This is a genomic window from Rhodococcus sp. IEGM 1406 (genome assembly GCF_030056745.1).
Classification (GTDB): domain Bacteria; phylum Actinomycetota; class Actinomycetes; order Mycobacteriales; family Mycobacteriaceae; genus Rhodococcus_F; species Rhodococcus_F erythropolis.
Window position 1 is genome coordinate 607773 of sequence record NZ_JASHKO010000005.1, and the last position, 57671, is coordinate 665443.

Here is a 57671-nt window from a genome sequence, read left to right on the forward strand (position 1 = left end):
CACCAGCTCCGTATCACCGGTGTCGAGATTGGTATTGGCGAAGAACTGGCGGTACGCGCGATTCCATCCTGTGTAGTCGGCCTTGTCCGACCCCGGCGCGTTGTCCAGGAAGACGCGCATCGTCACGACGTCTTCGAGACTCAATCCCTGGGCTTCGAGGTTGTCGCGGATCTTCTTGAGTACGTTGATGCCCTGCGCCTCGGTGACGGTGACCCCGGCAGGCAGAACTCCGCCGGAGAACTGGCCGTCGATGTACGACTCCGGCGAACCTTCCGGCGCCGCCTTGTTTCCTGCCGACGGGCCGATGCCGCTGGTCTTGTAGATCGCGGTGTCGCCGCCGATCGCGACACCCTGAGCGATCATCGGGTTTGCCTGCCCCGCTTCGAGAATCGATTTGGAGACGAACGAACTCGATGTGGTTTCGGCGTCCGCCTCATCGGACGAGCAGGCCGTGGCGAAGCCCAGTAGCGCGGTGGCGGCGAATGCCGCTGCAAGAACCTTGGTGCTGCGAGATTTCATGATGTAACCTCCAGAGAAAGTGATGGAAAACGAAGCACGTCAGGCAGTTTGCGCAACACGCTGATGCAGATGGGTGACGACGTCCTGCGCGGACGTGAAGGCCCCGTGCTGCCAGGCGATGGCGTTGGAGAGGTGATCGCCGGCGAAGTAGATCCGGTCGACGGGTTCGAGCAGCTTGGTGTACTCGGGAGTTGCCATGCCGCCGTGGGAATCTCCCGCGCCGGCCCATGATGCCCAGGCGGATTCCGAATACTTGGTGCGACGCCAGCTTCCGGAGAAGGACGACGAGATGTCGCGAGTGTATTTGTCGCCGTGGATTTCTGCGCCTTCGGCGATGGCCTTTGCCAGCCGCTGACGGTGGGTGAGCGATTCGAAAGCCTGTTGACGCTTACCCGAGCTGTAGTACGCGACCACGACGCCGCGGTCGGAGTTGTAGTGGTCGTAGGGGAACATGATCTGGGAGATGTCGCGGTCGGTGTTCGACGCGCCGCCGTAGATGCGGTCCTCGGTCTCCCACCACCGACGCGAGTATTCGATACCGAGCTTGCCCGACGACGACGGCTTGGCTGCATCCAATGCGAGCAGGATGTCGGAGGGCAGGTTGTTGTTCAGCCGCTTGATCAGGTGCGGTGGGATCGTGCAGATTGCGTAGTCGGCGGTGATCGACTTGGTGTTGCCGTCGACGACGTAGTCGACGGTGACGCCTTCCGGCACGTTCTTCATGCCGCTGACCTCGGCACCGAACTCGATGTTGTCCATCCCGATCGCGTCCTGGAACTTGTAGTAGATCCGGTCCATGCCGCCGACGGGGGTCATCATCGTCATGGCCTGGTCGTAACCGAACTCGAAGGAGAATGCACGTCCGATGCCGCCCTGGATGACATCGCTCATCCCGAATGGTTCGATCTCGGTTCCGAAGTTGAGGCCGGCGCCCGGCTCGGCGGAGTGTCCTCGACGCGAGGATCCGACGTAGCGGCCGTCGCTGGAGAGATCGCCGAAGTCGGTGAGGAAGGACGAGAGTGCTTCTTTGTCTTCCTTGCTCAAGACCTGGTCGAGCGCGCCCTGATTGGTGGCCTTCTGCAGCAGCTCGGACATGTATCCGTAGGTGTCGGCTTTGGCTGCTCGGTAGGTGATCGACTGATTCGCCAGCGGCTTGTTGCCGGTGTAGTTGACGAAGGTGTTCGCATTCTGGTTTCCGAACATCTGCAGTTCGACGCCCAGTTCGCGGCAGTAGTCGATGGTGTTGTGATTTTGCGGAATACGCGTCGCACCGAGGTTGTAGAAGTGCCCCTCGGAGAACGTACAGGTCTGTGTCTCACCGTTCAGGTCGGTTTCTTCGGTGCCGTTGCGGATCGACCACACCCGACCACCCGGCCGGTTGCGCGCTTCGAGGACTGTGACCTTGTATCCGGCCTTCTGCAGTTCGTAGGCGGAGCACAGACCGGACGGTCCACCGCCGAGGATCACGACGGAGTGATTTCCCTTGACCTTTCCGATCAGGTCACCCGCGGCAGGTGCCTGAAATCGCCTCGGCGTCGATGCCACCGCCGGCGCCAGGCCGATGGACGACATAGCACCGAGTGCCAGGCCGGCGCCGCCGGTGATTCCCAGACTGCGCATGAAAGATCTACGTGTGTATGGCATTCGAGCTCCCCAGTGTGCTCCCGGTGACCCGGGTGGTTGGTGTTGAACACAGACTTCAGGAGCGTTGGGTCCGGAACTTGACGCGCAGGAAACAGTCAGTGGGGACCGAGTGAGAAACCTGCGAGCATCAGCATCGGGCTCTCTCACCCGAGTGCGATCAGCGGAAGCATGTCCGCAATATCCGCGTTACAGAACCGGACTAGCGTGACGCGACATGTCCGCTCTCACCGAAGCTATCGCGCGGTCCTTCACCACGCGCGAGAAGCAGCCCCCGGCGCGATCACCGCTGCGCGCCTTGGGCCGTCGGCAACTCTCGGGCGCTGAAGTGCTGGCCCAGTCGGTGGCAACCACCGCCCCTGCTGTGTCGATGGTCGTTCTGCCCGTCACCATGCTGACACACGGCCGATTGTTGAGCGGGATGATCACCATCATCGCGGCCACCGTGCTGGTGACGCTCATCGCTTTCTGCGTTTCGCAGTTCACGCGCCGAATGGCAGCATCGGGCGGGCTGCACAGCTTCGTCTTTCGTGGCCTGGGCACCCGGGCAGCATTGACCACCGGCATCGCCATGCTGGTCAAGTACGTCGGCAGCGCGGTGATGACGCTCTATCACGGAGGACAGGTCGCAATCGCATTACTCGGCTTCGCGGGTGTGCACGTGGACAAGACTTTTCACGTCATCGCGCTCTATCTGGGGATAGCCCTGCTGATTCTCGGTGCCCTCGTTCGAAGTGTCAGATTTGCTGCTCTCGCGATCCTCGTCGTCGAAAGCTGTTCACTTCTGTTCATCGTCGGGCTCATGATTGTGGGCGGTTCCGGAAGTCAACAAGCACAGATCGTTCCGCCCACCTCCGGCCACGGGCTGTTACTCACCGCCCTGGCTGCCGTGTTCGCTCTCGCCGGATTCGAGAGCGCGGCCTTCTTCGGCCCCGAAGCTCGTCGTCCGCTGGTAACCGTCACCCGCACAGTCCTTCTCACCCCGATCATCTGTGGATCGCTCTTCATCTTTGCGGGCTGGGCCGCTTGGTCGGGACGTAGCGACACCCTCGTCAACGCCTATCTCCACGGAACAGCGACGGGTGTGAGTCCAGGTGTCGTCATCGCGCTCAACGTCGGTCTGGGGTGCTCGTGGCTGGCGTCGTCGATGGCGTCGTCCAATGCTGCGTCGCGACTGGTCTACTCGTTCGGCGTCGAACGCCTACTCCCCCGCCGGTTCGCCTCGGTTCACAGCGCATTTCGCACGCCCTACTTCGCGCTGACCGTCGTCGTCTGCACAGTTCTGGTGGGCGGCGGAGCCTTTGCCATCCTTGGACGCGGAGAGATTTTCGACGACGTTCGACTGACGGTTCGCGGTGCCGTCATCGTTGCCTATGCACTGGTGGCGATCGCATCGGTTGTCTTCCTGACGCGTATCGGAGAGCACACTCCCGGCGTTCTCGCAGCCGCGTCATGTGGAAGTGGTGCCGGTGCGATAGTTCTCGGTTACCTCGTTTACGCCAACACGATCGACCATGCGTACGTTGCACCGATCGCTGTGCTCGTGATCCTGACCTCGGGCACGCTCTGGCAGTTCTACCTGCAACGCCGAAGCCCCAAGAGCCTGCTGCACGTCGGCGCGTTCGACAGTCCCGAAACCGAGGACGTACTACCAGGAGCTGGGGTGTTCGCCACCGACGCAGCCGGAAACATCGTGCTGGTGGGCGAGCCGACTGCCGGCGCCCGCTGATGGTGGGCCGACCACGCGACCTCGGTGGGCACGAACCCCGAGCGGTTCAGCGCGCCCTTGCCCTCCTCGAGTCGGCGGCCAGGCTCGGATCGGGAGCCACCGCCAAAGACATTGCTGCCCTGGCCGACATCCCACCTGCCACTGCGTATCGGTTGCTCAACATCCTTGTCGCCGACGGTTACCTGGTTCGGATCGCCGACCTCTCCGGCTTCGCGCTGGGCCGGCGCACACGTGAATTGGCCGGGGCTGCCGCCGAACCCACCCCCGTCGACAATTCGGTGCTCCTCGAAGAACTCCGCGAACAGCTACGGTTCGGCGTCTACCTCGCGTCGTTTGCAGAGAACAGAATTCGACTGGTCGATCGCGATCCAGACCACGAGCTCAGCGGCGAACGGACGCTGGTCACAGCCGTTCACGCGTCGGCTATCGGGAAGCTGCTCCTCGCCAGCCGACCCGAATTGGCCGAGGCCCCATTGCGAAAGGTCACCGCACACACCATCACCGACGGCGACCAGTTGGAACTCGAACTCTCTCGGATCCGGCGCGGCGAGCCCGCCCGTGAGGTCGACGAGATTCGTGTCGGACGCTCCGCCGTCGCCGTCCCGATCCACGACGCGGAAAGGTGTGTCGTCGGTGCCTTGGCTGCGATAGGTCCGACCGGCAGACTTTCCGTCGACGACGTAGACCTGGTCGTGCTGTTGCGGGAGTACGCGGAACGCATCGTTGCACCGACGATGTCGAAGGCAAGCTGAAAATCAGAGGCCGAACACACGTTTGGCAAAGCCGAGATGCTCGTCAGCCCAGCCGATGACGCCGAGCGTGGAATCGAGATTCTGCGGCGGAGTGCGCACCAAGGTGTCGCGTCGGACGAGTCGGTCGAAATCGACCTGAGCGCGGTCGAACTGGACCCCGGCCGTGACCATGATGTTCGCCAGTTCTTGCGCCATCACCCCGTACGCGACTGTCGTGGGATGAACGCCGTCGAGCGAGAAGAGGCCGCCCGACGCGCGGCCGCCGCGACCGTCGGCGGAGAGGAACAGCGAGTCCGGCACGGGTTGCAAGTCGGTCAGTGCTTTGGGGAGGGGGTACGGCGTCCACCATGACGGCCGCGCATTGACGTCGGTGACGTAGCGCCGTGAGGCCACGCGCTCGAGCAACCCGGCAATATCGCAGAGGTACCAGTCCTTCCCCACCCGACGGGCATTCGCGACGGCTTGCTCGATTCCGTCGTTGTACACATCGATTGCGGTATCGACGGCCCACGCCTGCGCGCCGGTGATGTGTTGATCGCGCTGTGGGTCGAAGTCTTTGTCGCGCACCCACGGTCGCGCGTAGTACGGGAAATAGCGGGATCCGATTTCGATCTTGCCGCCGAGCCCGTGGGCGATCGGTGCGATGGTCACGTGTGGGACGGTGCAGAGGATGACGTGCTGGGCGTTGATCTTGCGGATCGCGGCCAGCACCTCGGCGTACTCCGACGCGAAGTGCTCGGGCTGCCACACCGTGTATTCGCGCTTGCCGTCCGGGTCACGGAAGTTGTTGCCGCTCCACTCGACTCGGAGTTCGGTGACGGTGCGGAGCGCATTGTTGGCCCCGAGAAAGACGATCAGAGTTTCGATGCCTTCCTTGCCCAGTTCCGCTGCCGCGTCGAACGCCGTCATGCGCTTCTCTGCCTCGGAGCCTCGCGGCAGAACTCTCAGTGCGGCGCGTTCGCCGTTGTTCTCGACGATCTGGCTGATCAGGTCGTCGTGCGGTTCGTGCAGGGCTGCCTCACACCCATGTGCGGTCTTGGTCAGAGCGTCACGAAGATCCCACCCGTAGACCGAAAGGCTGTGATTGATCGCCGAGAACGTCGGCGCTTCGCTGCCCGGCCCACGCTCCCAGTAGTCCTCCACCTGGTCCATGAACTCGCGTGCAGCAAAGAGTGCGAGCGGAACCTCCCAGAGGTCGAGCCGTGGGCCGAAGCGCTCTTCGAGGGTGCGGAGCAGCAGTTCGATGTTGAGTGGGAGCCCGCCCGGACCGCCGTATCGGGGAAAGCGGAACCGATCGAGCCAGCCCAACTGGTGAGCAATGATCGACGGATACGACAGCTCGGTATTGAAGACCGCCCCGCTCTGAAATCCCTGCGACAGCGAGTCGCCGATGACCACCAACCGGTGTGGAGCATCTCCCGCAGGCGGAACTACCGGAATCCCGACTGTGGGATCGAACTGCGGAATCCTGGGTCCTCCGGCGGCTGCGGCCACGACGTCGTCGGGAGTATCGGATGGAAGTTCCACGCCCACTCACCTCCGGAAAGTCCAGCTGGTCAGCTGATCAGTGGTGGCTTACGCCGATCGGCATTGTCCTGATCCGATTGCTTCTCTATCGACCTGACCACCTCGTCGGCCCACTGTTGATTTCGGCCGTCGAATTCTGCGCGGTCCCGGCGCGCGATACCGCGTCCGACCAGGATGGCAATCGGAATGGAACACACGACCCATACGAGTAGTACGCCTCCGACAATCCACCACATACTCAGTAATTGTGCCCGATTCGCCGACCGTTGTGCTCCAGGTCGAAACTTCTGCCCGAATCGTGGCGTTCAATTGAGGTGAGCTCGCAGGTCAGTAACGATCGGCGTCGACGGTTTCGCGGACCTTACGGACCTGATTCCAACCACGAGCGGCGATGCCGAAGGCAACAAGCGACATCAGATCCGAGACCGTCAGACCGTGTTCTCGATTCAACGACCACAAGACCTGACCTTCCAGCGGGCCGTTGAAGAAGAGCCACGCCACTCCTGCGCAGACGGTCGCAACAACACTGGCCTTCGACGGCTTCATCAAGCACACGGTGCTGGTCACGAACAACAAGTTCATGAACACCAGACCGTAGAAAATTCCGATCATGCGACTCCCCCCGAAGTTGGTTCGTTCAGCTGCGGTTGAAGTTCAGGTACGCCTTCGACGGAGTCGGGCCGCGCTGACCCTGGTACTTGGATCCGGCCTCGGAGCTTCCGTAGGGGAACTCTGCAGCGCTCGACAGCTTGAGCAGGCAGAGCTGCCCGATCTTCATTCCCGGCCACAGCGTGATCGGCAGGTTTGCGACGTTGGACAGCTCCAGTGTGATGTGGCCACTGAAACCCGGGTCGATGAAGCCGGCAGTGGAGTGCGTCAAAAGGCCCAGGCGCCCGAGGCTCGACTTACCTTCGAGGCGGCCGGCCAGGTCGTTCGGCAGTGAGCACACTTCGAGAGTCGAACCGAGAACGAACTCGCCGGGATGAAGCACAAACGGCTCGCCCTCTGCTGGTTCGACCAGGCTGGTCAGCTCGTCCTGGCGCAGTGCCGGGTCGATGTGCGTGTACCGCGTGTTGTTGAACACCCGAAACAGACCATCCAGGCGCACGTCGACGCTCGACGGTTGCACCATGGAATCGTCGAAAGGGTCGATACCCAGACGTCCAACGGAGATTTCGGCACGGATGTCACGATCGGAGAGCAGCACAGGTAGAGGTTACCGGTTCTGCGGGCAGTGCCGACCCATCGATGGGTGCGATCACACCGTGGTTACCGAACACGATGCGCGGGTTCTGGACTCCCACGGCAGAGCCCAGCCCCACCTGTCGCGAGTTCTCCATCCCGACAGGCTTTCCCGCGCATAACTTTTAGACGAAGATCCACCAATTGTGCCGACTTCGACACGCGCCTTCTCTTCAACGACGGCCAGTGATACGTCTGCTCGAATGCTCGTCTGATAATGTTCGGAAAGCACGTTGATCGGCGGTGAAAACACGTCCGGTCGGCTGCGACGCCGATGTAGTTCAATGGTAGAACATCAGCTTCCCAAGCTGAATACGCGGGTTCGATTCCCGTCATCGGCTCCACCGATTCTCCGCAGTTCAGAGCCCTTTTGGGGCAGGCGAACTTCGCTTGTTTGGGCCCCAAATCCTGTGACAGCTACACGGCAGGTACACAACCTCCTCCATTCAGTGATCAGTCAACATGCATCCAACGCAAATCGGGGTGCTAGCCTCAATCTTTCATGAGAGGCCCCTGGTCGACCCGTGTGCAGTCGGGATGCTGCCAGATTCCACTTCTCCGGAGTCGTGTTCTTTCCGCTCGTGCCAACAAGATTCACCGTGATTTAGGTCGGTGCCGGCAACGCCTCCAGCCTTGCCAACGCTGCCGTGATCAGTCCGGACCACGGCGCCCGCTCCGATAGGCGCAGGCGCGTTTTCCGAGCATGGCGGGCGAGGCGCCCGGCAATCGAAAACAGTCGCAAGCGGAGTCGTTTCGGTTCCCACCGCCGTGCATCACTGCTGGCCAACGCCAATATCTGCATACATGCTGTCAACTCGGAAGCGAGCGTGACGATCGCCAACCAGATCGCATTCTGCGCGAAACCGTGCAACGGCAAGTTCGTCGAACCCGTGTCCTTGGCTGTGCGGATTCGGTCTTCCCAGCGAGCCCGACGACGGTGCCGCAGCTCCAAGGTTTGCAGGCTCCCGACGACTGTATTGGTCACGAACGCGGTCAACCGCAGACCGTTACGGTCGGTCAGCAGTTGAGCGCCGGGATGGGGTCGTTCTTTACGCACGATGAGCCGCATTCCTGCAGGCCAGCCCGGCAAGTGGACGAGCCCGATCAGTTCTGCGACCCGGCTCCGTCTCGGATGCCGCTACCCGAATCGAGTGCCGGTATCCACAGATCTTCGGGAATGTCATCAACCGCCTCTGCCATCGCGTCGGTCAAGGTGAACCCGACCGAATACGACAATCGCCGGGCGGTCAAATATTCGAGGAAGGCATGGGTGCCGCCTGCACCGTCGGTGCGGATCAGCACTTTCTTCCCGACGCCGCCGCTGGTTCGGAACGGCAACTGCGCCAATGCTTGTCGGGTCACTTGAATGTGGTCGGCAGCGGTATTGGAACCGGCGTTGCCTGGCCGCAGCAGGAAACTCAAGGGTTCACCTGTGCCGTGTTCACCGTGGTCGACGAACGCCAAAAGAGGATGGAGACCGTAGCCCCGCTTGAAATTCGGCGCAGTTTTCTCTTTCTCCGAATGGGAGGTCACGAGGGTGGCATCGAGGTCGATGATCGATCTGCCGTAGCGCACCCGGACGCCGGGAACCACAACTCACGCAAGAATGCAGGTCTTCTCACAATCACAACTGTGAAAATACCCAAGTCCGTCAAAAATCACCTTCGAAAAGCATCAAGTACGTATTCTTCCTCAGTATCGGACAGCCCTAACCGTAAGTCCCAATGCACGACCATCGGCCTGCACATTAAAAACCCTCACCGACCTACATCTTGTGCCTGCTCGGATCATCCGTGGTTCGACTCATACACTCCGGATCCGAAAGAGCCGGATAAAGCTCGAAGAAATACCCCAGTTTGGAGGACTGTCACATTAGCGCCGCGCTACCTCCCGAAGATCTTAAAAACCGGCAGGTTGGCCCCAATTCGATAGAAGGCCGTAGGTGCCCAGAGTCGAAACCTTATTCCTCGCAAGCACTGCAGCGTCTTCCTTGGTTATGACGTTCGGAGCTACGGCTTCTCACGCAACTCCCAAACCGGGCAACTTTGGCGGAGGCGATTCTGGTGGACCTTGGTTGGTGGACTACAACTCCTCAAATGGCCTCGGATATATCAGGACAGTCACCTCATTCGGTCCAGGCTCGCCCGCTTACATTGCAGGTCCCAATTTCGATAGCAGGACCTCTGCCCTGTATGCAGTAGCGAATGCTGCCGGGCCCTAGACGGAGAGAGGAGGTGAATTTGAAATGAATAACGTCCTCTTTGCTATCGTCAACGTGATCGTGGCGATGGCGAACGGTTCCACGATCCCCTTCTCAGTAGAAGGCGCAGGGCCACTAACCGCACCCGACTTGTAGAAAAGATCGGCCGACCGCATGTGGATGACAGTTTCAGCTCTGCCTGAAACTTGCATATCAGCAGATGCGTGGATCGTGCGGTGGTCACAAACACAATCTCCCCTAACTGTCCAGGAAGGGGAGATTGTGTTTGACAGGTCCCAAATAGTCGGTGGAGGCCGCCCCAAATAGGATCAGCAACCAAATGTCACAGCGACGCCGGTTTGATCACGCGAGTATGCACCGTGAGCAGAATTCACACAGAGGTCGATATAATGTGCATCTGCTCAAACAGCATTCTCAGCTCCAGGTGATCGAATACGTCTGCTGGCGCGAGTGCCCTTGCCACGTTGAGGCAGCTACCGATCTCGGACGCGAGCGGGAGCTGTCTCCGATGTTGACCACGATGGACCTGTACCTAGTTGGCACCGATAAATTTAGTCGTCGACCAGGTAGCCGGTGGAAACGCTTCGGTCTTCGGCCTGATTACGGGCGGCCGCACTATTTGGTGAGGATCGGTCGGTCGCCTCTTGAAATGTAATTGGCGAATCGTTCAATTCCTGCTTGTGAGAAGCTCCCTCGGCCTGCGCGTTTCAGTGCGGCTTCGACGAATGGGAGCGGTTTCCTGCGGTATGTGCGGTAGATGCTGTCGAGTACTGGTTGCAGTGCCCGGCGTGCGAGGTCTGCTGTTTCCGGGTCTGAACCCCCGAACTTCACTGTCACATTCGGCATAAATACCCCTGTTGGTCGAGTGTCCGATTCCCTGGTCGGAAGCGTACGTATCGGGATTGCGAATCAGTACAGAAACACCAAAACGGGGCGCTAAGTCCCTACTTGCGGTGGATGCGATTCCGTCTTTGGGTTGACGAAAGGGGCCCGACCGCGGCGTGCGGTCCGGCTTCTGTTCTACGACTCCGGGTTACGCCCCGAAGCCGAGGCTGCGGTTTCGCCTGCTTCACGTTGGGTGGCGAACTGCCGATGCTGACGGGTGTTTGCGTCAACGCATAGCAAACTCCCCAAGCTACAACGCCCATGCAGAATGACCCCCGCGACATAGTTGCCGTCATCGAAGAGGTGGCCGAATTCATTGAGGCGATAACTACCGGCCACCCGAAGGTGCCCCGTCCCGTGGTCGACCACCTAGATCGGCGGTTCCACGGTTCCGCAGAAGCTCAATGCCTGTGCGCAGCGCCCCGGGGATCTGGAAGTCGTATCTGGTCTGCATCCAAGCTGTTCCATCAGCCTCTGCGATGAATATCCCGATGGGTAGCGCTCGGAGACCCAAGGCATCGGTGCCAGATTCCGCGATCTCATTGCCAACATGCCCCACGACGTTCTATGGTTCATTACATGAGTAATGAACCAGTGAACACCGGGCGTCGATCATCGTGATCGACGACGGACGACCACTGTTCCAGCAGATCGCCGAGCAGATCGAAGGCTCGATCATCGACGGCTCACTGCCGGAAGACGGGCAGGTGCCCTCAACCAACGAACTGGCGGCGTTCCACCGAATCAATCCGGCGACGGCAGCCAAGGGCCTCAATCAACTCGTAGGCGAGGGGCTCCTCTACAAGAAACGGGGAATCGGAATGTTCGTCACCGTCGGCGCCCGCGACGCACTCAGGTTCAGACGACGAGAAGCGTTCGCGCGCCAATACATCGAGCCGTTGGTCATGGAGGCCGACCGCCTTCAGATTTCCCTCGACGAACTCAAATCCATGCTGGACGACAGGAAGGCGGACCGATGAACTCAAGCACGACAACGACCAAGTCGCACGTCAGGCGTTTCGACGAAACTGAACTCGTCGCCTCGATGCGAGCAGTGAACAGAAGCTACGGGGACGTCGATGCGCTCTCGGACGTCTCGTTCGAGATCGGCCAGAACAAGATCTACGGCCTGCTCGGCCGTAACGGCGCAGGCAAGACCACGATCATGCAGATACTGACCGGACAGGACCTGCACACCAGCGGCGACGTCGAGGTATTCGGCGCTGCCCCTTTCGAAAATGCCGACGTCCTGGCGAACGTGTGCTTCGTCAAGGAAAGCCAGACGTACCCCGAGGACCTCAAGGTCAAGCATGTACTCGTCGCCGCCGGCCATCTGCTCCCGAATTGGGACCACGCGTTCGCCGAGACACTGCTCGACGATTTCCAACTTCCACTGTGCCGCAAGGTGAAGAAGCTCTCGCGCGGCATGCGGTCAGCGTTGGGAGTGATCATCGGACTTGCCTCCCGTGCACCGCTCACGCTCTTCGACGAGCCGTATCTCGGCCTCGATGCCGTTGCACGCCAACTCTTCTACGATCGTCTGCTTGCCGATTATGCCGAACATCCTCGCACTGTAGTGCTTTCGACTCACCTTATCGACGAGGTAGCCAATCTGCTCGAGCACGTGATCGTCGTAGACAGCGGCCGGATTGTCGTCGACGAGGACGCAGACGCACTGCGAGGTCGCGCCGTAGTGGTATCCGGCCCCTTTGATGCGGTGGATGCCGTTGCCGCGTCCGGAAGGGTCCTGCGCCGGGAGACACTAGGCTCCCACAGCCGAATCATGTTGCAGGCCGATGTGACCGAGACCGAGCGAATCCGACTGCGGGAGGCCGGAGTCCAAGTGGAACCGGCATCTTTGCAGGAACTTGTCATCGCGACTTCGACGCAGCGCAAGGAGATCACCGCATGAGCATCGCAACGACAGCGCCACGGACGGTCCCGAAGGCGCCCACCCGGTCCAGGATCGGTTCCGTCCTCCAACTGCACACGGTCGCGTGGCCGTTGCTGATCGCCTGGCCGGTGGGCATCCTTTTGATCTCTTTCCTCATCAGCTTCACCATCTACGCGATCGTCCGGAACGATGAGGGTGAGGGATTCACCGGCAGTGTGTTCTCCGTTTACGGTTTCGTGCTGGCGTTCTACCTCCAGTCGATGACCCAGACGTTCCCGTTCGCACTCGGACTCAGCGTGACTCGCCGCGAGTTCTTCACTGCCACCACGATAATGGCGTTGGCACAGTCCGCAATCTTCGCAATCGCGCTACAACTGCTGTCAGTGGTGGAGTCCGCCACCAACGGCTGGGGTGTGCACATGCGCATGTTCGGCATCGCACGCTATTTCACCGACAGCGCAGCCGTTCAGTTGCTCGCGCTGTTCGCGACGCTGCTGCTGACCAGTTCGATCGCAATGCTGACAGGTGCGATCTACCAGCGATGGAGGACCACCGGTCTGCTCGCCTCTCTCACCGGTCTCTTCGGTGTGCTCGGCCTGTCAGCGATCGTAATCACCTGGGCCAGCTGGTGGCCGGCGATCGGTTCGTGGTTTGCCGATACTTCCCGAGTGGTGCCGATGGCACTACTTCCATTGGCCCTGGCCATCGCCTGCATAGCCGGAGCCTGGGTCACTTTACGTCGAGCAACGCCCTGACCGAGTAATCATGTGCGACGCCAGATGTCGCACCGTGTCCGAGTGCCCCTCGGATCGACACCGTCCAGGCAGTTCGGCCCCTTCCTCAGCCCAGGGAGGGGCCGAACTTCACAACAGGGATATCGCGTCCCCGGGGTCCCCTCTACTGCCGAGCCACTCGCTCGACAAAACTCGAAGCACGCAGCACCAGTTCATCTTTCCGGTCCTGGCGCGCAGCGCCGGCATCGTAGCCGGCATACGGGAGCGGGGGGTCGTTACGAACATTGGCCGAGCACTGGAAGTCTCGGCAGATCAGTGTTCCGACTGTGCTGCCACGTCGACCAGCGGGCCCGGCCAACTTGGCGCCGTAGAAGACGACCTCGTTGGGAAGGCGCGTGTCACGGCACCAGGAACACTGGGCACGCGACCGCGGAGTGGCTTGCGCTTGAACGAGCAAGACTCCGATGATCTCCCCGTCGAGTGTCGGGACGATCGCGTAGGCGCGTCGGCCCATTTTGGGATCTCGCCAGCCCAGATAGTCGAGAGCGTCGAAGTCGATGGTGTCGAAGCCATCCGGCAACGTGAGATCAGTCTTCTCCTTACGGCTCGCGTTGACGAGGCTGGAACGGGTAGATGTATCGGTCAAAATGATCATGGGTGTATGCCAATCGTGGATCGGTGAAGGTGGGTACAGCTCATGGCCCGACCAGCACCTAGTGCTGTCGGGTCCGAAATGCGCTATCTGCTGCCGGCGAAGACGACGCCGACAACCCCCTCACGCCCATGGGGCATCACGATGTCCACACCCCGATGGTAGCCACAGGTCCTCGACACGGGCCACTCGATTTATCGACGCACTTCATGCGTGAAATGGCGCGGTGAATCAGTCACGCCAGACCGCCGTGAACTCGTACCAAGGTCCGCCGAGGTGCTTTGCGGAGAAATCGTCGAACCCCGTTGGTGCGCCGCTGGGCGAGTACACCCATCCACTCGTGGTGGTGAACATGCTGTCGTTGTCGATGAAGTAGACCTCATCGGGACGTACGACATGGGCACTGCTGATCTCGAACTGGCCGATCTCGAGCTCTTCCACAGTCGATCCAGGCTGCTCCAGGAGAGCAATCGCGACGGTCTCGAACTCTCCGCTCTTGTCGAGGAAAGTTGCCGGCGGCATCAACAACACCGCAGCGACCGCGGCGATAACGGCAACCGGAGAGGGCAGGATCCACCACGACCACCGTCGGTCCTGGCCGAGAACGTAGAGCGTACGAACCGCCCACACCAGACCAACAACGATCAAGGTGAGCAGAGCCGCAGCGCTGACGAGGAGAGGATCGAACCACCTGAAGTCACCGAATGGCGAAGGCCACCACCCGTAATGCCGGCAGACCAACGCAATAAGCGGAACAACGGTGAATGCCAAAAGAATCGGCCCCGGTGGCTTGGACGACTCCGGAGGGTCAGCTACCAACCATTCACCCAGCGACTTCGGCCTTCTCATCACCCCACCGTATCTGCAGGTCATGGCAAACTCAGCTACACGGCGAATACCTTTGCAGTACAAGCACTCTCGTTCCACCCACAACAACCAACGCCGCGATCGGCACTCTCGCCGCAACCGACACAGATGGACAAACCTCACAATCCGCAGATTCAACGTGCCGATCATGCGACAATCGGACGGTGAACGAGACCGCGAGTGGAGTTTCGCACCCGTACCGATCGCGACTGTCGACCGTCGGCATCCTCTTCGCCGCCGGCCTGCTGTGGTCCACTCCCCTCTCCGCAGCCACGCCCACCGAAACCGGGCCGGCCAGTTGCGTACCATTCGGAACCGCCCAACTGCCACCCGGCGCACCCTCGGGAGGCGGACGAGTCGGGTTGGAAAACCTTCCGTTGTTCAACGGCACGGCCACCCCCTCTTCCATTGAGATTCGCACGCCAACAACCCAATTCAATCGATTCTGGGACTTTGCACTGGTCGACCACGACTTACTCGCTCGTCCGCGGGCACCCGGCGAACCAACGACCGAGCCATGGCGTTTCGTGCCGATGCCCGAATGCCTACGTGGACGACTGGTCGGGATATCACTGGACGACGACGAACTCGTCGCAGTCGACGACAACGGCTGGATTTACACGATGGACAACGCCTCCCAGGACCCGCTCGTGTGGAACTGGACTTCCGCGTGGGGCGCGCCCCTCTGGAGTGGTCCAGGCCGACAACTTCCGGGAGACCGGCCGAACGGGTGGGCGCTGAGCGTCTCGTCGCCCTGGGACAATCAAACTTTCATCGACATCGCGGGACGGATTCACTTCGTCGGACTCGCCAAGATGACGATGATCCCCACGCTGACCGCGGACGGCAGCCGAATAACCTACGCAGACCCGTGGCTGCCCAACGACGACAGCTACGAGATCGGCGGCCCGCTCGGCGGGCGATTCCAGGCGGACTCGCTGTCGGCGGCCGGATCAACCACTTTCGTGATGAACAAGCACGGCGACATGTACACCCGCACATTTGATTTCGATTCTTCGGGATCGGACTCGATCTTCTTCCGCTACAGCTGGGAAGATCAGTCGGACAAGCCGTCGGCACCCAACCTCGTGGCCGAAACGCTGGACCGCAGCACCGCCGCGATCCAACTTCCGGCACCGGACTGGGTGCACCAGCCCAAGATTCCCGGTGAAGTCACATCCGCGATCAGTGTGCACTCACTCGGCCCCGGCCCGAACCGGCGGGAGTTGCGTGTCGAGGGCCGCCGCGGCGCCGAATCCGGTTTCTGGCACAAGGATCTCGTCGGGGATGCTTGGGAGTTCACGCCGACTGGCGCGTCCCTCCTCGGCACACTGATCGAAAACGCGCCGACAGACCGGTCGACGGATACCCTGTCCCCCGCTGCCCCCTGGCACTTGTCCACGACCTTGCCCGCCCGCGACGGCGCCATCGACGGTCAGACTCTGATCGACATCGGGTTTCCGTACTCTGTGGTGGATCCGCGCATGCTGGACGCGATCGGCCAGTACGCACAACCGTCCGGATACCGACTGGACGTGGACCATTTCGACCCGGTCGCCACCACCCGGACCGCGACCGTGACTGCACCGGATGGCACGGTTCTTCCGGTCGTCCTGCACACCGCCGACGGACTACGGATGACTCCCCGCGCATCCGGCCTCGATGCCGATCCGCGCCACCTCGTCGGGGCAATCGAGATCCCGTCGGACGCGTACGCGGATCGGGCATCGAACCCCGCTCTGAACGCGTTCGTGCAGGACTGGATGCGCGGAAACCCCATTGCCGCGATCACGCTCAGCGCCACCGACCACGACTTGGTGATCCGCTAGCCGAAACCAGCGCCGTCCACCGTGTCGCCTCGATTAGGCTCAGCAGATGGTCGACACCACACCCGACGTGCCGATATCACCCGTCGACGCTGCGAGCTTCCAGCTCGGTGTGGATGTCCAGCCGTACCTGGTCACTATTGCCGGTCTGCTCTCTCCGGGCGGCTTTGTCGACAGCGACGGTCGACCGGATCTAGCGCATCTTCACCGAACACTCGCCGCGCAGATCGCGCAGGAACCGTTGTTGCGGCAACGACCGATTGTGCGGCATGGGTCATGGTGGTGGACGGAAAGCAACATAGAGGTCGACCTCCATGTCTCACTGGAGGAACGCGGTCCCACCGAACCCGACTTCGAAGCGGTTTGTGGTCGACTTGTGATGCAACCCCTTGACACCACCCGACCGTTGTGGCACATCGCATTGATTCCTGTAGCTCGAACTGGTCAGTGCGGCATCGTCATTCGAGTGCATCATGCGGTTCTCGACGGCGCCGGTGCCAGCGACCTTTTCGAGCGCTTGTTCGCCTCGCCTGATTCGAAAAAACCCGACCCAGGGGCGCCACCAACGGCGAAAACCGGCCACTCCCCCGAGCCACACATCCCCCAGAAGGCCAGTTCCCTGGACCTCCTCCGATTTCGAATCGGGACGTTCCTACATCGGCCGATCCGATCACGGGTACTCCTCGGCACAATCGGCACCACTAGATCCATCGCTTCCGTCAGCACCCGGACCGCTCCGGTCGTGCGCGGTGCGCAAAGTGTGGGAGGCACATTGAACGATGCCTACCTCGTTGCAGCGGGCACCGGACTGCGATTCATCCTCGAAGATCGTGGCGAGTCCATTCCGAAAACGATCGCCGTATCGGTCCCCGTCGCAGTCACAGCGATCGGAGACGCACGCAACGCCGTCGGATTCATGATCATCGACCTCCCACTTCAAGAAACAGACCTGGAACGTGCCGTCGCAATCGTCGCGAAGCAAACTGCGGCCGCAAAACCGTCCGCACGTGCGGCAGGAACAACATTTCGGTCGCCGCGTGTAGCCGGCATCTTCGACAAATTCGCGAAGCGACAGCACATGATCGGTGCAGTGGTGTCCAATGTTCACGGACCACGCGGTCCGCTCACGCTCGACGGGGCAGCGCTCGTCCAACTCTGGCCGCTCGGCCCGTTGGCGGGCAATGTTCGAATCGGCTTCACAGCAGCGTCCTACAACGACAAATTCTGGATCGGAATCCAGACCGATGCCGAGCATCTCCCTCCGGCAAGCAAGATCGCGCAAGCCGTAGAACGAGCTCTCAACGAAATAGCCAGCACCACAAGCTGACTGGTACTTCATCACACTCGTTCGAGTCGGATCGAACCGAGGCATCTGCGGATTTCTCAACCCGGGTGTCCTGATCCAGCAGGACTCGAGTGATCGCGTGATCACCGAACAGTCACGCCCCCAGATGCTCCCGAAAATCTAGCCGAAGTTCAGTCGAAGAATCTGGCACTCAAGGTTGCAGAGTGCCAGATCGGTTGGTTATCATGTTCTCGCACAGTGAGTTCGGTCGCCGTCGAGGTGACGGTGGCCTTTCTTAGACGATACGGGAGGTGTGTTGCTGTGCTTCGTTTCGATCCCTTCACCGACATTGACGCGATCACCAAGTCCTTGCTTGCTACCGGAACCGGCAGCAACCGAAGTCCACGTTTCATGCCGATGGACCTCTACAAGATCGATGATCACTACGTCCTTCACGCCGATCTTCCCGGCGTCGACCCGGGATCGGTGGACGTACAGGTAGATGGCTCGACCTTGACCTTGACCGCGCACCGCAGTGCTCTCTCCGAAGATGGAGTGACGTGGCTGGCCAGTGAGCGTTTCACGGGAACGTATAGAAGGCAGCTGTCCATCAGTGAGGACATCGACTCCGAGCGGATCGTCGCCTCGTACGACAACGGCGTGTTGACCGTGAGCTTGCCGATCGCAGAGAAGGCGAAACCGCGGCGGATCGAAATCGCGTCGGGGCCGCCGTCCAGCACTGCCAACTCCGAGGCAGAAACTCAGGGACAGATCGAAGCCTGACCTGAACGGCTTGGCACGAAATCGACTGTACAAGAACCTTTCATCCAGGAGGTCCACTATGCCCGCGCCAATCATGGCCCCCGCCGCAGCTCTGGCTGAACCGGTCGTCTGGAACGAAGATCCGCAGCGACAAAGGTGGTGGACGCGCATACTCGCGGCCGGCTCGCCGGAGAATTCATCCAACGACGAATTTCAACCCTGACAAGACCCGACCGCGATCGCCGAGTGCGTTCACCCGCAACTGAATTGAGGTCTTCCGTCCGCCTATTCGGGCGGACGGAAGGCCGTATTCAGTCGTCAAGCCCGGGCGAAGCCTGAGGATCGTTCCACGACGCAAGCCGAAGATTCACCAACCTCAGCTAGATGAAGAATCGCCCGAAATGGGCGGAGCGGGACGAAACACTCACACAACAAGGACGAAGCGCGCCGACACCGGCCACCCGTGACACGTACGGTTACAACGCATACACACATCGTATAGCCGGAATGTCCGGATTCATTGGGCCCACCGCAGTGTTTGATGCCAGAAAGTGACAACAGCCTGACGAATTTGGGAGCGCAGCATTTGTCATTGCCATCACAGCTTTGATTCGCGCTCGCCACTGTCATCGAGGATCAAGAACTCGATCTTCGCCCGCTCCCCGTCCGCATCGAAGACGTTGTCGCGGTCTGAGACACGCGCGATCAGTTCCGTCAGTGCCGCATGGATCGTCGTGTACAGAAATGCACGCGGGTCGGACACCCCCATCACGTCGTCAGTGTTCATCTGAACCTGCGCCGTAGCGGTACGCCTGCCCAGAAACACACGCGGAAGCCGGATCCCGGTCGGATCGGTCACCACGGTGATGTCGCCACCAACGACAACAAACAGATCGAAGTCGTACTGCATCGCGATGCCCCTCAGCCGGTGTCTGAGCCGACTCAACTCCTCAATGAAGTCGAGCGGCACCGACGGTCCACCGAATACTGTTCTGAACGTGACCCCGCGAGTCATCGATCTGCCCCCTTTACGAATCATCCATTTCAGGATCGAGGGCCATACCCTCTGTGTCCCCCACGCCGAGTGCTCGGGCATATCGACCGGCATACCGCTCCAGTGCGACTGCTGAATCAGCCTCACCTGCCCATTGATCCGGAATCACGGTGCCGTCACATGCTGTTCGCGACACTCGCGCCTCGGAGAACTCGACAGCGGTCCGGGTGAAGGAACACCGCACAAAACTCGTGGCCGCCGAGAATCGTGCGCCGCCGAAAGTGCACTCCACGAAAGAGGTATCGGCGAACTGCGCACCAGGCAGGTCTGTGTCGTCGAATGCACATCGTTCGAACACAGTATTGGGCACGGAGCGGAGCCCGCGTGCTTTGGCTCCAGTGAAATCGCAATCGACGACCCTCGGTCCGAGCGCCAGACGCGAGAGCGTGGCACCCCGGAAACTGCACCGTTCGAATCGGCGATTGAAACGGGTCTGTCCGGTCAGTGCCACGAAATCGAAACGACAGTCGAATAATTCGGATTCGAAGACGGAGATCGCACCCCGAGCGAAACTCAGATCAATCCGTTCCAACGTGAGATACCGGATGTCCAATCCACCGCTACCCGCTGTCAGGCCACGCACGTCGATCAGCCCGTCATCGGTCTCCGCCCATGGGGAGACGAGAGTGTGGGGCGGCTTGACGATCCGCGACTGATCGAGCAGCTGCGCCCGTAAATTGTCGACGCCCTCATCTGACCAACGTCGACGTAGGGAGGTGATCGCGGACCGGTTCACGGGCTCAATAGTATCGGCAAGATCCCCCGCGATTGGCCGTGGCTGCCCAAGAAGCGAACCGCCACGCATCAGCACTTCGGTAGGAATCACTTCTCGGAGCGCACAAACAGCCGGACCGTGAAATACACGGCCCGGCTGCAGCGCTCACACGCACCAACTGGAACTCGGAGTTAACTCGGGTACTGGAACCGGTCGTATACGAATCTTTGACTCACCCCAGGATCAGTATCGAATTATCCACTCTCACAGATTGACTACGTCGCCCACAAAGATCTGGTCGGGATCGGCGATCTGTGGATTGATGTCCCACAGCTGCTGCCAGGTGAGACCTCGTTCTGCAGCGAGGCCGAACAATGTATCACCGGCCGCAACGACTACCTCTTCGCCAGACGCTGGAGCCTTCGACTCCGGAATGCTCTCTACCGGTGCAGATTCGGCTGCCTCAGAGTAGACGACGGGAACTGGCGCCGATTCCGGTGCGGATTCGGGTGCTACTTCCGGTGCCGGCACGGGTGCGGGTGCGGGCACGATACTCGACCCGGTATCGCACGCCCCGATCGAACTCAGGAAGGACATGGGATCGACGGCGCCACCAGTGTGAATGCGGAGGTGCAGATGTGGACCGGTGGAGCTACCGGTGTTACCCGTTGCCCCGATCTGGTCGCCTACCTCGACGTGCTGCCCCACACCGACCCAGGTTTCGGAGAGGTGGCCCATCTGAATCTGCTCGCCACTGTCCGCTTCCAACTGGATGTACGTTCCGTATCCACCCGGATCATTGGGTCCGGCAACAGAAATCGTGCCCGATGTCGGCGCGTGAAGCGCGGTGCCGACGTTGACAGCGAAGTCGACTCCGTCATGTCCCGCGTGGTACCCCTGCGAAAGTGATCCGCTTACCGGCCACTCCCAACTGCAACTCGCCGACCAGCCCTGCGCACCGGCGGTACCTGCATTGACAACTGCTCCGGCCCCCACAAGGGCGCCCAGTCCTGCAGTTACGGCGATGAATCGTTTTGTGCTGGAAGGCTTGTGTTTTCTGTGCTTACTCATATTTTCCTTGACTGATGTGCTCGGAGCCGGCGCAGGCTCTACCGCCAGACAGCACTCAGTACGTGCTGAGCTACGCGGTGCATCGCACCGAGACTCCGTTGGAGTGAAATTTTCGGATTGCGCCATGGAGAGAAGTACGGTGACCACTCTCGAACGCGATCGCGCGCATAGACCCGCAGGTCTGTATCTCCTGGTGACAGCACAGGAGATACGGGTTCCACTTCGAGGCAGTGCCTGAATCGATCGTTGATCGAGGACTACGAATGCCGGACCGAACTGAGGGCATTTTGTTCGAAGATCGACAGGGTGGGTGTCTACCCGGTTGGTCGGAAATGGGGTGGAACATGAAGATCCTTGCGTTGCGGATGAGGAATCACCTCATACGCTGTCGCTTCACGACGCTCCACGCCACGGTTGAATTACCTGGGTACGTACCTGTTTTTGCGCTTTCGACCCGACCGGTCGATATCAGGCGCCACTTCATTCCACGGCATCTGGTGAAAAAATCAGTGCCTCACATCACTTCTGGAGACGATACCGCGCCTCGGTCACCCGGCACGTCAGCGTTACCGAGATGGGACATACAGCTGGCATTGCTGCTACACGCCGAACGGGAGACCAGTGCACGTTCCGGCATCGGAAACGCGCGCTGATCTCCCGTCAGGTCGATCTACTAGCTAGTGCATCTACGGTTTGAGCTACTTCTCTGCTGCGTGATGGGCCGCGATGTATCCGTAAACCAGCCCCTGGCCGATCGTCGCGCCGGCGCCTGGGTAGGTGTGACCGAATGCGTTGGCCGCGGTATTGCCGATCGCGTACAGGCCGTCGATGACGCTGCCGTCCTCACGAAGCACGCGTGCATGCTCGTCCGCCTGCACACCGCCGCAGGTGCCCAGGTCGCTGAGCGTCATCTTCACCGCGTAGAGGGCGCTCTTGTCGAGCTGGCGCAGATTCGGGTTCGGAGACACTGTCGGGTCGCCGTAGTACCGATCGTATGCGCTGCCGCCGCGACCGAACTCCGCATCGCTACCTGCAGCAGCGGCCTCGTTGAACTTCTGGAAGGACTCGGCAAACGCATCCTCGGGGAGACCGACCTTGCGGGCGAGTTCGGCCGGACTGCTCGCCTGGTGCGCGATGCCCGACTCGAAGAACGCCTGCGGAAGGGGCTGACGGGGGAAGATACCGCCTGCGAACACGTAGCTGTTGCGGTACTCCTGGTCGAAAACAAACCACATCGACTCGGCCGGATCGCCAGCCTTTTCCCGTTCGAGCACGCGCTGGCCGAACGACATGTAGTCCGTCGCCTCGTTCACGAATCGACGACCGGTCTGGTCGACGATGAAAGAGCCGGGCAGCGCACGCTCTGCGAGCATCACCATCGGCGGGCGGCCCTTGATGCTTGCCACCGCGGGGAACCACCAGGACTGATCCATCGATCCGATACCTGCACCGAGCTCTTGTGCTGCCTCGATCGCTTCGCCGGTGTTGCCCTCTGCGCCCAGGCTCTCATGCTCACCGAGGCTCTCCGACTGGTACTTGTGGCGCCACTCCATGTTGTGGTCGAACCCGCCGGCTGCCAGGACGACACCGCGCCGAGCGGTCACCGTCACTTCACGTCCGTCTTGCACCACAACTGCACCCGTTACGCGGCCGTCTTCGGTGATGAGCCGAACCAACGACGTTTCCGTCCACACCGGGATACCGGCCTGGACCACACCGGCGAACAGTCCGGCGGCGAGCGCCTGACCGCCCGCGATGTATTCACGCTTGAGGACGTACTTGCCGTAAACGCCTTGCGCCAGGCGGCGGATGATGCGGGGAAAAGCCTTGCTCGGCTTCTTCACCATCAGGTTCATCCACTTGTAATCCGCACCCGTCACCGGCATCGGCAGTCCGGCTTCCATCAAACCGGGGCGCAGGCGACCGCGTTCCGCTCCCAGTACCGACGCGTCGAACGGCAGGCACTCGCAGGTACGTCCGGCGGCGCTACCGCCCGGCAGTTCGGGGTGGTAATCGGAGTATTCCTTGGCCCAGAAGAACTTCATGGGCGTCGTGCGGTAGAGCATGTCGACAGTGGCCGCACCGTTGTCGACGAATGCTTCTCCTCGTTGGGCAGGGGCAGTATCACCGACCACCGAACGCACGTATGTCTTCGCTCGCTCAACGGTGTCGCCCGCACCGGCTTTCGCCAAGATCGGGTTGGCAGGCATCCAGAACGCACCACCGGACCGCGCCGTCGAACCGCCGACGTACTGCGTCTTCTCCACGATCAGCGTGGACAAGCCGAGTTCGTTCGCGGTGAGGGCGGCAGCCATGCCGGTACCGGACCCGATCACCAGTAGATCGACAACGATGTCCTTGGCTTGTGTCGCGGGGGGTGCCTGATTCTTAGCCATTGAACAAATCCCTTCACGTGGTTATCGACGTAGAACGCTAAGGCAGTCGCGGCGCAGAAGGTTCCGGATGCCCAGTCAGCGGGACATTGCGAGTGGATTGGCGAAAAACAGCTCCTGCCACGGTTCGGACGTTGTGGCCGTCTCAGCAGAACTACGCCTTGCCCTCGTCAACCTTTAGGCTGCTCTCGTGACGACAGACTCCGGCTTCGGCATCACTGACGAAGCGCTCGGCACCCTTGTCCGCGGGCACTACATCTTGTCCGACGGTGAGCGATTGGACGACGACTACTACAGCCTGACCTGCAACCTCGACGGGCGAGCCGTCGGATTTATCGCCCACTCACTCGAGCCTGACACCGTACGCGGCATGCTTCCCCGCCTACGCCACGTCGTCGACCAGCACCAGGCTCTTCATCGTCTGGCCGTCGAAGCGATTGTCAACGAATTCAGCGAAGAAGCTCCGTCACGAGGCGAAGTGATCGATGCACTGCGCGATTAGGTCCTCGAGTCCGTCGAGATCTTTCCCGACAACTGCGATCCTCGTCTCGGACTATCTGCTGACGTTCCTCGGCACCGATGAAGAATAATCATCTGCATGAAATGGAACACCCCTACAGAGACCGGCTGGTTCGTGAACCTTGCCGAAGGTGGTTCGGCCGTATCGATATTCGATCCGTCGGGGAGCGTCCAAGGCGAACTGATTCCCGCACCCGACGACGAATTGGAGAGCGTTTCCGGCGGGCGGAAGAGGAAATCGTCAACAGCCGAGCAGGATCGACCAAGGCTCGCATTCCGCAAAGGCCGACCTGCATCACTTCGATTGTCCGACGGAACGATCGGGACTCTGATCGACCAGAGACCCAAGGCCATGCGCCGCAAGAACAAGCTGTGCGAAGTCGATATCGCGGGCAGAAGATACCTCTTCGTTCATTCATCGGGCCGAAAGGCAACAGCCCGACGTGACGGAATCGCATTGGCTCACATGGAACGTGGGCGATGGTCCGGTAGAAGTATCGTCACCAGAAGAACCCTCACGGCAACGGACACCCTTGACGAATGTGTCCTGACTCTGTTTCAGAAGGTAGTGACACCTGGACGTACCGGTGCCTTCGATCAGGTTCTGACCGACCTCAGCAACATATGACGTGCGACACATTCGGTGGATCTCAACCGCACTCGAGATACTAACTTTCAACTCTTAGGTCCACGGACATGCCTTGGACGCAATGAGTTTCACATCTCGGATCGGAAGGCTGAAGCCAGATCATGGTCAATGTCGACGCTTTGAACACGCTCGCCCGACGATTGTCGCCGGGTGCGATGATCACAGATCCAGATCTACTCCAGTCCTATCGGCAGGACTGGAGTTTCGATCCCGCAGCCGGCACTCCGATCGCCGTCGTACGTGCTTCGACGACGGCAGATGTCCAGGAGACCTTGCGCTTCGCCAACAGTAACAATGTCCCGGTCATTCCACGGGGCGCCGGCACGAGCGTCGTCGGCGGATCCACCGCCGTCGACGGCGCTATCACCCTCAGCCTCGAGCGAATGAAATCTATTCGAGTGGACGTCTCGTCACGAACCGCGATCGTCGAACCAGGGGCAATCACCAATGACGTCAAGGCTGTTGCCGCACGCGAAGGTTTGTACTATCCACCAGACCCGTCGTCTTATGAAATCTGTTCCATCGGCGGTAATGCCGCCACCAACGCAGGCGGACCGTGCTGCATAAAATACGGCGTCACCAGTGATTACATCCTGGGTATGACGGTTGTGCTGCCTGATGGATCCGTCGCCGAACTGGGCGGAAAACGGATCAAAGACACCCCAGGGCTTGCATTGACCAAGCTATTCGTCGGCAGTGAAGGAACGCTCGGTGTGATAACCGAGCTGACGCTGCGACTCATCCCTCAGCCTCCGACTCCCCACACATTGGTGGCCTTCTTTCCACTCATGGCCGACGCAGTTGCCGCTGCCCGAGATATCACAGGTTCAATACGCCCTTCAGAACTCGAAATCCTCGACAACGCAGCCATCAAAGTGGCGGAAGAATTCCTCAACATGGAACTGGACACCGATGCCGGAGCACTCCTGATCGGGCGATCCGACGCCGGTAACGGCGCAGAGACAGAGATGAAATTGATGAGCACTCTCTGCGAAAAGCATCGAGCCACAGCTACATACGCTACCGACGACCCTCACGAAGGCGAACTGTTCATCCGCCCCCGCTATGCCGTTTACGAAGCCTTCGAGCAGAAAGGGGTGGTCATCGGCGACGACGTCGCGGTACCCATCGACAGACTCCCCGAGCTAACCGACGGTATAGCCGACATCGCGAAGCGCTACAGCACCACCATCGTCAGCTACACCCACGCCGCCGACGAGCTCACGCACCCAGTCCTCAACTACCCCGTCGGAGACGTGGCCGCCGCTGAATCCGCCTCCGCGGCACGACAAGAAATCTATCAACTCGTGAGCACTCTGGGCGGATTCGCAGCAACAGAATATGGTGTAGGACAAGACAAACGAGATCGCTTGTCGAACTCGCTCGATCCCGTCGTCAGCAAACTGAACAGGACCATCAAGAACGCTGTCGACCCCAACAACATCTTGAATCCGCGCGTTCTGATCCCCTCGAGCGGTTCGACGGACGGCATCTGACGCCGCTACAGGTATCGAATAGCGACGAGTACCTGAATTCTCCTGTGCAACCGGATATGGTGAGGCTGTCGTCTTCAATGCGGCGGTGCAAGAAGGGAAGTTACGACCAAGACGTTATGTCGGGGAATAAGCAAATCGCCTGGATATGGCTGGAGGCCTCCGTGATGAATCTCGTTCGCCGACTGAGCGTCTGCACATCCGTCGTGATCACGTCGGCTCTGACGTCGGTAGCGCTCGCATCCGCTGCGGTGACCATTCCATTCCAGATCAACCCTGCGCCGTACGGCAACCCGAACGGCAGCTTCGATGCGCCGGCGGTCCGCTGCGTAGCTGTAGTCGGCGAACTACCCGGCACAGTGACGATCACCGGGGGCAAGGAAGACCGCTGGGGATGCCTGCTCTCGTCCGAAGTGCGCTGGCTGAACCTTTCGACCGGGGTCTCCGGCTCCGCTCGTCTCTCGGACGGTCTGAACGGAGTCCCGGCAGGGGCGATCGTGCAGACCGGGACCGGTCAAGTCGCTGTCGCCGTGACGTCTGTGGCCGGATCCATCATCACCCCAGGTGTCGCATCGTTCTACGTGCCGTAGCACCAGAACTCCGCATCGCGGACGCGGTGGGGCCTAAGGTCCTGTTTACCGACCCGTCATCCCGGTTAGCCTGAAAAGACGCTACCGAGAGGACTCTCATGACCTCGTCAGTGCACGAAACGATCGCAGTGGATCTGGATTTGATCGACCTGTACAAAGACCTCCACGGCAACCCGGAACTTGGATTTCACGAGCATCGAACATCCAGTCTGGTGGAAGGACATTTGACAGCACTGGGATTCGACACGACTACCGGCGTCGGGACAACCGGAGTCGTCGGAGTCCTGAAGAACGGAGCGGGCCCCACAGCGCTGCTGCGTGCGGACATGGACGCCCTCCCGGTTCGGGAAGAAACCGGATTGGACTACGCCAGCACCGTGACAACGACCGACGACCAGGGGAAGACCGTCTCGGCCAGCCACGCGTGCGGCCATGACCTGCATACGACCTGCTTACTCGGTGCAGCCCGGATCCTCTCGCAGGACACGACGACCTGGTCCGGCACTCTTGTCCTCGTCTTCCAACCGGCGGAGGAACTTGGCGCGGGTGCGCAAGCCATGGTCGACGACGGACTGTTCGAGCGATTCCCGAAGCCCGACATCGTTCTCGGCCAACACGTATCGCCGCTACCGGCAGGCACGATCGCCGGGCACGCCGGCCCCTCGTATGCGGGATCGGACTCACTTCGTGTGAGACTGGTCGGAAAGGGCGCCCACGGATCTATGCCGGAGAACTCGGTCGATCCCGTGGTCATGGCGGCCGAAACCGTGTTGCGTTTGCAAACTGTCATCTCACGCGAGGTCCCGAGTACTGCAACAGCTGTCCTCACCGTCGGCTCCATCCATGCTGGAGATGCCGCCAACGTCATTCCCGGCGAAGCAGAACTGCAACTCAACATCCGCAGCTACGACGCAGTTGTGCGTCAGCGCATCCTGGATAGCGTCGACCGCATCGTCCAGGGCGAAGCGGCCACCGCCGGCGCTCCCACCCCACCGACCATCACCGAGACGGAGCACTTTCCGATCGTCGTCAATGACCCGGCGGCGCTGGACAAGACACTCGATGCCTTCGCCGAATGGTTGGGGACGAACAAGATTCTCGATCCCGGTGCGGGAGCAGGTAGTGAAGACGTCGGCATTCTCGCGACCAGTGCCGGTGCGCCACTGTCGTACTGGTTGTTGGGCGGTACCGACCCTTCACTGTTCACGACAGGTGACATGACCGATCCGGCTTTGCGAACCGTGCCGTCGAACCACTCCCCGCACTACGCTCCCGTGATCGAGCCGACCCTGACCATCGGTGTGAACGCCTTGATCGTCGCGGCCAGGACGTGGCTCCCAACTCCCTAGTGTGTTGCGGGTCCGCAATCGATCGACCGTCCACACGATCAAGGCTGCAAACGCGTAGGCGCCGCCGAGAATACTTGCAGCGCCCCACCCTGCCGCGTCGAAAACCATAGTGGTGGAAACCGCCCCAGCCGCGCTGCCCAACGAATAGAACACCATGTAACTACCGATGGTCCGCCCGGCCGATTCCGGTTCATCCGCGACGATCAGGTTCTGGCTCGAGACATGAACAGCCTGCACGGCGAAGTCCAACGCAACAACACCGACTACGAGTAACACCAGCGAGTGCGTCGCCTGCGCGTTGAAAACCCACGACAGCAAGAGAACGACCAACGACGCCCCGGTGACGCGTTGGGCTTTGCCTTGATCGGCCCAACGTCCGGCACCGATCGCGCCCAATGCTCCGACCAATCCGGCGATTCCGAAGAACCCGATCTGTGTGGTCGACAATCGCCATGGCTCCTCGCTCAGTGGTAATGCCATACCGCTCCAGAGCGCACCGAAGGACGCGAACAGGAACAGGGTGATCAGAGCCCTCGTGCGAAATAGTCGGTTCGTAAGAGTCAATGTCACGACCGATCCCATTGCACCCACGTACGAACCCCGATCCGAGTGCGAACGAGGGTCTTTCGGCAGCATCGTCAACGCGAGCGCCGCGATCAGGACCGAAATCAAGGTGGATCCCGCGTAGACAGCCCGCCAGCCTGCCAGATCCGCAACTGCGCCGGCGACAGTTCGAGCGAGGATGATGCCGACGACAACGCCGCTGGTGATCACACCGATGTTTGCGCCGCGCTCATCTGGGTCGCTGATTGCCGCAGCGTAGGCGACTACGACTTGAACGACGACCGAGAAGGTGCCTGCGACGGCCATCCCGATCAGCAGTTGCAGATTCGTGGCGGCCACAGCAACAAGCATCGTTCCTGTTGCAGCAGAGACGATCTGGATTGCGATCAATTTTTTGCGATTCACGAGATCGCTCAGTGGCACCAACACGATCAACCCCACCACGTAACCCATTTGGGCGAGCGCGACTACGAAGCCGAGGCCGGCCGGAGGGATGGAAAGATCTGAACCGATTTGCCCGAGGAGCGGCTGTGCGTAGTAGATATTGGCTACCGAGACACCGCAGAGCACCGCGAGCAACAGGCGAAGTCCACGCGGCATTTTGAACTTGTCCCGTGCGTTCTCGACAGATTGACGTGCAGTCACTTCCACCTCAATTTGGTTGCGTTTTGATACCATTTGAAGACTATGTCAATACAGTTTCAAAACGCAACCAATGAGGAACCCGATGCCTGATCGCACGCAATGGACGGACCCACACTGCCCGACGGCCCGAGCGGCCGACATCATCGGCGACAGATGGTCGCTGTTGATCGTGCGAGACGCCTTCGACGGGTCGTCGAGGTTCAGTCAGTTTCAGCGAAACCTGGGCATCGCAAAGAATATCTTGACGGACAGGCTGAAAACCCTTGTCGAGCAAGGAATTTTCGAAGTCCGACCGAACGAACAAGGGACCCGCAACGAGTACGTCTTGACCGGACGCGGTATGGATCTGTTCATCGTGATCACGAGCCTGCGGCAATGGGGAGAGCGCCACGCCTTCGATGACGGTGAGCCACACTCGATCTTGATCGACGACACCACGGGCGATCCGGTGCCCAGGCTTCGACTGATCAACGCACGGAATATCGACCTGGACCCGGCAAGTACACATGTGGAGAAGGTCGAGGAAGGTTGACCCGCAACTCGCCAGATCGGTAGATGGGCGCACAGGATTCGAAGTTCGCGCATACTCCGATCATGACTGTCGATCTCGAGTTTTCCTGGCCGCAGTTTCTCTGGATTGCATTCATCTTCGTCGGCGTACCCACAACTATCGGCGCAAGCATCATCTGGACAATCTGGCGTTCGGAACGAACTGGCGTGGAGCACTCCACGACCGCCCTCGACGCCGGGCGCACGGGATCGGGCCCACTCGGACTGTGGCGCACCGGTCTGTTGGCCTTTGCGCTGGGCTTTCTGTCTTGTGTGGGCTGGCTCAGCTGGTCAGCCGACTACAAAGGCGGATTCCGCGGCCCCGGCCTGCCTGCCCCGACGCAGTTTCCTCCCTGGCAGGTGTTTGCCTGCGGATTAACGGTGATCCTCGCGTGTTTCGTTTCCGCGCATCGGTCGCGATGGATGAAGGCAGGCGGCCTGACTGCAGCTGCCGGCACGGCTGCGGGATTCACCACAGCATTCAGTATCGACGCCAGTACTGATGTCACCGGACAGGCAGGCGTGGGCGTCGCACGGTCCACGATCGGATGGGGCCTCACCCTTACCGCACTGATGCTTCTGCGCGGCAAGTGGTCGCGACGAGGATGAATCTATTGCTCAGTGCGGTTCACCCGCGGCGCGTTTCAGTGGCGCGGGCAGTGTCGTCGAGGTGGCAGTCGAATCTTGACGGAGGAATTGACGTGATGCCCAGGCGGATCAGTATCGCGAATAGTGCTGCATCTCCTCACGATCGGCAGCGCAGATGCACTTTCGATCGAGACCGCGGTCGGCTGTCACTGCGCAGAACCGAACGCCGAGCGGATCGTGGGATTCCATACTGTGCTGACACGCAGGGCAGATGGACGGCGTGTTCTGATCCGCGTCTGTCGACTCGGCTTGCCCTGGTGCATTCGACACATCGGACGGGTTCGACGCCATACAGGCGCTCCAGTTCTCGGCCGTTCGACCACAGACCGGGTTGGCGTCGAGGACGACATGGCTTGACCGCGCATATACGAATGACCCTCGACGTACCCCCACGCTACTCGCTTCGGCGCACCGGTTTGTACCAATTTCTGCCACGCGACAATCACCGTCGAGCAGGATAGAACTACAGCACGCACCATTTCCGTGCAGCGTTCGAATCCGTGCAGCATCCGAAGCGAAAGGGCTTCTTGTGAACACTTTCCAACGTGTATCCGCCGCCGTCAACGTAGTGGTCCAACCACTGATCGGCGCTCCGATCGTGGGCAAATTACTCGGCCGTTCAATGACCGTCATCACCTACGTCGGCCGCAAATCGGGACGTACCTTCAGCGCGCCCGTGTCCTACAAAAGAAAAGGCGACCATGTGACGATCGGAGTTGCCATGCCGGACAAGAAAAGCTGGTGGCGCAATTTCTATCCGGAACAAGGCCCCATCGTTCTCCAACTGGACGGTATCGATCGTCCTGGCGAAGCCCTCGCACATCGAAAAGGCAAGGGAGTTTACGTTTCGGTCGAACTCGCGCCTACGGACTGAAACGATCGAAACGGCACCGGCGCAATCACATTCACTTCACACTGATCGCCTAGCCGTACCTCGGTGATCCATATCTCGTCGCGATCGGGACCTTTGACTCTGTGCAATCGACACTCGGTCTCGCACCGTTCGACGCGGGTTTTTTGTCGACCGTTTGACGAACAACCCGTCCTTGCCAGTACATTACCGTCCGGTAACATCGATGGCAGGCGCGAGCTGGAAGAGGTGACCACCGTGACGATCGGCATCTATCTGGTCGACGACCACGAGATCGTCCGTCGTGGATTGGCAGACCTGTTGAATCAGGTATCGGGATTCAACGTTGTGGGCGAGGCGTCGTGTGTTCGCGAAGCTTCGGATGGAATACCCGAATGCCGACCCGACGTGGTCGTCATGGACGTCAGACTTCCCGACGGCAACGGTGTGGAACTGTGCCGGGAACTGGCGTCGACCTGTCCGGAAGCGGCCACGTTGATGCTCACGTCGTACTCCGACGACGACGCCCTACTCGACGCCCTGATCGCCGGCGCACGCGGATTCGTCCTCAAGAACATCCGCGGCCACGACCTGGTATCCGCGATCCGTACGGTCGCCACCGGCAAATCGCTGTTGAACACTCAGGCGGTGGTCGGTTTGGTCCGGCGCATCCGATCCGAGCAGGAGTCGGGTACTGCGGCAGCACTGTTGACCGATCAGGAACTGTTGATCTTCGAGTTGATCGGCAAGGGGCTGAGCAATCGAGAGATCAGCACGCACGCGGAACTCTCGGAGAAAACAGTCAAGAACTACGTCTCACGCATCCTCGAAAAACTGGGTCTCGAACGTCGAACTCAGGCTGCAGTTCTGGCGACAAAGCTTCGTGCGGGCACTGCTCACCCGGATCCATCGGGACAGGCGACCACACACCTACTGACGCCGTCCGGTTCACCATTCTCCGCCACTACAGGCACACACCATGCCAGGTAGCCGCGACGCGCTCATGCTCAGCCTTTTCGGCGACATCGCCGGAAGCGCAGAGCTGACTGCCCTCAACCCGACTGCAATTCCCAAACTGCTCAGTGCCGTACTGACCGTCGGGTCCACCCTCCAACTCGACGAAACGCTGCAACAGATAGTCGATGTCGCAAGACATGTGCTCGAAGCGGACTACGGTGCGCTCGGCGTGAAGTCTCCCGACGGCCGCTTGTCGCGCTTCATCCATTCCGGTTTGAATCAGGGGCAGGTTGCCAAGATCGGGCATCTTCCCGAAGGTCACGGACTGCTGGGCCTGGTCGTTCAAGAACCTTGTCCGGTTCGAACCGACCGAATCGCCTCACACCCGTCCTCGGCGGGGTTTCCAACCAATCACCCACCGATGGACACGTTTCTCGGTGTTCCGATCTTCGTCAGGGGCGAGGTGTTCGGCAGCATCTACCTCGCGGACAGCTCGGAACGGACTGCATTCGACGACCGTGACGAGGCCGTACTCCAGATTCTGGCAAACGCTGCGAGCATCGCCATCGACAATGCGCGTCTGTTCGAGGAATCCCAAACGCGGGAAGCGTGGCTCAAGGCCGTCGCCGCCGTAAACGCACGCCTGCTCAGTGGAGGATCTCGCGACGAGACACTGGCCGAACTGGTTCGCACGACGCGCCGTCTCACCGACGGCAATCTGGTGTGCATAGTTCGCTACGACCTCGGCGAAGGGCCGGGTGTTCACGTCGCAGAATCCCGGACTCGCGGGACGACCGTCTCGGACGGCACAGTTCTCGATCTTTCCGGAACCGTGATCGACGAAGCTGCCCGCAGCCGGCGAACGATTTCCGCCCCCAGCGCCAGTGCTGTTCCGGCACTGCATGTTTCCAGCGAGGAATCCGTCGTCGCACTCCCATTGTCGGGAACCTCGTTCGGCGGCGGCGTCCTCTTCGCATCACGCCGCAGCGATCGTCCGTGGGGCGTCGATGAGATCGAGCAGCTGACGGCAATGGCCGACATCGCCGCTGTCACTGTCGAATTCGCCGAACAGCAACGAAAAGAGCGACTGGTCGACGTCCTCGAAGATCGAGACCGAATCGCGCGTGATCTTCACGACCACGTCATTCAGCAGTTGTTCGCCACCGGATTGAGTTTGCAGGGGGCATTGCAACGTCCCGGCGACGAGGAAACCATTCGCACGGTGTTGGACAACTCCGTTGATCAACTCGATCGAACGGTCCGCGAAATCCGCACCGCAGTCTTCGACCTCCACACGAGCGAGATGTCGACTCCCACAAGCCTGCGACGCCGATTACTCGACGCCGTCAACGGTCTGTCCGGTCACTCGTCGATCACTCCCAGCGTCACTTTCGAGGGGACCATCGACAGTTCCGTCCCGGCTCGACTCGCCCCGCACGCCGAAGCCGTTGTGCGCGAAGGGTTGAGCAATGCTCTGCGGCACGCCCATGCCAACGCCATCGACGTCACCATCCGGGCAACGGAAGATCTTGTCATCAGCATCGTCGACGACGGTGTGGGAATCGACCAGGCAACCAGAATCCACGGTCTCGACAACCTGGCGACCCGCGCTCGTCAGTGCGGCGGCTCGAGCAACATCACCAGCGAGAACGGCGTCACCGAATTGGTGTGGCGAGTTCCGCTGAGCCCCAGGCGAAGTCCGTTGTCAATCCAGCACCGTTGAGCGTCAGAGCGGATCCAGTTGGGCCTTGAGCAGGCAGAACTCGTTACCTTCTGGATCGGCCAGGACATGCCATTGTTCCTGCCCCGTCTGGCCGATGTCGGCCGGCCGCGCACCAAGACCCAATAGGCGTTCCAGTTCGGCTTCCTGATCGCGGTCGGTGGCGTTGACGTCGATATGCAGGCGGGGCTTACCCTTCTCCGGTTCGTCTCTGCGACTGAGGATGATCGTCGGCTGCGGACCGCCGAACCCTTCGCGCGGGCCGATCTCCAGAGAACCGTCGTGCATTCGATCGAGCACGACGAAGTCCAGGACCTCGCACCAGAACCGCCCCAGAACCTCAGGATCCCGGCAACCGAGCACCAATTCACTGATACGACATGCCATGACAACTCGCTTCCATCCGCAAGGACAACTGTCTTTCGACCGTACCGGACCACGTGATCTACGCCATGCCGCCCTGTCCGATCCTCGGGACCTTTTCCCCTCGTCCGAGGTCGTGGCCGCCGCGATCATTGCGTTTATGTTCCACAGTCCCAATAATTCTCGGTATTTCGTCACGTCGATGCACACAGGCGGCCGTCGTGGTTGATCTCGCGCCCCGGCCGGTCGACGAGGTCGATATCCACCTCGGCGCAATTCCCCGGACCGCTCCGAAGGGTTCGAAACTGGTCGAGATCCTGAGGACCACCGATCACAAGATGATCGGGCTGATGTACATCGTGACATCGTTTGCCTTCTTCCTGATCGGCGGACTGATGGCGCTGCTCATGCGCATGGAATTGACTGTCCCGGGAATGCAATTCCTGTCAAACGAGCAGTACAACCAGCTGTTCACCATGCACGGCACGATCATGCTCTTGCTGTACGCGACCCCGGTCTTCTTCGGATTCGCCAACTACCTCATGCCGCTGCAGATCGGCTCGCCGGACGTGTGTTTCCCGCGGCTCAATGCGTTCAGCTACTGGTTGTATCTCTTCGGCGGCCTGATCGCCTCCGCCGGGTTCGTAACACCCGGTGGTGCAGCAGATTTCGGCTGGACCGCTTACGTGCCACTCACCAGCGAACTCCACTCCCCCGGTATGGGTGCCGACCTGTGGATCATCGGGCTTACTCTCGGCGGCGTCGGCACCATCCTCGGCGCAGTCAACATCGTTTCGACGATCGTCTGCCTACGGGCCCCCGGGATGACGATGTTCCGCATGCCGATCTTCACGTGGAATGCGCTGGTCGCCAGCATGCTGATCCTCCTCGTTTTTCCGCTGCTCGCTGCTGCCTTGATCGGGCTGTGGGTGGACCGGCACCTGGGAGCGCATTTGTTCGACCCCGCGACAGGTGGAGTCATGTTGTGGCAGCACCTGTTCTGGTTCTTCGGCCATCCCGAGGTCTACATTCTGGCGCTTCCGTTCTTTGGCATAGTCTCCGAGATCTTCCCTGTCTTCAGCCGCAAGCCGATCTTCGGATACACCGGATTGGTCTACGCAACACTGGGAATTGCAGCTCTGTCGATCGCTGTGTGGGCGCACCACATGTACGCAACCGGCGCCGTTCTCCTCCCCTACTTCTCGTTCATGACCTTCTTGATCGCAGTTCCCACCGGAGTCAAGTTCTTCAACTGGATCGGCACGATGTGGAAGGGGCAGTTGACTTTCGAGTCGCCGATGCTGTTCTCCGTCGGCTTCCTGGTCACATTCCTGTTCGGCGGACTCTCCGGCGTAATTCTCGCAAGCCCGCCCCTGGACTTTCATGTCACCGACTCGTACTTTGTTGTCGCGCATTTCCACTACGTCCTCTTCGGAACAATCGCGTTCGCGACATACGCCGGAACTTATTTCTGGTTCCCGAAAATGACCGGCCGGATGTTGGACGAGAAGCTCGCCAAGATCCATTTCTGGTTGACTCTGATCGGCTTTCACGCGACATTTCTCGTCCAGCATTGGCTCGGCGCTCAGGGTATGCCTCGGCGGTACGCGGATTACCTGCCGTCGGACAATTTCACTCTTCTCAACACGATCTCGACCGTCGGCGCGTTTGTGCTCGGAGCCTCGACGATTCCGTTCATCTGGAACGTTTTCAAGAGCTATCGGTACGGACGGATCGTGACGGTCGACGATCCCTGGGGATTCGGAAACTCACTCGAATGGGCGACGTCCTGCCCTCCACCACGACACAACTTCACCGAACTCCCCCGAATCCGCAGTGAGCGGCCGGCATTCGAACTGCACTACCCCCACATGGTCGAGAGGATGCGCGACGAGGCGCACGTCGGACTGCTTGGCCACAAGCCGGTTTCCACGGTAAGCACAGAGGTGAAACGACATGAATGACGGCACGAAGTATCGAGCTTGGGCAGAAAGTCAGCAGGTTGAACGCCGAGCGAAACCCGGCCATCTCCTGATGCCGTTGCTCGTCCTCATGTTCGCAGTCACGACGCTCGTGTGGTTGCCTCTGACAACTGCCGCTTGCTCGATAGTAGTTGCAGGATTGCTGTTCGGCATTGTCCTGCAAGCCAGTTCGCATTCAGCAGAACCTTCGACAGACATAACGCGAGGAGCTCGGAATGACCTCCCAACTTTCGACTGACGTCTTCACCTCGGAGTGGTCCGCAGACGGAGCGGTCGTCGTGTGCATCGATGGATCCCCGCTGCGCACCGACGTGATCACGTGGGCGGCCGAGTTCGCGCATCGCCACAGTCTCTGGATGCGAATAGTTTTCGTAGCTCCGAACTCCGCAGATCCGAACACCGGCGATCCAAATACCTCGGCATCACCGACCGGCCTGTTCATGGAAGCCATTCAGATCGCAGAGTCGGTGTCGCCAGATCTTCGGATCCGGACCGATCTGATCTCCGGGGAGAACACCGCAATCCTCACCGCGTTGACGTCCGAGGCCGCCTTGATCGTCAACCCCTTGATCGTCACTCAACAGGACGATCTCACTGCACCCGCCCCGGCATGTTCATTCGCAACAGTCGGAACTTCGTGTCAAAGCCAGGCTACGGCTGATCTTCCCGTTGTCGTCGGTTTGGACGGAAGCGCCTACAGCGAAAGTGCTCTGGCCATTGCATTCAAGGAAGCCGAGGCGGCGAACACCGAACTGGTCGTCGTGCACGCTGCCCCGCCGGAGGCCGAGCTGAGTCGAAACTTCGAAGCCGGGCACGCGCCCCAGCATTCGACGCCGCTGACGTGGCAACTGTCAGGTTGGGCCACGCTCTACCCCGGCGTCACCATCCGACAGATCGAGTTCGACGGCCCCTCGGTTGCCATTCTGGAACAACTCTCCACCGAAGCAAGGCTTCTCGTCGTGGGCCGGCGCGGCCGAGGTTCGTTCGACGACACCGCTCTCGGCACAACGAGCAGTGCAATGATTCGAAAAGCTCACTGCCCGGTCATCGTTGCGAGCGAAGCCTGAATTGGATCCTCGCTCGGTCAGAAGCCGTAACTGTGGATGGGTGCGAGCTGACCGGCGTGGTGGGCTTCGATCACGAAACGCTCGTGGTCGACCAACTTCTCCGGGAGTTCGTCAACCGGCCACCACCGCAGATCTGCAGATTTCAACGGCTCCATCCGGCGTGGTTCACCCGACCACGTGCGGCATTCGTAGAAGAAGTCCACTCGATGATCCACCGGGTCGAACCCTTCCGCATGTCGGCGATGCAATACGGTGAGTGGCTTCAGTTCCGAGGAAAGCAGCTCCACGCCAAGTTCTTCCGCGGCCTCCCTGACAGCCGCATCGAGTGCCGACTCCCCCAGTTCGACGTGTCCCGCAGCAGCGTGAGCCCAGTATCCGTCCATGAAACCGGTGCCCTCACGCAACTGCAACAGCACCTCCGGCCGTTGCGCCGGGTTGCTTCGACGAAACATCACGTACACCGCTGGTACCAGCGCAAATTGATCGGCCACATGACCACGCTATCGTGCGGGAAACGGCGGCGCCCCGCGAGAACAAAGCTCGCGGGGCGCCGTCGGCTAATCTGCTGAATCAGTTGACGTCGAACCTGTCGAGGTCCATCACCTTGGTCCAGGCGGCAGCGAAGTCCTCGGCGAACTTCTGCTTCGCGTCTTCGCTGGCGTACACCTCGGAGAGTGCGCGCAGTTGCGAATTCGATCCGAAAACGAGGTCGACCGCAGTTGCCGTGTACTTCGGATCTCCAGTCGCCCGATCAACCCCGTCGTAGACGTTCTCATCCGTCTTCGACGGCTTCCACTCGGTACCCATGTCGAGAAGGTTGACGAAGAAATCGTTGGTCAACGTCTCGGGACGGTCGGTGAACACCCCGTGGCCGGTCTTGCCGAAGTTCGCGTTCAGCGCGCGAAGTCCGCCGACCAGAACTGTCACCTCGGGCGGGGTCAGCGACAGCATGTACGCGCGGTCGACCAACAGAATCTCTGCCGGAATCTTCTCCCCTCCCTTGAGGTAGTTCCGGAATCCGTCGGCCCGGGGTTCGAGTACCTCGAACGAGTCGACGTCTGTCTGCTCCTGAGTCGCATCCGTACGTCCCGGCGTGAACGAGACCGTGATGTCTTGTCCGGCGTTCTTCGCGGCCTGCTCGACTGCCGCTGTACCACCCAGAACGATCAGGTCGGCAAGTGAAACCTTGGCTCCACCAGCCTGGTTGAATTCCTGCTGAACTCGCTCGATGGTCTGAAGCACCGCGGAGAGGGCTGCGGGCTCGTTGACTTCCCAGTTCTTCTGCGGCTCCAGGCGAATTCGAGCACCGTTGGCGCCGCCGCGCATGTCAGTGCTGCGGAAGCTCGCAGCCGACGCCCACGCGGTCGATACCAACTGTGAGACGGACAGCCCGGAATCGAGAAGTCGACTCTTGAGGATCGCGATGTCCGCGTCCCCGATCAGTTGATCATCGGCCGAGGGAACCGGGTCCTGCCACAACTGCGGTTCGGGAACCCACGGTCCAAGGTAGCGCGTGACCGGTCCCATGTCGCGATGCAGGAGCTTGTACCAAGCCTTGGCGAACTCTTCAGCGAATTCTTCGGGATGATCGAGCCAACGCCGTGTGATTTTCTCGTACGTCGGATCCAGGCGTAGGGAGAGGTCGGTGGTCAGCATCGTCGGAGTACGTCCGGCCGTCGAATCGAACGGATCCGGGATCGTGCCGGCCCCCGCGCCATCCTTCGGGATCCACTGCCACGCACCCGCCGGGCTCTTGGTCAGCTCCCAGTCGTATCCGTACAGAATCTCCAGGAAAGTGTTGTCCCACTTCGTCGGAGTGGGAGTCCACACGACCTCGAGACCACTGGTGATCGCGTCCTTACCCACGCCCGTACCGAAGGCGCTCTTCCAGCCCAGTCCCTGTTGCTCGACGGGTGCGCCTTCCGGTTCGGGTCCGACGAGGTCGGCCGGACCGGCACCGTGTGTCTTGCCGAAGGTGTGGCCGCCGGCGATCAGCGCGGCCGTTTCCACGTCGTTCATCGCCATGCGAGCGAAGGTTTCTCGGATGTCGCGGGCGGCCGCTACCGGGTCCGGTTGTCCGTTGGGTCCTTCGGGATTGACGTAGATCAGGCCCATCTGAACTGCGCCGAGCGGTCCGGACAGCTCACGGTCTCCGCTGTAGCGCTCGTCGCCGAGCCAGGTGTCCTCAGGACCCCAGTAGATCTCCTCGGGCTCCCAGATGTCTTCTCGGCCGAAGCCGAAGCCGAAGGTCTTGAACCCCATCGACTCCAGAGCGCAGTTGCCTGCGAACACCAGCAGGTCGGCCCAGGAAACCTGCTTTCCATACTTCTGCTTGACCGGCCAGAGCAGGCGACGTGCCTTGTCGAGGCTGGCGTTGTCCGGCCAACTGTTGAGCGGGGCGAAACGCTGAGCGCCTTGACCGCCACCGCCGCGGCCGTCTGCGATGCGATAGGTGCCGGCAGCATGCCAGCTCATACGCACGAAGAGTCCGCCGTAGTGTCCGTAGTCGGCCGGCCACCAATCCTGCGACGCCGTCATCAAGGCAATGACGTCGCGCTTGAGCGCCTCGACGTCGAGCTTGGCAAATTCCTGCGCATAATCGAAGTCGGCTCCCATCGGATTCGACTTGGACGAATGCGCATGCAAGACAGAGAGATCCGGCTGATTCGGCCACCAGTCCCGGTTGGTTCTCGGACGATTCCCGGTCGGTGTCGGAGACGGGATCGCGGGGTTTTCACTTTCGCTGGTGCTCGCGGTGTTTCCATCGTGAGCAACCGGGCAACTATCGGACACGGTAATCCCTCCATGAGCGAGTAGAACGGACTTCGATCACGGGTGTGATCGCAAACTCTGAGTTGTCGAACAGTCGGCACACAGGCCCCAGTAGATGACCTCGGCTTCATCGAGGACGAAGCCGTTGTGCGCCGACGGCGTCAAGCACGGTGCCTCTCCGACTGCACAGTCGACATCTGCAACGACCCCGCAGGACCGGCAGACGACGTGATGGTGGTTGTCACCGACGCGAGACTCGTACAGCGCCACCGATCCGGACGGTTGGATCCGCCTGATCAGCCCGGCGTCGGTGAGAGCGTGCAACACGTCGTAGACCGCCTGCCGCGACACCCCTGGCAGAACAGCCCGCACAGCATCGAAGACAGTCTCGGTGGCTGCGTGTGGGCGTGCATGCACAACCTCGAGCACCGTGACTCTGGGACGAGTCACGCGAAGCTCAGCGTTACGCAGTTGGGCTGCATAATCCGGCGTCGAAGGCACCTTTCCACTATTGCGCAATCTTCTGGACTGAACCCAGACTTTCGCGAAAATCCTCGCCTACGCGGATTTGCCGACCGATTCGTCAGCGCTCCGAACAGGACGAACGGGCCCGGGAATCATGGGAGATGAACTGGGGGTAGGTCTTGTTGCGCCAGTCGCAGTTCAGCGGCGGCGATGACGCCGGGGAAGTAGTAGTGCCCCTCCGGCGACTGAACAAGAGATGCAGCGTCGATACCGTCGACTTCCCATACGTCAACCGCGCCGCCGGTGTTGTTCATTCTGACAAACCAGTCCCGTTCGCCCTCGTCGCTGGCGAGGAAGCATCCCTCCTGCTCTGCTCGTAGACTTCCTGCGATTCCGCGAGCTGAGCCCATTCGGCGCCAGTCCAATCCATACCGCTGAATCGACGCACGGTTCAAGGCGGAGGTGACGTGGTAGCGGGTCGACATCGTCCAAAGGTAACAATCTTCCGTTTGTTCCAACTACGGTGAAGGGGAGAATCCGCCGAGGTCAGGAGTGATCGTGCCCAAATTGGAGATCAAGAGGAAGTCACAACTCTCACGGCAGGAAGTCGCCGACCGACTCATCGCCCTCGGCCAGGCCCTCGCCAGTGGATCGGAAGTGGAACTGGGGTCGGGTGGGGACTCGATCGAAATCAGTGTTCCGGAACAGGTTCGGTGGGAACTCGAGATCGAAGTCGACGGCAACGAGGTCGAGATAGAAATCGAGATTCACTGGCGCGACGACCCTCAGGAAGAATCAGAAGAGAAGTCTCCGCCGCCCACCAAAGCAGTTCGTCGCAGCCGACCGCGCAAGAGCACTGCCAAATAGGCCAACCCGGGTGCGGTTGTCAGGCAATTACGGAGACGCCGACACCTCGAGAGACACAACGCGCAGCAGTGCTCGGAGATCACTTTCGATCCGTCGAAACAGTTGATACACAACGATGAAGCCCGCGATCCCGCCCAGACACAGCGCACGGACGGTTGCGTTGAGTTCCTCCCCTGCCCCGGAACCGACAAAACTGAGTCCCGCGATTCCCACCAGTGGAACCGACGCCGCGACTGCGAGGTAACGCGTGCTGCTCCGACCCAACGAGCGAATATCGCGTCCGTCGTCGCTTCGTAACTCGCCGTGTGACAACAAGATCGGATACAGACATCGAACCGAGTAGTACGTCAGGATGAAGAACGGATACGCGACTGCGACGGCGCCGCACACTGCCAGCGACGACATCAGGTGCACGTATGCTCGTTGCGGAATACCTCCGGCGGCAATCTGCAACGCAACTGGATATGCGATACCGGCCAGGACCCACAGACCGAATGCGATCACCACCGCGCGGTGTCCGACGTTCAGCGTCGCGGTACGCGCTTTGTTCAAGACCTCCGCGTTGTACGTCTGACCGTGACGCAGTCCGTGAGGCACAGTGAGCGCAAGCCGGCACCAATACAGGATCGCCGCGGCACCGAGCGAGAACGCGGCCACCCCGATGACCAGATGAACCTGCTCGAGGTGCTGCTGAGCCTGCGGCGAGAGTCCCGAGATGATCAGCATCTTGTTGTAGTAGTAGTTGTAGCCCGCCGCCAGGAGATTCGGAATTCCGATCGCGGCCAGAAGAATCGGCAGTGCCCACTTCCACAACGTCGAACGCGGGCTCCCTTCCGGTGGGTCCACCAGGTTCCGGGCAGACCGGTCCAGACACAGTGCGAACTGACGGGCAAGCTTTCGTCCGCCAGACCACCTTCCGTCTCTCTCGGGCGAAAGAGACTTCACCAGTACTCGGCGCAGCGCCGGCGGGCAGTCGTCCGGTAACCGGGCCTCGGCCGCGGGATCCACTCCACGCCGGCGTGCCTCGAGCGCCTTCTTGGGCGACGGTGGGTTCTGCCCCGTGCCGTCGTCCGTGAAAGGCCTACTCCCGGTGAGGAGTTCCCACAGCATCACGCCGAGCGCATAGATGTCGCTACGGGTGTCGAGTGTGCCGGGAGACCCCCCGGCACAGGCCTCCAACTGCTCTGGAGACATGTAGGCAAGCGAGCCTCCGACAAAGCAGGCAGCATCCTCGGTCGAAACCTCCTCGCTCGAACTGACGTTGAAATCGGCGAGTTTGGGAATGCCTTCGACACTGAGAAGTACGTTCGCCGGCTTGATGTCCCGATGTAGTACGCCGTGCTCACGCGCGTACTCGAGGGCGTCGGCCAGTCTCATTCCCATCCAGGCCACGGTCTCCGGCCACGACATCGCTGCGATCTCGTTACGTAAACTCGTCTCGCTCGGTTTCATCTCCCCCTTCTTCGCCAGGGTCTGATCGATGGCGTCGAGAAGTAGTTGTCCGGACCGCTGAGCCTGCGGTGTCACGCGGACAAGTTTGACCACGTCGAGCAAGGTCCCGCCTGGCACGTATTCCATGAACAGAACTCGCAGTGCGCGTTCCTCGAGCAGCCGTTGATCGAAGACGCGAACGATGTTGGGATGGTCGAGTTGGGCGAGAGTCTGCGGCTCGACCCCGACGTTGCGCGAGATTTTCAACGCAACCCACCGCTGCATCGACAGTTGCCGTGCCAGGAACACTCGGGCGAATGCACCGTGCCCGAGTACCAACACCAGTTCGAAATCATCGAGGCGCTGTCCGATCTCGAACTCGTCGAAACCCGAGAGCCCCAACATCATCACGTCTTCTCGACCGGCCATCGAATCACGGTCGAACAACCGCTCGAAACCCTCTGCCTGCAAAGGGAACTCGCTGAGGTACTCGGCCGCTACGACGTCCTCCCCGCCCTGCTTCCACAGCCGGAACTCCTCGTACAGAAGCTCGGCCGGTAGTGGCTCTTCGAGCAATTCCGGGTACTCGGCGCAATACTCCGTGAGTCGTTTCGGACCGTCATTCTTCAGCCAGCGGTACCCCATGTCGATTCCGACCAGTTCGATCAGCGCGCCCCGACGAATCTTGGCTGGATCGGGCAGATATTCACTCAGGTCGGACGGGGTTCGTCCCGCCTCCCAGTCCCCGACCAGGCGCCCGAGACCGTCGGCATCGTTCGATTCGCCGCGTACTACCGGCAGTGCGGACAGGCGCAACTCGGTGACGGCGCCCCGTTCGGTCAGGGGCCCGCTCGCGACTGTCGCGTCACTGGCCTGCGCACCACGTTCATTCATGAGTTCTGCTCCGCACCTCGAGCACGATGAATCGAGGCGACTCATTTCAGCGTAACCCCGGCGGTACCTCTGACCCCAGCGAATCTATTCGGCGTGAACTGCCGACTTCGTGCCGATACGAACGAGTTCTTCGCGGTCACCGATCTTGACGCGTGGACGTCCGTGCTCGACACCGAGGTCCTTTTCGGCGGCATCGATACGAAGCCATCCTTCCCAATCGACGGGAAACAGATCGCCGGCCGCGAGGATCTCCTCGATCCGGTTGCGATCTGCTCGGCGCCCGCCGAACGAATCCAGTTGGTGCAGCATCGTTTCGACTGTTTGGTGAGCGTCTGGCCGCGCCGCACCGATCAGCCCCGCGGCACCGCGCTTCATCCAGCCGGTCACGAACAAGCCCGCGGTCGGTAGACCGCTCTCGTCGACCACCGCGCCGTTCCGGTGCGAAACTATGCCGCGCCCGTGATCGAAGGGCACCCCGGCAAGTGGCGTGCCGAGGAATCCGATTGCCCGGTACACAGCTTGAACCGGATAGTCGGTACAGACACCCGAAGCGGTGACGTGACCGTAGCCGTCGGGGTCAGTCCGTTCGACGCGGAGCGCCTCGACTTTCCCGTTGCCGAGAATCTCCACGGGCTGTCGGTAGAAGTGCAGGTGAACTCGACGCTGGGCAGTTCGGTCGGCAGGCGCAGTGTCCGCGAAACTACGGAGTGTCTCGACTGCCAGTCGGGTGTGCACCAACTGTTTTGTCATCCGCTCGATATGCCGGTCCGGCGCGACATCGGCAGCATCGACGACAACATCTACGCCGGGTAGTTCACCGAGAGCGCGCAACTCGTTCGGGGAGAATCGAGCGTCGGCGGGTCCGCGCCGGACAAAGATGTGTACCTCACGAACGCGACTGCCGGCGATCCCTTCCCGAACTTCGTCGGAGACGTCCGTGGCCTGCAGCGGTTGCGCCTCGGCGAGGAGCATCCGCGTGACATCGAGCGCGACGTTGCCGCCGCCGATCACTGCCACCGACTCGGCGTGCAAGGGCCAATGTTGGGGGGCGTCGGGGTGATCGTTGTACCAACCGACAAAATCGGCGGCCCCGAATGAACCGGGAAGCTCGACGCCTGGAATGTCGAGTAGTGCATCCCGCGGCGCACCGGTTGCAATGATCACCGCGTCGTAGGAAGAACGTAGGTCCTCGACGGAAAGGTCCTTTCCGATCTCTACGTTGCAGAACAGCCGGAAGTCACTGGCGACCAGCACGGTGTGCAGAGAATCGACGAACTTTTCGGACTCGGCGTGCCCTGGGGCGAGACCGTAGCGCACGAGTCCGTACGGCGTCGGTAGACGCTCGAACATGTCTATCTTGGTGCCAGGAGCCAGTTCAGCGAGAGCGCCGGCAGCGTGGATTCCCGCCGGCCCCGCTCCGACGATCGCGACCCTGAGCGGTGGTGAGAAAATCCGGGGCGCCGCCGGCGGGGATACCGCTGAACCTCTAGCGTTGATCATGCCCCGAGGCTAGGACCTCAACTGCGCTGGAGATCAAGTCCGCTTTTCAAAAACCCTGCTCGGCCGGCTTGTGCTCGGTTGTGTAGCGGTAGAAGTCCGCTAGTTGGAGTTCACCGGCCGCTGCCTCGTCTACGACGACTGTCACGTGCGGATGCAACTGAAGTACCGATGCCGGGCAGAACGCCGACACCGGACCTTCAATCGCAGCCCGGACCGCGGGGGCTTTGCGCGCCCCCTCCGCAATCAGCACAAGATGCTTTGCATCACTGATGGTTCCGAGACCCTGCGTGATCACGTGATGCGGCACATCGGCTGGGTCTGCGAAGAACCGTGCGTTGTCGGCGCGGGTCCTCTCGGTCAAGGTCTTCACTCGGGTACGCGATGTGAGTGAGGAGGACGGCTCGTTGAAGCCGATGTGCCCGTTGAGACCGATGCCGAGAATCTGCACGTCGATGGGACCGTTGTCGACGATGGCAGCGTCGTAACGCCGTGCAGCTTCACTGGGATCCGCGGCTCCCCCATCGGGGCTGAACACTCGCGCATTGTCGATGTCGAGGTGATCGACGAGTTCCGTGCGGATGGTGTGCGCGTAGGACTGCGGCTGATCGGGCGTGAGACCTACGTACTCGTCGAGAAGATACGCGCTCATCGCCGCGAACGACACTCCCGATTCTCGATGCCGCTTGATCAGCTCCCGATACGTGTGCAGCGGTGACGATCCCGTCGCGAGGCCGAGCGTCCGCGCTCCTTTTTCGATTGCGCCGCAAACGATGTCGGCAGCGATTCGCCCGCCGTCTTCCGGACTGGGAACTATGACGATTTCCATTCAGGCTTCCTCTCTGCTCTTGCCGGCTCCGACGATGGCCTCGCGTACGGAACCCGAAGCGCGATCCAACAATTCGGTTGCTTCGGCGAAGTCGCATTCGGCCAACAACATGACGACCGCTGCCTTCACATGACCGTCGGCATTCTCGATGGTCTCCGAAGCGATCTCGGTATCCACTCCGGTGGCTGCCGCGACGATCCGGTTTGCACGATCGACCAGTTTGGCGTTGGTAGGCCGAAGGTCGACCATCAGGTTGTGAAACGCCTTGCCGGAACGGACCATGCTTGCCGTCGAAAGCATGTTGCACACCATCTTCTGTGCAGTCCCGGCCTTGAGCCTCGTCGATCCGGTGAGGATCTCGGGGCCGGTCTCCACTTCGATGGCCACTCCGGCGTGCGAACTCATTGCCGCATTTCGGTTGCACGAGACTGCCACTGTTGCGGCGCCGAGTGCGCGGGCATGGTCGAGTCCCCCGATGACATAGGGAGTACGACCACTCGCCGCCAGACCCACCACGACGTCCGTGGCGTTCAACGAGATTGCGTCGAGGTCGGCCCCAGCCGCTCGCGGATCGTCCTCTGCTCCCTCGACGGCGTTCAGAAACGCTCCCGGGCCACCGGCGATGATTCCGATCACCTCGCCTGGATCGGTCCCGAAAGTCGGAGGGCATTCCACCGCGTCGAGCACTCCCAGACGCCCACTGGTCCCAGCTCCCAGGTAGATCAGCCGACCACCTTGTGCCCGAGCGGTGACGATCGAATCGACTGCGGCTTCGATGGCCGGTAACACCGCCGCGACCGCGTCGGCCACGATTGCGTCCTGCTGGTTCATCACCGTCAGCAGATCCGACACCGACATGACGTCGAGATCGCGGGTGAGAGGGTTCGGTCTCTCGGTAGACAGCATGTCCAATTGCATTGTGGCGAGTCCTCCTCGATCAAATTTCACTACGACGACTCCTCGTCAGTAATCACAGCGACGACTCCTCGTCAGTGACGCTTCGAAGCAATGGCATCATGACTTCGTTGCAGCGCAGACAGGGCGCTCGGCAGCGAGTGCGCGACCATCGCAAAAATTGTGTCGACTACCAACAACTGGCCGGTGCGGCTTGCCATTGCTGCCGACCGGAAACCGAATTCTCTACCGGCAGTGAGTAGAACGTGGTGTGACTGCACAGCGAGCGTCGACCGCGCCCCGCCGGTGATCGCGGCCGTCGACGCCCCGGTACGACGGGCAAGGGCAAGCGGTTCGACCACATCAGAAGTCTCGCCGGAATGCGAGATTCCCACTGCTATGTCGTCCGGCCCGAGCAAACTGGCGCTGACCATGGCCGCGTCTCGGTCGAGATGAACCCGGCAGTTGACGTCGATCCGCGAGAGCTTCAACGTGAGGTCTTGCGCGACGATGCCTGACGCGCCGATGCCGTACACCTCGACCCGGCGGGCGGATCGAATCCGCGACACCACTGCTTCGAGTGCAACAGGGTCAGTCAATTGTGCTGTGCCCTTGAGTTGTTCGGATTCAAACTCGGCGAGTTTGGCCATGACTTCACTGGCAGAGTCGGCGGCAACGATGTCCACACCGAGTGGAATCGAATCACTTGACGCGGAACCGCTGATGGCCGCCAATGCCAGACGAAGCTGGGGATACCCCTCGAAGCCGAGCCTTTTGGCTGTGCGGACCACTGTCGCCGTGCTTGTCGACGCTCGTTCGGCAAGATCGTTGACCGTCAGTGTGGACGCCAGGCTGGGGTCGGCTTCGATGATTTCGGCGATCCGCAGCTCGGCAGGTGAGAGGCTGCTCAGCGATGCGCGAATACGAGCAAGCAGGTCGACGGACGCCGGAGCACTCCGGTCCAAAGTCATAACGCCTCGATTCGCATCATTTTCGGAGCTGACGGCACCGATGTGATTCTAGGCAGCCCACGGCTTCCTGGCGTCAAAGATCCGAGCACACTGGCGTGACGCGCACCGGTGCACGAAGCAATACTGCCGGGCAATCCGTGTGCGGTGAGGAAGCCGAGAACCGCGAAAGCCAATGCTTCCTTGATGTCGGAGGTGACTCCGAGTTCGTCCGAAGAGACAAGCGCGATGTCGCCCAGTTCGTCACGGAGCATCGCCATCAACGTCGGATTCTTGGTGCCACCACCTGACACCACCACTTCGGTGGCCGCGAGTGCTTTGACGGAATCGGCGACGGTCCGGGCCGTCAGTGCAGTCAGAGTCGCGACGATGTCTGCCAGAGACAACGACTCGTAGCCCCGCAGAGCGGCGAGCAGATAGTCCCGATGAAACAGTTCTTTGCCCGTGCTCTTGGGAGCGGGCTGCGTGTAATACGGTTCGCTCAGTAGATGTGCAAGCAGATCGACGTTCGGCGTGCCGGCTGCACCCAGAGCGCCACCGAGGTCGAACCACTGCTCCCCCGCAGTGAATTCGCTTACCGCCGCATCGATCAGCGCATTTGCCGGGCCGGTGTCGAAGGCAATCGGTACTGCGGGACCATCTGCCGTCGTACCGCCGCCACCCGGAGCAGTGACGTTCGCGATGCCACCGAGATTGAGCGCGACGGAACCCGAAGTTCTTCCGTTGAGCCACAATACGTCGAACGCGCTGACCAATGGTGCACCCTGTCCACCCGTCGCCACGTCGCGAGAGCGCAGGTCCGACACGACGGTGCATCCGGTCTTCTCGGCTATCCAGGCCGGCTGCCCGAGTTGGAGAGTGCCCTTTACTTGCGCTCCTTCGACCCAGTGGAACATCGTCTGCCCATGTGAGGAGATCAATTCCGCACTGCCGCCACACAGTTCCGCGTTCGCCCGCGCAGCCACGGCCGCGAATGCCTGCCCGATCTCGGTGTCGAGTTGGCAGATCTGACCGACAGTGGTGGACGCAGGCGGTACCGCAGCGGCCACCGCTGCCCGCAACTCACCGGAATATGGTTCGCTGACCATTCCCAGTGGGGTCAGCACAAGAGTGTCCCCGTCGATCCGGATATCTGCTGCGGCAGCATCGATAGCGTCGTACGAAGTACCGGACATCAGGCCGATGACTCTCATGAAATTTCCCTTACTCGGATCGTTTCGGCATTCGGGCAAGCTGCGGTCAGTCGACGAGTGCCCGCTTGTGGGCATTTCCTCGCAAGGTACTCAAAGCGATCGCGCTGACGGCGCACGTTGCCATCACGAAGTAGGCCGGAATATCGAGATTGGAAGTTTCCTTGATCAGCCACGTGATTATCAGACCGGCGCAGCCCGAAAAGACCGCGTTGGACAGGGAGTATGCGAGTCCCAATCCGGTGTACCGGACCGAGGTGGGGAACATCTCGGAGAGCATGGCGGGTCCGGGTCCGGCGACAAGTCCCACTGCGGCGCCGGCGGCAAACACTGCAAATCCCTTGGCGGTCAGAGACGTCTGCTCATTCTGCAGGACGTTGAGCAGCGGCAACGCAAGGACCAAGATCAAAACGGTGCCGGTGAGCATGACCGCGCGTCTTCCGATGCGATCACTGAGCCCGCCCGCAAGCGGAATCGTCACCGCGAAGCCGGCATTGGCAAGTACCGAAGCAACCAGCGCCTGATGGAATGTCGCGTTGAGTGAACTCTGAAGATAAGTCGGCATCACGACGAGGAACGTGTAACCCGCCGCAGACCAACCCATCAACCGACCGATGCCGAGCAGGATCGCCCTGGCGGTCTCGCCGACAGTCGGCTGCACTACCGGCGTCGCTGCATCAACTGTCGGTTCGGACTGGACTGCGCGGGCACGCTCGAACGACGGCGTTTCTTCGAGTCGGAGCCTGAGCCACAGTGCGACCAGGCCCATCGGAAGTGCGAGGAGGAACGGGATGCGCCAGCCCCAGTCGTTGAGCTGACCGGAGTCGAGAACTGTCGCGAGGAGCGCCGCGATTCCGGCACCGGCAAGCAATCCGAGCGCGACCGTGAACGACTGCCACGACCCGTACAGTCCGCGTCGTCCCGGGGGCGCGAACTCGGTCATCACCGACACCGCGCCGCCGAACTCGCCTCCGGCCGACAGTCCCTGGAGGATCCGAAGAACCGTCAAGAGCAGCGGTGCCAGAATTCCGACGCTCTCGTAGGTGGGGAGCACACCGATCAGGGTCGTCGCACCCGACATCAGCAGAAGAACGATCACCAAGGTGGGGCGTCGGCCGATGCGGTCACCGAGTCGACCGAACAGTGCGGCCCCCACTGGGCGGAAGAAGAAGGCGAGCGCAAACGACGCGTAGGTCTTGATCAGGCTTTCGAGGTCGCCGGAGCCGTCGGCGCTGAAGAAGTTCGACGCGATGATCGTCGCGAAGAACCCGTACACACCGAACTCGTACCACTCGATGAAATTTCCGACGGAGCCGGCGACGAGCGCCCTGCGCCGTTTGAGCTGCGCACCATCGTTCCGTGTCTGCACTGTGATGCCCATGCCGTCCTCCGTTGACGAAACCCGAATATGCAACAAAGTTTCATCTGAACGGAGTAGAAATGTCAAGAAGTTTCACAATTGGGTTTTCGTGGGTCCCAGAATCCCTACGCTCCTGCGAACGTGAAGGCCTCCGCCCGTTCGAACTGGTCGGTGGAGTCTCCGGAGTAGACCGTGCTCTCGTTCGGGCCCAGCCCGAGCTTGCGGACGGGCGTCCCCTCCCCGAGATCCATCGACGCCACATCCACCCAGAACGTATTCGGGGTCATCGCAGACTCGAAGAAATAGAGCGTGCGTTTGTGATCGACCACCGTACGCCAGCGGGTCGACGAGATGTTGGGCTCGTCTGGAGTCGAAATGCCCAGCGGCACCGAAACATTGCGAATGACACTGAATGTCGACGCCAACGCGGACCGCGGATCGTCCGTCTGCGGTATCGCATCCACGTAGAACGACGCGCGGGCGAATCTGTCAGCGGCACAGTTCGTTCCGGGCAGCATCACAGTCCCGTTGATCTGCTTCCAGTACTCGTTGACCGCGAGTTGCTGATCGAAGATCGGAGAATTTGTCATCACCTGGTACGCACGGCTGTGATGAATAGTCGCGCGTCCACCGACGTATTCGATGATCGCACTGTCTCCCCTGGCGTCCGAGAGTGACATGTGCAGGGTAGCGAGACGGTCTTCACCGGGAACAGCAGCAGTCACGACGGTGAACGGTTCCGCTGCCAAGACCTCGACTGCTTCCTGAACTGTCGCAAAACAATCCAGAACATACTGCGCCCACGCTGCGATGGACAGACCCGGAGTCGAGCCGTCGTATGCCGGGTACTCGGACTCGACCAACCACAAGAGATTTGCAGACAGTCCTGCCTCGTTGACCCCATCGGTTGTGCACATGTCGTAGGCCGTTGCGACAACACTTCCGTATTTCGACGTCCACTGAATCGAGTTCGGACCCGCGCAACCCTCGCGCGTCATGCCCCGCGGAAATGCCCAGAGATTGGTTCCGAGATCGACCTTCCAATCCATCGATCGAGCAGTGATCACAGTGTCGTTGGGCCCCAAGTAGACCAAGCGTGTACACATCGAAAACTATCCCTTCCTCACGGCGTGACGATATTGAAACTGGGATCGAAGGTATCCAGCAGCCCTCCCAGTGTCTCCAGCGCCGTTTCGTCTCCGGTGAGCGTAATCTTCCCGGCTTTGGCAAGTTCCGCAGCCGCACCCGGTTGCAGAAGTGCGCCGATCAGTGCAGCTTTCGGCCCGGACACCGTCAGTTGTGTGTTCGACGCCGCTCCCCGGCGGGCATTGAGGACGCCGCGCCTGACCCAGGCCGTCCAGGTCTCGTCGTCGTGATCGGTGAACACGAAATCGATGTGGAGGTCGACGTCAGTTGCCTTGTCTCCGATGAGATGCACTGCTACGAAGTCGAACAAGATATCGATGGGCATCGCGAGGACGCTGTCTTCGCTCGCAGTGATGTACGGCGGGGGTTGCGAGCCCTCACGCAATTCCAACGCTGCCGAAAGGTAGATACCTCGCCACTGAGGTCCCTCGGCTTGATACCCCATCTGCTCGTAGACGTCAGCCTGAAGGTTCTTCGCCTCGGTGTTCTCCGGTTGAGCGAACACCAACTTGTGCAGGATCTCTGCCGCCCACCGGTAGTCTGCGGCGTCGAATGCTCGCTTACCCTCATCCAGGATCTTCTGCGCCCCAAGGAGATCGACGAACCTCTTCGCCGACTCGACCGGTGGATGTGGATGAAGCGTCACCGGATCGCCGTCCCACATTCCCAGTTCCTTGGTGTACACGGCACGCACGTCATGATGCAGAGTTCCGTGGTACCCGCGGTTGTGCCACTTGCGGCCGAGCTCCTCGGGTAGCTCGATCACCTCGGCGGCTTCGAGCGGCGTGTATCCCTTGTTCGCCAGCCGGAGCGCCTGGTCGTGAATGTATTTGTAGGTATCCCTTTGTGATTCGATGAAGCCAACGAGGTCCTCGTTGCCCCACACCGGCCAGGTGTGCGGTCCGTAGTGAACGGCCGCGTCGTCGCCCCACCGTTCCAAAGTCTCGTCCAGGTATCGCGCGAAATTGCGGGCATCGCGGGTACGCGCACCGCGCAGGGTCTGGATGTTGTGGAGTGAATGATTGGCGTTCTCCGCACACGTCAGTGCAACGAGTTCGGGGATCCAGATGTGCATCTCCTCCGGAGCCTCGGTATCGGGTGCATAGAGGAATTCGAACTCCAGACCCGCAATTTCTCGCTTCGTTCCGGTTTCGGTGATGCCGTCGGTGGGGGAAATATACGAGATCTGAGGGCCTTTGGTGCTGAGCACGCCGATCCCGCACGAGACCGCCCCTTTCGGACCGAGGTCGAGCAATCCGCCGAAGGCATAGAACGACCGCCTCGCCATGGCATTGCCGGCGACAACATTCTCGCCGATTGCGAACTTGTCGAACGATGCGATCGTGCCCGGCGCGATGATCGGCACCTTTCCCGACGCAACGTCCTCGACGTCGATGATGCCTTTGACTCCGCCGTAGTGGTCGATATGGGTGTGCGTGTAGATGATCGCTGCAACCGGCTTGTCGCTGACGTGCTCGCGAATCATCTTCATGCCCTGGCGCGCTGATTCGACTCCCGCCATGCAGTCGATGATGATCAGGCCTTCATCACCCTCGACGACCGTCAGGTTTGCGATGTCGTTGTTTCTCACCTGGTAGAGGCGATCCGTCACCTGGTAGAGCCCACCCCGGCGAATTACCTGACTCTGGCGCCACAAACTGGGATTGACGGTGTCCGGCGCCGGAACGTCGTCGCCGATGTACGCCAATGCCTCGGGGTCGAAGACCACATGCCCGTCGTCGCCGAGAACATTGCCAGGCAACGGTGCGATCAAGCCACGATCCGCGTCGACAAAATCTTGCCGGTCATCCATGGCGTACCGCGTGACCGCTTCGCGATTCACCGTCACGGTGGCCGGTGTTGCGTCCTTTGGTGTCTGGCACATGGCACTCCCCGCTCGGATACGACGATCAGATACCCATAATCTCTATCCGGCGGCAGCGGCGTTGGAATCACCCGCGCAGGGTGAACTCACACTCCTCACCCCTTCGTCTTCTCGGAACCTCCTGACATCAGGGCGATGACAAGAACCACGAGTCCACATGCGACGACAAGGATCCAACCCGCTCTCGATGCCTCGGCGATGTCTGATTGTGCGCTGCCGGCGATCATGCCGCCGGCCAGCGCCACACCGAGAGCAGCGCCGAACTGCCTTGCACTGGAGGTGATCCCGCCGGCAAGGCCTGCCTGCGCTCTCGGTAGTCCGTTGACGGCGGTGTTGGTGATCGGAGCATTCGAGAAACCGAAGCCGATACCGAGGAACAGGTACGCAATTAGCAACGTCGCAGTGCCTGTGCTGTTGTCGAGAGAGACCAGGCACAGTCCGCCGAGCGCGGTGAAGCTTCCGGCGATCAGCAACGGCAATCGTGCACCGAAGCGTCCGACGAGAATCCCCGACAACGGCGCACAGATGGTTGCGGCGACTGCCATCGGTAGTGTCATCGCGCCCGCGGCGGCGGGAGTCATTTCACGCGCCTGTTGAAGGTAGAAGGTGCCCAGAAGCAGCGTCGCGTTGAGTGCCACGAACACCACGATCGCGCCGAGGACTGCCCCGGTGAACGGTCGGTGCCGAAACAGCGAGGGGTCCATGAGCGGCTCGCTCTTTCTCGATTCGACCCGGACGAACGCTGCCAGCGCGGCAGCGACGGCGACGTAACCCGCGATTGCACCGGAGGCCAGCCACCCGATTCGTGGGCCTTCGATGAGCAGAGCCACGGATCCGCCCACGACGACCATCAGAAGCACCTGCCCCGGTAAGTCGAGACGTCGAGGTTGTTCAGCCCGGGACTGCGGCACGAACACCGCGGTCAGCACAAGAACGACCGCGATGACGGGCACGTTGATCCAGAAAACGGATCTCCAGCCGAAGCTCTCGATGAGGACTCCGCCGACTATCGGTCCTGCTGCCATGCTCAGACCGAAGACCGCAGCCCACACGCCGATCGCCTTGGCTCGCTCCTTCGGGTCGGTCATCACGTTGACGACGATCGCCAGGGCCACCGGACTGAGCATCGACCCACCGACTCCCTGCGCGATCCTCGCCGCAATCAGAACTCCCACCGACGGGGCCAGCGCGCAGACGATCGACGCCACCCCGAAAACGACCAGTCCGATCTGGAAGATCCGCCTTCTACCGAACCTGTCGGCCAGGGCGCCGGACGAGATCAGCAAGCTTGCCAAGACGAGTGTGTACGCGTTGACGATCCATTCGAGACCAACGGTTCCGACGCCGAATCCCTCCCCGATCGCGGGGAGAGCGACGTTGACGATGGTCGTGTCCAACCCGACGACGAACAAGCTCGTGCAGCAGATGGCCAGAATGCCCCACCGGCGGCGTGCGTCAAGTCCGATCACTTTCGGTTCGTCGATCCCGCTCGAAGGTTTCATCTCGGACTCCATCTCTCGAAGTGTTCTGCCGTGCTCGCCAGTCGAAAAGATCGTCGCAACCCGGCCCGCGAAGCCGGTAAGAAATTTGCAGAAACTGCAAAGATGAGCGCATGGACGCCGAACTCGAGCAGTTGCTTACCGATATCGGACCGAGACTGCGAACGCTTCGTCGGGATCGCGATCTGACCCTCGAGGCCCTGTCCGACGCCACCGGAATCTCCGTCAGCGCACTGTCGCGACTCGAATCGGGTAAGCGTCGTCCCACCCTCGATCTGCTGTTACCGCTCGCGCGTGCTCACCGGGTCGCGCTGGACCAACTCGTCGGCGCTCCCGCCACGGGCGATCCTCGGGTCCATCTCACCCCGAGCCGACGCAAGAACGGCAGTGCCGTCGTTCCGTTGACGCGCTATCCGGGCCGGGTGCAGGTGTTCAAACAGGTGATCGGTCCACGTCCACCGAAGCTCGTCACCCACGCCGGCTACGAATGGCTCTACGTCCTCGCCGGGGATCTGCGTCTCATTCTGGGTACGAACGAGGTTGTCCTGCACCCCGGTGAAGTCGCGGAGTTCGACACCGCCGAGCCCCATTGGTTCGGGCCCGCCGATGAACAGGTTGTGGAGATCTTGCATCTGTTCGGCCCGCAAGGCGAGAAGGCCCACGTGCGCACGAAGGCAAGAACTGCTGCTGCGCATGACGCAGTTCCCGAAAGTTAGACCACTGCATGCGTTTTCAGTCGGTTCGACAGCGTATGAGCGTATTCGAGAAGTAGCGTTCCCAACTCGGCATGACGCGCGGGCCGAAAGCGGGTTTCCACTCCGGTCAGGCTCAGCGCCCAGTCCGGGCGCCCGTTGCGGTCGAACACCGCGGCACCCATCCCCCAGCTTCCCTCGACGATGAGGGCTGGATTGACGGCATAGCCGGTGACACGCGTCGACTCGATTCGCTCGCGGATTGATGCCTCACTGTGGATCTCACCCCATTCCGACTCCAGATTCACTCGGGCGAAATAGTCGTCGACGTCCCGCGTCGGCAGGTGACTCAAGATGGCAAGCCCCGCCGACGCGACCCCCAACGGGAATCGCTTCCCCTCGTGCAGCACGTGAGATCGCAGCGGAAAACTGCCTTCCTGACTCAAGATGCAGACGGTCTCGTCGCCGCGACGTGCCGAGAGGAATGCACTCTCCCCCGTGACCCGGGCGAGGTCGTCGACGATGTCGCGAGCGCGGTCGGTGATGTCGTACCGATTTCCGGCCGCGGCGCCCAGGAGGTACAACTCCGGGCCGAGAGACCACCGACCGGTTCGTGCGTCACGGTCGACCAGTCCTTCGGCAGCCAAAGACGTGAGCAGTCGGTGCGCGGTGGGCCGAGCGAGGCCGGTGACCTTGCCCAATTCCGTGGTGGAAATGCCCGTTGGCTCAGAGGCGCCGAGGGCTCGCAGAAGTGCCGCCACCCGCGCGACCATGGCCGGTGATTGCTCGTGAGTAGGCATGAGTTCATCCTAGCGTCCATTCAGTGAACGAATTTTCTTCAGATGGTCAGCAGTCGATCAGTTCTGTCTTGATATTCAAGATCCCTTGAACCTGTGAACTGGAGATAGTTCACTGGATAGCGAAGTGAGTGAGTGTCTACTCAATGAACGCTTGGCAGGGAGAAAACATGACAGCAAAGGTGTACGAGTCCGCGGCGGACGCGGTCGCCGACATCGTCGACGGAGCAACGCTGGCCGTCGGCGGATTCGGTTTGTGCGGCATCCCCGACGTATTGATCGACGCGATCGCAGCAACGAGTGCAACCGACCTCGAGGTGTTCTCCAACAACTGCGGCGTCGACGATCATGGTCTCGGAATCTTGCTGAGCGCCGGACGTATCCGACGGGTGACCGCGTCGTACGTCGGCGAGAACAAGGAGTTCGCCCGGCAGTACCTGGCCGGCGAACTCGAAGTGGAACTGACGCCGCAGGGCACGCTCGCCGAGCGTCTGCGCGCCGGCGGAACCGGAATCCCCGCATTCTTCACACCGGCCGGAGTGGGTAGCCCCATCTCCGACGGCGGAATGCCCTGGCGCTACGACGCCGACGGCTCGATCGCTATTGCATCGCCTCCGAAGGAGACTCGCGTCTTCGGAACCAAGCGTTACGTGATGGAAGAGGCGATCAACGCCGACTACGCACTCGTGCACGCTGTTCTCGGTGACACCGACGGCAACCTCGTGTTCGACAAGACCGCGATGAACTTCAACCCGCTCGCCGCGATGGCGG

At 61.0% G+C, this 57671-nt stretch carries 53 protein-coding genes, 1 tRNA gene and 2 pseudogenes (2 of these 56 cut by a window edge); 25 read left to right on the forward strand and 31 right to left on the reverse strand.

Going from position 1 to position 57671, the window contains the following annotated elements:
- Both QM596_RS24910 and QM596_RS24915 read right to left on the reverse strand, forming a co-directional pair.
- Positions 1–519, reverse strand: partial view of a Rid family hydrolase gene (locus QM596_RS24910; protein ID WP_283310185.1) — the 5' portion only. It extends 153 nt beyond the left edge of the window; 519 of the gene's 672 nt are visible here — the first part of the coding sequence; the start codon lies at positions 517–519; the stop codon falls past the left edge of the window.
- A gap of 39 nt (positions 520–558) precedes the next feature.
- Entirely contained in the window at positions 559–2139 is a 1581-nt protein-coding gene (locus tag QM596_RS24915) for a flavin monoamine oxidase family protein (protein WP_264614627.1), read from the reverse strand.
- A 238-nt stretch (positions 2140–2377) separates the two neighbouring features.
- Between QM596_RS24915 and QM596_RS24920 the strand changes: the two genes are divergently transcribed.
- Together QM596_RS24920 and QM596_RS24925 are read left to right on the forward strand one after the other, a co-directional pair.
- A complete protein-coding gene (locus QM596_RS24920; protein WP_279217748.1) occupies positions 2378–3889 on the forward strand; it encodes an APC family permease in 1512 nt (503 codons plus the stop codon).
- The gene (locus QM596_RS24925; RefSeq protein ID WP_021333867.1) at positions 3889–4641 is read left to right on the forward strand and encodes an IclR family transcriptional regulator; all 753 of its coding nucleotides are present in this window, start codon (positions 3889–3891) and stop codon (positions 4639–4641) included. The genes QM596_RS24920 and QM596_RS24925 overlap by 1 nt, the downstream gene beginning before the upstream one ends.
- 3 nt (positions 4642–4644) lie before the next feature.
- Here the strand turns inward: QM596_RS24925 and QM596_RS24930 are convergent, their stop codons facing one another.
- The 4 genes from QM596_RS24930 to dcd form a co-directional block, all read right to left on the reverse strand.
- Positions 4645–6168, reverse strand: a complete 1524-nt coding sequence (locus QM596_RS24930; RefSeq protein WP_283310186.1) for a hypothetical protein — start codon at positions 6166–6168, stop codon at positions 4645–4647.
- Between the two features lie 29 nt (positions 6169–6197).
- Positions 6198–6404: a hypothetical protein gene (locus tag QM596_RS24935; RefSeq protein ID WP_019747486.1), complete on the reverse strand. Its 207-nt coding sequence runs from the start codon at positions 6402–6404 to the stop codon at positions 6198–6200.
- 91 nt (positions 6405–6495) lie between these two features.
- The gene (locus QM596_RS24940; RefSeq protein ID WP_019747487.1) at positions 6496–6780 is read right to left on the reverse strand and encodes a hypothetical protein; all 285 of its coding nucleotides are present in this window, start codon (positions 6778–6780) and stop codon (positions 6496–6498) included.
- Between the two features lie 25 nt (positions 6781–6805).
- Positions 6806–7375, reverse strand: coding sequence for a dCTP deaminase (dcd, locus tag QM596_RS24945; protein WP_019747488.1), 570 nt, complete (start codon positions 7373–7375; stop codon positions 6806–6808).
- A gap of 305 nt (positions 7376–7680) precedes the next feature.
- On the opposite strand from dcd, the gene QM596_RS24950 reads away from it, so the two are divergent.
- Positions 7681–7754 (forward strand) — tRNA-Gly (locus tag QM596_RS24950).
- A 260-nt stretch (positions 7755–8014) separates the two neighbouring features.
- Here the strand turns inward: QM596_RS24950 and QM596_RS24955 are convergent.
- Positions 8015–8967 (reverse strand): annotated as a pseudogene (locus QM596_RS24955) (IS1380 family transposase); the annotation flags it as partial.
- 2166 nt (positions 8968–11133) lie between these two features.
- Here QM596_RS24955 and QM596_RS24960 point away from each other — a divergent pair.
- The 3 genes from QM596_RS24960 to QM596_RS24970 are packed head-to-tail and all read left to right on the forward strand — an operon-like array spanning position 11134 to position 13165.
- Positions 11134–11496: a GntR family transcriptional regulator gene (locus tag QM596_RS24960; RefSeq protein WP_019747490.1), complete on the forward strand. Its 363-nt coding sequence runs from the start codon at positions 11134–11136 to the stop codon at positions 11494–11496.
- Positions 11493–12428, forward strand: coding sequence for an ABC transporter ATP-binding protein (locus QM596_RS24965; protein ID WP_029254676.1), 936 nt, complete (start codon positions 11493–11495; stop codon positions 12426–12428). The genes QM596_RS24960 and QM596_RS24965 overlap by 4 nt, the downstream gene beginning before the upstream one ends.
- Complete coding sequence (locus QM596_RS24970) at positions 12425–13165, forward strand: hypothetical protein (protein WP_029254675.1); 741 nt, start codon at positions 12425–12427, stop codon at positions 13163–13165. Before QM596_RS24965 ends, QM596_RS24970 begins: the two co-directional genes overlap by 4 nt.
- 142 nt (positions 13166–13307) lie before the next feature.
- Here QM596_RS24970 and QM596_RS24975 read toward each other — a convergent pair whose 3' ends face one another.
- Positions 13308–13799 (reverse strand): FBP domain-containing protein, encoded by a 492-nt coding sequence (locus tag QM596_RS24975; RefSeq protein ID WP_029254674.1) that lies wholly within the window; start codon positions 13797–13799, stop codon positions 13308–13310.
- Positions 13800–14027: 228 nt separating this feature from the next.
- A complete protein-coding gene (locus QM596_RS24980; RefSeq protein ID WP_031331749.1) occupies positions 14028–14645 on the reverse strand; it encodes a hypothetical protein in 618 nt (205 codons plus the stop codon).
- Between the two features lie 182 nt (positions 14646–14827).
- Here QM596_RS24980 and QM596_RS24985 point away from each other — a divergent pair, with 182 nt between their 5' ends.
- From QM596_RS24985 to QM596_RS25000, 4 genes are all read left to right on the forward strand, one after another.
- Positions 14828–16492, forward strand: a complete 1665-nt coding sequence (locus QM596_RS24985; protein ID WP_283310187.1) for a hypothetical protein — start codon at positions 14828–14830, stop codon at positions 16490–16492.
- 46 nt (positions 16493–16538) lie between these two features.
- A complete protein-coding gene (locus QM596_RS24990) occupies positions 16539–17816 on the forward strand; it encodes a wax ester/triacylglycerol synthase domain-containing protein (RefSeq protein WP_019747496.1) in 1278 nt (425 codons plus the stop codon).
- A 279-nt stretch (positions 17817–18095) separates the two neighbouring features.
- Positions 18096–18557 (forward strand): Hsp20/alpha crystallin family protein, encoded by a 462-nt coding sequence (locus QM596_RS24995; protein ID WP_029537818.1) that lies wholly within the window; start codon positions 18096–18098, stop codon positions 18555–18557.
- 58 nt (positions 18558–18615) lie between these two features.
- Entirely contained in the window at positions 18616–18759 is a 144-nt protein-coding gene (locus QM596_RS25000) for a hypothetical protein (RefSeq protein ID WP_019747498.1), read from the forward strand.
- A 375-nt stretch (positions 18760–19134) separates the two neighbouring features.
- Here the strand turns inward: QM596_RS25000 and QM596_RS25005 are convergent, their stop codons facing one another.
- The 4 genes from QM596_RS25005 to QM596_RS25020 all read right to left on the reverse strand — a co-directional run bounded on the left by QM596_RS25005 (position 19135) and on the right by QM596_RS25020 (position 23772).
- Complete coding sequence (locus QM596_RS25005; RefSeq protein ID WP_092764900.1) at positions 19135–19551, reverse strand: hypothetical protein; 417 nt, start codon at positions 19549–19551, stop codon at positions 19135–19137.
- 13 nt (positions 19552–19564) lie between these two features.
- Complete coding sequence (locus tag QM596_RS25010) at positions 19565–20326, reverse strand: pentapeptide repeat-containing protein (protein ID WP_283310188.1); 762 nt, start codon at positions 20324–20326, stop codon at positions 19565–19567.
- A gap of 243 nt (positions 20327–20569) precedes the next feature.
- The gene (locus tag QM596_RS25015) at positions 20570–21376 is read right to left on the reverse strand and encodes a peptidoglycan DD-metalloendopeptidase family protein (protein ID WP_020968700.1); all 807 of its coding nucleotides are present in this window, start codon (positions 21374–21376) and stop codon (positions 20570–20572) included.
- 698 nt (positions 21377–22074) lie between these two features.
- Positions 22075–23772, reverse strand: coding sequence for a 3-ketosteroid-delta-1-dehydrogenase (locus QM596_RS25020; RefSeq protein ID WP_020906521.1), 1698 nt, complete (start codon positions 23770–23772; stop codon positions 22075–22077).
- 187 nt (positions 23773–23959) lie between these two features.
- Here QM596_RS25020 and QM596_RS25025 point away from each other — a divergent pair, with 187 nt between their 5' ends.
- The 5 genes from QM596_RS25025 (at position 23960) to QM596_RS25045 (ending at position 28369) form a co-directional block, all read left to right on the forward strand.
- Complete coding sequence (locus QM596_RS25025) at positions 23960–24271, forward strand: hypothetical protein (protein ID WP_283310189.1); 312 nt, start codon at positions 23960–23962, stop codon at positions 24269–24271.
- A 96-nt stretch (positions 24272–24367) separates the two neighbouring features.
- Entirely contained in the window at positions 24368–24916 is a 549-nt protein-coding gene (locus QM596_RS25030) for a hypothetical protein (RefSeq protein ID WP_019747508.1), read from the forward strand.
- Positions 24917–25038: 122 nt separating this feature from the next.
- Positions 25039–26433 (forward strand): FAD-binding oxidoreductase, encoded by a 1395-nt coding sequence (locus QM596_RS25035; RefSeq protein WP_283310190.1) that lies wholly within the window; start codon positions 25039–25041, stop codon positions 26431–26433.
- A gap of 164 nt (positions 26434–26597) precedes the next feature.
- A complete protein-coding gene (locus tag QM596_RS25040; RefSeq protein ID WP_029537826.1) occupies positions 26598–27020 on the forward strand; it encodes a hypothetical protein in 423 nt (140 codons plus the stop codon).
- A gap of 98 nt (positions 27021–27118) precedes the next feature.
- The gene (locus tag QM596_RS25045; protein ID WP_283310191.1) at positions 27119–28369 is read left to right on the forward strand and encodes an amidohydrolase; all 1251 of its coding nucleotides are present in this window, start codon (positions 27119–27121) and stop codon (positions 28367–28369) included.
- Positions 28370–28378: 9 nt separating this feature from the next.
- Here the strand turns inward: QM596_RS25045 and QM596_RS25050 are convergent.
- Positions 28379–29611: pseudogene (locus QM596_RS25050) on the reverse strand (MFS transporter); the annotation flags it as partial.
- Positions 29612–29660: 49 nt separating this feature from the next.
- Here QM596_RS25050 and QM596_RS25055 point away from each other — a divergent pair.
- Together QM596_RS25055 and QM596_RS25060 are read left to right on the forward strand one after the other, a co-directional pair.
- Complete coding sequence (locus tag QM596_RS25055; RefSeq protein WP_020968694.1) at positions 29661–30110, forward strand: winged helix-turn-helix transcriptional regulator; 450 nt, start codon at positions 29661–29663, stop codon at positions 30108–30110.
- Between the two features lie 23 nt (positions 30111–30133).
- On the forward strand, positions 30134–30736 hold the full coding sequence (locus QM596_RS25060) for a hypothetical protein (protein WP_349307328.1): 603 nt from the start codon (positions 30134–30136) through the stop codon (positions 30734–30736).
- Between the two features lie 108 nt (positions 30737–30844).
- Here the strand turns inward: QM596_RS25060 and QM596_RS29735 are convergent, their stop codons facing one another.
- The gene (locus tag QM596_RS29735; RefSeq protein ID WP_310503999.1) at positions 30845–31408 is read right to left on the reverse strand and encodes an RGCVC family protein; all 564 of its coding nucleotides are present in this window, start codon (positions 31406–31408) and stop codon (positions 30845–30847) included.
- On the opposite strand from QM596_RS29735, the gene QM596_RS25070 reads away from it, so the two are divergent.
- The 3 genes from QM596_RS25070 (at position 31305) to QM596_RS25080 (ending at position 34305) form a co-directional block, all read left to right on the forward strand.
- Positions 31305–31649 (forward strand): PNPOx family protein, encoded by a 345-nt coding sequence (locus tag QM596_RS25070; protein ID WP_019747516.1) that lies wholly within the window; start codon positions 31305–31307, stop codon positions 31647–31649. The genes QM596_RS29735 and QM596_RS25070 overlap by 104 nt on opposite strands.
- A gap of 234 nt (positions 31650–31883) precedes the next feature.
- Positions 31884–32615 (forward strand): response regulator transcription factor, encoded by a 732-nt coding sequence (locus QM596_RS25075; RefSeq protein ID WP_037120143.1) that lies wholly within the window; start codon positions 31884–31886, stop codon positions 32613–32615.
- A complete protein-coding gene (locus QM596_RS25080) occupies positions 32605–34305 on the forward strand; it encodes a sensor histidine kinase (RefSeq protein WP_020906511.1) in 1701 nt (566 codons plus the stop codon). The genes QM596_RS25075 and QM596_RS25080 overlap by 11 nt, the downstream gene beginning before the upstream one ends.
- 3 nt (positions 34306–34308) lie before the next feature.
- Here QM596_RS25080 and QM596_RS25085 read toward each other — a convergent pair whose 3' ends face one another.
- On the reverse strand, positions 34309–34689 hold the full coding sequence (locus QM596_RS25085) for a VOC family protein (protein WP_020906510.1): 381 nt from the start codon (positions 34687–34689) through the stop codon (positions 34309–34311).
- A gap of 197 nt (positions 34690–34886) precedes the next feature.
- Here QM596_RS25085 and ctaD point away from each other — a divergent pair, with 197 nt between their 5' ends.
- Positions 34887–36629 carry an aa3-type cytochrome oxidase subunit I gene (gene ctaD / locus QM596_RS25090; protein WP_283310193.1) on the forward strand — a complete coding sequence of 581 codons (1743 nt, stop codon included), beginning with the start codon at positions 34887–34889 and terminating at the stop codon, positions 36627–36629.
- 233 nt (positions 36630–36862) lie between these two features.
- On the forward strand, positions 36863–37714 hold the full coding sequence (locus tag QM596_RS25095; RefSeq protein ID WP_283310194.1) for a universal stress protein: 852 nt from the start codon (positions 36863–36865) through the stop codon (positions 37712–37714).
- A gap of 17 nt (positions 37715–37731) precedes the next feature.
- Here the strand turns inward: QM596_RS25095 and QM596_RS25100 are convergent, their stop codons facing one another.
- From QM596_RS25100 to QM596_RS25115, 4 genes are all read right to left on the reverse strand, one after another.
- A complete protein-coding gene (locus QM596_RS25100; RefSeq protein WP_084325510.1) occupies positions 37732–38205 on the reverse strand; it encodes an NUDIX domain-containing protein in 474 nt (157 codons plus the stop codon).
- 79 nt (positions 38206–38284) lie between these two features.
- Positions 38285–40507: a catalase/peroxidase HPI gene (gene katG, locus QM596_RS25105; protein WP_283310195.1), complete on the reverse strand. Its 2223-nt coding sequence runs from the start codon at positions 40505–40507 to the stop codon at positions 38285–38287.
- Positions 40508–40543: 36 nt separating this feature from the next.
- Complete coding sequence (locus tag QM596_RS25110; RefSeq protein WP_020906505.1) at positions 40544–40987, reverse strand: Fur family transcriptional regulator; 444 nt, start codon at positions 40985–40987, stop codon at positions 40544–40546.
- A gap of 116 nt (positions 40988–41103) precedes the next feature.
- Positions 41104–41436: a hypothetical protein gene (locus QM596_RS25115; RefSeq protein WP_037119238.1), complete on the reverse strand. Its 333-nt coding sequence runs from the start codon at positions 41434–41436 to the stop codon at positions 41104–41106.
- Between the two features lie 73 nt (positions 41437–41509).
- On the opposite strand from QM596_RS25115, the gene QM596_RS25120 reads away from it, so the two are divergent.
- Positions 41510–41818, forward strand: coding sequence for an amphi-Trp domain-containing protein (locus tag QM596_RS25120; RefSeq protein ID WP_024487387.1), 309 nt, complete (start codon positions 41510–41512; stop codon positions 41816–41818).
- A gap of 27 nt (positions 41819–41845) precedes the next feature.
- Here QM596_RS25120 and QM596_RS25125 read toward each other — a convergent pair whose 3' ends face one another.
- The 10 genes from QM596_RS25125 to QM596_RS25170 all read right to left on the reverse strand — a co-directional run bounded on the left by QM596_RS25125 (position 41846) and on the right by QM596_RS25170 (position 55414).
- Entirely contained in the window at positions 41846–44143 is a 2298-nt protein-coding gene (locus tag QM596_RS25125; protein WP_283310197.1) for a serine/threonine-protein kinase, read from the reverse strand.
- An 84-nt stretch (positions 44144–44227) separates the two neighbouring features.
- Positions 44228–45643: an FAD-dependent oxidoreductase gene (locus QM596_RS25130; RefSeq protein WP_283310198.1), complete on the reverse strand. Its 1416-nt coding sequence runs from the start codon at positions 45641–45643 to the stop codon at positions 44228–44230.
- Between the two features lie 46 nt (positions 45644–45689).
- Positions 45690–46469, reverse strand: a complete 780-nt coding sequence (gene nagB / locus QM596_RS25135) for a glucosamine-6-phosphate deaminase (RefSeq protein WP_047890141.1) — start codon at positions 46467–46469, stop codon at positions 45690–45692.
- Entirely contained in the window at positions 46470–47387 is a 918-nt protein-coding gene (murQ, locus tag QM596_RS25140) for an N-acetylmuramic acid 6-phosphate etherase (protein ID WP_020968668.1), read from the reverse strand.
- Between the two features lie 71 nt (positions 47388–47458).
- Entirely contained in the window at positions 47459–48334 is an 876-nt protein-coding gene (locus QM596_RS25145) for a MurR/RpiR family transcriptional regulator (RefSeq protein ID WP_019747531.1), read from the reverse strand.
- Positions 48331–49524 carry an anhydro-N-acetylmuramic acid kinase gene (locus QM596_RS25150; protein ID WP_019747532.1) on the reverse strand — a complete coding sequence of 398 codons (1194 nt, stop codon included), beginning with the start codon at positions 49522–49524 and terminating at the stop codon, positions 48331–48333. The genes QM596_RS25145 and QM596_RS25150 overlap by 4 nt, the downstream gene beginning before the upstream one ends.
- A gap of 46 nt (positions 49525–49570) precedes the next feature.
- Positions 49571–50902 (reverse strand): MFS transporter, encoded by a 1332-nt coding sequence (locus QM596_RS25155; protein WP_019747533.1) that lies wholly within the window; start codon positions 50900–50902, stop codon positions 49571–49573.
- 104 nt (positions 50903–51006) lie between these two features.
- On the reverse strand, positions 51007–51987 hold the full coding sequence (locus QM596_RS25160) for a linear amide C-N hydrolase (protein ID WP_283310199.1): 981 nt from the start codon (positions 51985–51987) through the stop codon (positions 51007–51009).
- A 17-nt stretch (positions 51988–52004) separates the two neighbouring features.
- Positions 52005–53912, reverse strand: a complete 1908-nt coding sequence (locus QM596_RS25165) for an alkyl/aryl-sulfatase (protein WP_283310200.1) — start codon at positions 53910–53912, stop codon at positions 52005–52007.
- Positions 53913–54007: 95 nt separating this feature from the next.
- A complete protein-coding gene (locus QM596_RS25170) occupies positions 54008–55414 on the reverse strand; it encodes an MFS transporter (protein ID WP_283310201.1) in 1407 nt (468 codons plus the stop codon).
- 110 nt (positions 55415–55524) lie between these two features.
- Between QM596_RS25170 and QM596_RS25175 the strand changes: the two genes are divergently transcribed.
- Positions 55525–56127: a helix-turn-helix domain-containing protein gene (locus tag QM596_RS25175; RefSeq protein WP_030535889.1), complete on the forward strand. Its 603-nt coding sequence runs from the start codon at positions 55525–55527 to the stop codon at positions 56125–56127.
- Here the strand turns inward: QM596_RS25175 and QM596_RS25180 are convergent.
- Complete coding sequence (locus QM596_RS25180; RefSeq protein ID WP_069146093.1) at positions 56124–56903, reverse strand: IclR family transcriptional regulator; 780 nt, start codon at positions 56901–56903, stop codon at positions 56124–56126. The two genes, QM596_RS25175 and QM596_RS25180, sit on opposite strands and share 4 nt — an antisense overlap.
- A 167-nt stretch (positions 56904–57070) precedes the next feature.
- On the opposite strand from QM596_RS25180, the gene QM596_RS25185 reads away from it, so the two are divergent.
- Positions 57071–57671, forward strand: the 5' portion of a protein-coding gene (locus tag QM596_RS25185; RefSeq protein ID WP_153211317.1) for a CoA transferase subunit A. It continues 167 nt past the right edge of the window; only the first 601 of its 768 coding nucleotides appear in the window; it begins with the start codon at positions 57071–57073; the stop codon falls past the right edge of the window.

Excerpts from the sequence above, each read along its gene's own strand:
- QM596_RS24915 (WP_264614627.1), bottom strand. The coding sequence starts at position 2,139 with ATGCGCAGTCTGGGAATCACCGGCGGCGCCGGCCTGGCACTCGGTGCT.
- QM596_RS24920 (WP_279217748.1), top strand. The coding sequence starts at position 2,378 with ATGTCCGCTCTCACCGAAGCTATCGCGCGGTCCTTCACCACGCGCGAG.
- QM596_RS24925 (WP_021333867.1), top strand. The coding sequence starts at position 3,889 with ATGGTGGGCCGACCACGCGACCTCGGTGGGCACGAACCCCGAGCGGTT.
- QM596_RS24935 (WP_019747486.1), bottom strand. The coding sequence starts at position 6,404 with ATGTGGTGGATTGTCGGAGGCGTACTACTCGTATGGGTCGTGTGTTCC.
- QM596_RS24940 (WP_019747487.1), bottom strand. The coding sequence starts at position 6,780 with ATGATCGGAATTTTCTACGGTCTGGTGTTCATGAACTTGTTGTTCGTG.
- QM596_RS24965 (WP_029254676.1), top strand. The coding sequence starts at position 11,493 with ATGAACTCAAGCACGACAACGACCAAGTCGCACGTCAGGCGTTTCGAC.
- QM596_RS24970 (WP_029254675.1), top strand. The coding sequence starts at position 12,425 with ATGAGCATCGCAACGACAGCGCCACGGACGGTCCCGAAGGCGCCCACC.
- QM596_RS24975 (WP_029254674.1), bottom strand. The coding sequence starts at position 13,799 with ATGATCATTTTGACCGATACATCTACCCGTTCCAGCCTCGTCAACGCG.
- QM596_RS24980 (WP_031331749.1), bottom strand. The coding sequence starts at position 14,645 with ATGAGAAGGCCGAAGTCGCTGGGTGAATGGTTGGTAGCTGACCCTCCG.
- QM596_RS24990 (WP_019747496.1), top strand. The coding sequence starts at position 16,539 with ATGGTCGACACCACACCCGACGTGCCGATATCACCCGTCGACGCTGCG.
- QM596_RS25000 (WP_019747498.1), top strand. The coding sequence starts at position 18,616 with ATGCCCGCGCCAATCATGGCCCCCGCCGCAGCTCTGGCTGAACCGGTC.
- QM596_RS25005 (WP_092764900.1), bottom strand. The coding sequence starts at position 19,551 with ATGACTCGCGGGGTCACGTTCAGAACAGTATTCGGTGGACCGTCGGTG.
- QM596_RS25015 (WP_020968700.1), bottom strand. The coding sequence starts at position 21,376 with ATGAGTAAGCACAGAAAACACAAGCCTTCCAGCACAAAACGATTCATC.
- QM596_RS25020 (WP_020906521.1), bottom strand. The coding sequence starts at position 23,772 with ATGGCTAAGAATCAGGCACCCCCCGCGACACAAGCCAAGGACATCGTT.
- QM596_RS25030 (WP_019747508.1), top strand. The coding sequence starts at position 24,368 with ATGAAATGGAACACCCCTACAGAGACCGGCTGGTTCGTGAACCTTGCC.
- QM596_RS25035 (WP_283310190.1), top strand. The coding sequence starts at position 25,039 with ATGGTCAATGTCGACGCTTTGAACACGCTCGCCCGACGATTGTCGCCG.
- QM596_RS25040 (WP_029537826.1), top strand. The coding sequence starts at position 26,598 with ATGAATCTCGTTCGCCGACTGAGCGTCTGCACATCCGTCGTGATCACG.
- QM596_RS25045 (WP_283310191.1), top strand. The coding sequence starts at position 27,119 with ATGACCTCGTCAGTGCACGAAACGATCGCAGTGGATCTGGATTTGATC.
- QM596_RS25055 (WP_020968694.1), top strand. The coding sequence starts at position 29,661 with ATGCCTGATCGCACGCAATGGACGGACCCACACTGCCCGACGGCCCGA.
- QM596_RS25060 (WP_349307328.1), top strand. The coding sequence starts at position 30,134 with ATGGGCGCACAGGATTCGAAGTTCGCGCATACTCCGATCATGACTGTC.
- QM596_RS29735 (WP_310503999.1), bottom strand. The coding sequence starts at position 31,408 with ATGACGGTCATTGAACGGCCGAGTAATTTGCCCACGATCGGAGCGCCG.
- QM596_RS25080 (WP_020906511.1), top strand. The coding sequence starts at position 32,605 with ATGCCAGGTAGCCGCGACGCGCTCATGCTCAGCCTTTTCGGCGACATC.
- QM596_RS25085 (WP_020906510.1), bottom strand. The coding sequence starts at position 34,689 with ATGGCATGTCGTATCAGTGAATTGGTGCTCGGTTGCCGGGATCCTGAG.
- QM596_RS25095 (WP_283310194.1), top strand. The coding sequence starts at position 36,863 with ATGACCTCCCAACTTTCGACTGACGTCTTCACCTCGGAGTGGTCCGCA.
- QM596_RS25115 (WP_037119238.1), bottom strand. The coding sequence starts at position 41,436 with ATGTCGACCCGCTACCACGTCACCTCCGCCTTGAACCGTGCGTCGATT.
- QM596_RS25125 (WP_283310197.1), bottom strand. The coding sequence starts at position 44,143 with ATGAATGAACGTGGTGCGCAGGCCAGTGACGCGACAGTCGCGAGCGGG.
- QM596_RS25130 (WP_283310198.1), bottom strand. The coding sequence starts at position 45,643 with ATGATCAACGCTAGAGGTTCAGCGGTATCCCCGCCGGCGGCGCCCCGG.
- nagB (WP_047890141.1), bottom strand. The coding sequence starts at position 46,469 with ATGGAAATCGTCATAGTTCCCAGTCCGGAAGACGGCGGGCGAATCGCT.
- murQ (WP_020968668.1), bottom strand. The coding sequence starts at position 47,387 with ATGCAATTGGACATGCTGTCTACCGAGAGACCGAACCCTCTCACCCGC.
- QM596_RS25145 (WP_019747531.1), bottom strand. The coding sequence starts at position 48,334 with ATGACTTTGGACCGGAGTGCTCCGGCGTCCGTCGACCTGCTTGCTCGT.
- QM596_RS25150 (WP_019747532.1), bottom strand. The coding sequence starts at position 49,524 with ATGAGAGTCATCGGCCTGATGTCCGGTACTTCGTACGACGCTATCGAT.
- QM596_RS25155 (WP_019747533.1), bottom strand. The coding sequence starts at position 50,902 with ATGGGCATCACAGTGCAGACACGGAACGATGGTGCGCAGCTCAAACGG.
- QM596_RS25160 (WP_283310199.1), bottom strand. The coding sequence starts at position 51,987 with ATGTGTACACGCTTGGTCTACTTGGGGCCCAACGACACTGTGATCACT.
- QM596_RS25165 (WP_283310200.1), bottom strand. The coding sequence starts at position 53,912 with ATGTGCCAGACACCAAAGGACGCAACACCGGCCACCGTGACGGTGAAT.
- QM596_RS25170 (WP_283310201.1), bottom strand. The coding sequence starts at position 55,414 with ATGAAACCTTCGAGCGGGATCGACGAACCGAAAGTGATCGGACTTGAC.
- QM596_RS25175 (WP_030535889.1), top strand. The coding sequence starts at position 55,525 with ATGGACGCCGAACTCGAGCAGTTGCTTACCGATATCGGACCGAGACTG.
- QM596_RS25180 (WP_069146093.1), bottom strand. The coding sequence starts at position 56,903 with ATGCCTACTCACGAGCAATCACCGGCCATGGTCGCGCGGGTGGCGGCA.